Source organism: Nocardia higoensis, assembly GCF_015477835.1.
In the GTDB taxonomy this organism is placed as follows: domain Bacteria; phylum Actinomycetota; class Actinomycetes; order Mycobacteriales; family Mycobacteriaceae; genus Nocardia; species Nocardia higoensis_A.
On record NZ_JADLQN010000001.1, the window covers coordinates 2,181,198 to 2,238,868 of the forward strand.

Consider the following 57,671-nt stretch of genomic DNA (forward strand, 5'->3'; position numbering starts at 1 on the left):
CCCGCGGCGGCCAGCGCGTCGGCGATCTTGTCGGCCTCGCCCGGCACGCCGAGCACGACGGCGGACGGGGTGCCCAGGGCGCGGGCGGCGGTGAGCAGTTCGGTGCTGACCTTCTTGATCGCACCGTCGGCGTGCTCGACGAGCACGAGTACTTCAGCCATGTGTGTTCTCTCCTAGGAAGTCTTCAGTCCGAATCCGACGCGGATCAGATGATCTTCTGGCCGACCAGGTACTGAGCGATCTTGGTGCCGCCGTCGCCCTCGTCCGCGATCTTCTCGCCCGCGGTGCGCGGGGGCTTCGGGGTCGAGGAGGTGACGGTGGTACCGGCGTTCTCCACACCCACGGTGGAGGGATCCACGCCGAGGTCGGCGAGGGTGAAGACCTGAACTTCCTTCTTCTTGGCGGCCATGATGCCCTTGAAGGAGGGGAAGCGCGGCTCGTTGATCTTCTCGGTGACCGAGACGATCGCGGGCAGGGTGGCCTCCAGCTTGAAGACGCCCTCGTCGGTCTCGCGCTCGCCGGTGATCTTGTCGCCGTCGACGGTCAGCTTGCGCAGGTGGGTCAGCTGCGGCAGGCCCAAGTACTCGGCGATGATCGCCGGGATGGCGCCCGCGCGGCCGTCGGTGGCCTCGTTACCGGCGATGACCAGCTCGACGCCCTCGACCTGGCCGAGCGCCGAAGCCAGCACCCAGGCGGTCTGCACGGCGTCGGAGCCGTGGATGGCCGGGTCGTTGATGTGGATGGCCTTGTCGGCACCCATGGACAGCGCCTTGCGGATGGCCTCGGTGGCGCGGTCGGGGCCCGCGGCCAGCACGGTGACCTCGCCGCCCTGCGCCTCCTTGATCAGCAGCGCTTCCTCGACGGCGCGCTCGTTGATCTCGTCGAGGACGGCGTCGGCGGCCTCGCGGTCCAGGGTGTAGTCCCCGTCGGACAGCTTGCGCTCGGACCACGTGTCGGGAACCTGCTTGATGAGTACGACGATGTTCGGCATCGGTGTTCGTCGACCTCCTGTTCTGGGGCGGATGGGGGCGGCGCACGAACCAGGCCGTACGTCCACTCGGGTAGCTCGGCAGGTGACACTACCCTACGTTAAGTTACTCGTGGGTAACTTAGGTGTCGAAGCGCGACGAAGGCGGTCCAGATGAGCCGGGGACTTTCCCCTACCAGTAACGTCGACGGGATGAGCAAGGCTGTGATCCCTGCCGCAGTGAGCGACGACGAGGTCGTCCCCGGGACGGACGACACTGCGGACTCCGGACCCGAGACGTTGCCGCTGACCGGCGAGCGCACGGTGCCCGGCATCGCCGAGGAGAACTACTGGTTCCGCAGGCACGAGATCGTCTACGCCAGGCTGCTGGACCGCTGCGCGGGAAAGACCGTGCTCGAGGCCGGATCCGGCGAGGGCTACGGCGCGGACATGATCGCGGGCGTCGCCGCGAAGGTGACCGGTCTCGACTACGACGAGAGCGCGGTGGCCCACGTGCGCGCCCGCTACCCGCGCGTGGAGATGATCCAGGGCAATCTCGCCGACCTGCCGCTGGCCGGCGAGTCGGTCGACGTGGTGGTGAATTTCCAGGTGATCGAACATCTCTGGGACCAGAGCCAGTTCCTGCGCGAATGCCTGCGGGTGCTGCGCCCCGGCGGCGAACTGCTGATCAGCACACCGAACCGGATCACGTTCTCCCCCGGCCGCGACACCCCGCTCAACCCGTTCCACACCCGCGAACTCGACGCCGCCGAACTCGACGAACTGCTGGTCGACGCGGGCTTCCGGGTGGAACTCATGACCGGCGTGCACCACGGCGAGACGCTGCGCGCCCTCGACGCCAAGCACGGCGGCTCGTTCATCGACGCGCAGATCCAGCGGGCGCTGGCCGGTGAACCCTGGCCCGAAGAACTCACCGCCGACGTGGCCGCGGTGCGCATCGAGGACTTCGACCTGCGCGCCGACGACATCGACGCCAGCCTCGATCTGGTCGCGATCGCGGTGAAGCCCGGGAAGTGACAGTGGGATCAGCACGCGCACAACAGGTTCCCGGCCAGTTCACCCTGGTCCTGCATTCCCACCTGCCCTGGCTGGCCCACCACGGGCGCTGGCCGGTGGGCGAGGAGTGGCTCTACCAATCCTGGGCCGCCACCTACCTTCCCGTCGTCGAGGTTCTGAGAACCCTTGCCGCGGAAGGCCGTTCGCATCTGCTGACGCTGGGCATCACACCGGTGCTGGCCGCGCAACTCGACGACCCGCACTGCCTGGCCGGCATGCACCACTGGCTGGGCAATTGGCAGCTGCGCGCCGACGAGGCCGCCGCGGCGGGCAATGTCGCGCTCGGCCGTCACGAGCATCGGCTGGCCGCCGCGGCGCTGCGCGAATTCGAGCAGAACTGGCGGCACGGCGCGGCGCCGGTATGGCGGCAGCTCGTGGACGCGCAGACCGTCGAACTGCTCGGCGGGCCGCTGGCGCACCCGTTCCAGCCGCTGCTCGACCCGCGACTGCGCGCGTTCCAGCTGGAGGAGGGCCTGGCCGACGCGCAGCACCGGTGGGGAACCAGGCCGACCGGAATCTGGGCTCCCGAATGCGGCTACACGCCGGGCATGGAGACCGGGTACGCCGCCGCCGGAGTGACGCATTTCATGGTCGACGGGCCCGCGCTGCGCGGCGACAGCAGCCTCGGACGTCCGGTGCGCGACTCCGATGTGGTCGCGTTCGGCCGCGATCTGCATGTCAGCTACCGCGTCTGGTCGCCGAAATCCGGCTACCCCGGCCATGCGGCCTACCGTGATTTTCATCACTACGATCACGCGACCGGTCTCAAACCGTCGCGTGTCACCGGCAAGACGGTCGCCGGTCCGGACAAGGCGCCCTACGATCCCGAACTCGCCGCCGCCGCGATCACCCGCGATGTGGACGACTTCGTGGCGACGGTGCGCGAACGCCTGATCTCGGAATCCGAGCGGATCGGGCGACCCGCCCTCGTGGTGGCCGCGTTCGACACCGAACTGTTCGGGCACTGGTGGCACGAGGGGCCGCAGTGGCTGGCACAGGTGCTGCGCGCACTGCCCGAGGCCGGGGTCACCGTCGGAACGCTGGCCGATGCCAGGACCCGTGGTTACGTGGGCGAACCCGTGCCGCTGGCCGATTCCTCGTGGGGTTCGGGCAAGGACTGGCGGGTGTGGGCCGGTGACCAGGTCAGCGATCTGGTCGCGCTCAACGACGAGATCGTCCGGCTCGCTCTCGACACCGTCGACAAGATGCGCGCGGACGCCGCCGGGGGGCCGTCGCTGCGCGATCCGGTGGCCGACCAGTTGCTGCGCGAAGCCGTCCTCACCGTCTCCAGCGACTGGGCGTTCATGGTGAGCAAGGATTCCGCGGCCGGTTACGCGCGTGACCGCGCGCACCAGCACGCACACGCGGTCCGCGAGATCGCTGCCGCTGTCGGTGCGGGACAGCTCGCCAAAGCACAGCAGTTGGCGGCAAGATGGGGCACGGCCGACGGCTTCTTCCCCGCGATGGACGCGCGCCGGCTGCCCGAGGTCGACGCGCCTTCCGCGGGTGCCGCCAGCCGGGCAGGCCGCCACCCGCGAACCGAGTTCGCCGGTACGCCGGGCTGCGACTCGGAAGGACTGGCATGAAGATCTTGATGGTGTCCTGGGAGTACCCACCCGTCGTGGTGGGTGGTCTCGGCAGGCATGTGCATCACCTCGCGGTCGAACTGGCCGCCGCCGGGCACGAGGTCGTCGTGCTGGCCCGCAGACCCACCGGCACCGACGCCTCCACCCACCCGACCCATTCGTTCATCGAGGACGGTGTGCTGGTCGTCGCGGTGGCCGAGGATCCGCCCGCCTTCGACTTCGGCGAGGACATGCTGGCCTGGACACTGGCGATGGGGCACGCCATGGTGCGCGCGGGCATCGGCCTGCGCACGCCGGGCATCGGTGAGGGCTGGACCCCCGACGTGGTGCACGCGCACGACTGGCTGGTCGCCCATCCCGCCATCGCGTTGGCCGAGTTCTACGACGTGCCACTGGTGTCGACGATCCACGCCACCGAGGCGGGCAGGCACAGCGGCTGGGTCGCCGGCCGGGTGAACAAGCAGGTGCATTCGGTGGAGTGGTGGCTGGCCAACGAGTCCGACGCGCTGATCACCTGCTCGTCGTCGATGCAGGACGAGGTCGAGCGGCTCTACGGCGCCGAGCGCACCCCGATCACGGTGATCCGCAACGGCATCGACGTGGGCGCGTGGACCTACCGGCCGCGTCCGCCGCGCACCGGTCCACCGCGGCTGCTCTACGTCGGGCGACTGGAGTACGAGAAGGGCGTGCAGGACGCGATCGCCGCGCTGCCGCGGATCCGGCGCGCGCATCCGGGCACCACGCTGACCGTCGCCGGGATCGGTACACAGTTCGAATGGCTGCGTGAGCGCGCCCGCGTGCACCGGGTCGCGCGGGCGGTGAGTTTCGCCGGGCAGCTCGACCACACCGGTCTGCTCGGCTGGCTGCACGGCGCCGACGCGATCGTACTGCCCAGTCGCTACGAGCCCTTCGGCATCGTCGCGCTCGAGGCCGCCGCCGCGGGCACCCCGCTGGTCACCTCCACCGCGGGCGGACTGGGCGAGGCCGTGATCGACGGGGTCACCGGCGCCTCGTTCGAACCCGCCGACGTCGACGGACTGGTGGAGGCCGTGGTGGCCACCCTGGACGATCCCGCGGCCGCCCAACAGCGCGCGCTCGCCGCCAGAGAACGGCTCACCGCCGATTTCGCGTGGGACGTCGTGGCCGCCGAGACCGCGCAGGTGTACTCCTCGGCCAAGCGCCGGGTACGCAATCCGCTGGCCCGCCCGGTCATCGTGGAACGACCGCTGCCCGAACGGGATCCGAACAACCCGGTCTAGACCGGCGCGCTTTCGGGCCGGAACGCCCGGGAAGCTCCCGGCGACCCGGCCACGAGAATCAGTGGCCGGGCTGGAAGGCGAAGATCTCGCCGATCCTGGTCGCGACCACGACCTCGCCCTCGGGGCCGATGGAGGTGCCCGCGGTGGTGCCTCGGGCGCCGGGCAGGACATCGGAATCGAGGGTGTCGCCGGTAGCGGTGTCGAAGGTGACGAGGTTCAGGCCCGCGCCGATGGCGGCGGTGGTGTAGCCGATGCCGCCCGCGGCCTGGACCGGCAGCCCGCGCAGGGCCAGATCCTTGCGCTCCCAAGCGGTCTCGACGACGTCGCCGGTGTCGCGCAGCGCCATCAGGTATCCTTCGGCGCCCGCCGGGATGATCAGACCGTCGGCGGACACCGAGATCGCGCCGCCCGGGGTGAACGGCAGCGCCTTCACCCACCGGGTACTGCCGTCCTCGGTGTTCAGCGCGATCAGGCGGCCGCTGTTGTCGCCCACGTAGACGGTCTCGGCATCGGCCGACAGTGCGGGGCTGGTCGCGCTGCCCTCGGCGAGGACCGCGGCGCTCCACTGCCGGTGGATGCGCTGGTCGGCGTAACGCAGCGCGACGAGTTCGGCCATGGGCCGACCGGGCTGCCAGACGGTGACGAAGAAACGCCCGGTCTGCGCGTCGATGGCCGAGACGGTCGCGACCGGACACTGCGGACCGCCCGCGCCGCAGTCGTCGAGGCCCTGCCCGGAGGCAGGCCGGGTCAGATCCGGATACTCCAGGAAGTCGGGCTCGCCGAGCAGTTGGGTGGTCGGGACCACGCGTTTGCCGGTCTGACGCTCGAGCACGTCGATCTGGCCGGACTGGGTGATGGTGAGCACGTGGCTGTCACCGGTGAACTGCGCCGAGACCGGGACGCCCGCGACCGGGGTGCGCCAGCGCGGCTGGCCCATCAGGTTGTAGGAGTTCACCGCGCCGTCGTCACCGAAGTAGACGTTGGTATGGCTGTCGACCAATGTCGGCGAGGATACGGCGCTGGGCCCCAGGCGATCACAGAAACGCTTGCGGCCGGTCGGCATCTGCAGCGACAGGATCGCGCAGCCACTCGCGGTGCGGGTGGTCACGAACAGTTGACTGTCCGGACCGACGGTGACCGGCTGGGCGATGGGTCCGCCGACCGCGCGCGACCAGCTCAGATCCATCTGCCGCGCACCGGTTTCTGGTCCGGCGCCGGAATTGCGCCCGTCGTAATGGACTGCGGGCCAGCCTTCGCCGGCCCCCGCGGAGATGTCGTCGACATCGGTGCCGCATCCGGTGAGCACGACCGCGCCGAGGGCGGCGAGCACGGTCAGCGCGCGTGTGGACTTCGGGACATTCCGCGTGGATACCGCGCGCACCCCACCGGTTCGCACCTGCTGATCTCCCCTCTCCGACGACGGCCGCACGCAAGACTAGCGGGTGGCCTGTGCGCGCCGATGGTCGCACAGTATGTCCGGCTGCTGTCAGAGCGTGGTGACGGATTCCGCCGCACCGGAGTGAACGGCCGCCATTTCGCCTCGACGACAACGGGGACCGCCTCGCCCCGCGATCTGACACCGGACGGACTCACATAGATCACGATTGTGTTACTGTCCGGTAAGTCCGCTGTGATGGGACTCATATGCCCAGGCCGCAGTGGCGCACGGAATCCGGCAAGGGCGCCGGATCAGTTGTCGAGAGGGTTTCATGGACCAGCATCAGGAAACGGGGCGGGGGCTACGCCGCTGGGCGGGCAGAGCGCTCGCGGTACTCGTGGCGGCGGCGAGCGTCGCGGCGGTGACCACGGCGGGGCCGCAGACCGCGCCCGCCTCGGCGGTCGGCGATTTCTACACTCCGCCCGCCCAGTTCCCGACCGAACCAGGCGCGATCGTCAAGACCACGCAGATGCCGTTGTTCGTTTCCTACCCGAACGAGAAGGGCTGGCCCACCCTGGGCGAGCTGGTCATGTACACCAGCCGCCTGCAGGACGGCACCCCCACCGCGGTGACCGGAACCTACATCGAGCCGGCCGGCCCGTGGCTGGGCGCGGGCGAGCGCCCCACCGTCGTGATCGCCCCCGGCACCTCGGGCCAGGGCGACCAGTGCGCGATGTCGGTGGCCTTCTCGACCGGCCTGGCGGCCTTCGCCGAGCCCTCGCTCGGCTTCTCGGCCAATCAGGAACTGCCGTCATCGACGGTGTGGAGCCGGCTGGGCGCGCGCGTGTTCGTGACCGACTACATCGGCCTGGGCACCCCCGGCGTGCACACCTACGCCAACCGGTTCGAGCAGGCACACGCCGTGCTCGACGGCGCGCGGGCGGCGAACGCGCTGGCGGGCGTCGGCCCGCAGACCCCGCTGGTGCTGTGGGGCTACTCCCAGGGCGGCGGCGCCACGGCGTCCGCGGCGGAGCTGCAGCCGCAATACGCGCCGGAGCTGAATCTGAAAGGCACCTGGGCGGGCGGGCCGGTCGCCGACCTCGCCGCCATCCAGGAGGTCATCGACGGCGCGCTGATCGGCGGCGCCATCGGCTACGCCATCAATTCGCTGCTCGCCAGGTATCCCGAGCTCGACAGCGCGGTCGATCGGGTCACCAGCCCGGCCGGACGCGAGATGCTCGCGACGCTGAGCGAGACCTGCGTCGGCGACCTCATCATCAAGTACCCGTTCCTGCGCACCGACTCGCTGACCGCCGACGGCCGCTCGCTCACCGAGCACATGGCCGCCATGCCCGAGGCCGCACCCGCGCTCGACGAACAGCGCCTCGGCGGCCTGGCGCCCGCCACGCCGGTGTTCGTCACCAGCGGCCTCAACGACGACACCGTGCCCTACGGCCAGGCCCGCACACTGGCCGAGACCTGGTGCGCCAAGGGCGCGACGGTGCGGTTCCGCACCAACGACCTGCCGCCGATCCTGCCCGGCGCGACCATCCCCAACCACTTCGGTCCGGAGATGATCGACGCGTTCGGTCCCGACAACGCGATCACCTATCTGCTCGATCGCCTCGCGGACAAGCCGATCTCCGGCTGCACCATCGACTGACGCGGATGTCCCGGCCCCCGACCCGTCATGTGCGGGTCCGCCCGCGCGGTCCGAGCACGCGAAAGTACGCTGTTCACCCGAACGAGGCGGTCCTGCGACGGCGGGGCCGGGACACACCACGACGGGAGTAGTTTCGTGACGAGCATGTGGGGCGCGCCGTTGCGCTCGCGCTGGAGCGGCTCGCGGCGCCGGGATCCGCAGCAGGCCCGATTTCTGACCGTGGCCTCGCTGCGCTGGGTCATCGCCAATCGCGCGTACACGCCCTGGTACCTGGTGCGTTACTACCGCCTGTTCAAGTTCAAGCTGGCCAACCCGCACATCGTGCTGCGCGGCATGGTGTTCCTGGGCAAGAACGTGGAGATCCACGCCACCCCCGAGTTCGGTCGCATGGAGATCGGCCGGTGGGTGCACATCGGCGACGGCAATGCCATCCGCTGCCACGAGGGCTCGCTGCGCATCGGCGACAAGGTGGTCTTCGGCAAGGACAACGTCGTCAACACCTACCTCGACATCGAGATCGGCGAGTCGACGTTGGTCGCGGACTGGTGCTACATCTGCGACTTCGACCACAAGATGGACGACATCACCCTGCCGATCAAGGACCAGGGCATCGTCAAGAGCCCGGTGCGCATCGGCCCGGACACCTGGATCGCGGCCAAGGTCACCGTACTGCGCGAGACCAGGGTGGGCCGCGGCTGTGTGCTCGGCGCGCACGCGGTGGTCAAGGGCGAGATCCCCGACTACTCGATCGCGGTCGGCGCGCCGGCCAAGGTCGTCAAGAACCGCAAGGCCGCCTGGGAAGCCGGGGCGGAAGCGCGCGCGGCGTACATCGCGGCGCTGGAGGACATCCAGCGCAAGAAGAACGGCGCCGCCGCGAACCGGTCCTGATCTGCTCGCTCACGCCCGCGCACCGGATGCTCTCCGGTGCGCGGGCGTTTTCGTGGATCCCCCGGTCTGTCGGTGTTCGGGCGTAGGGTCGCCGCATGCGGAGTTACGCGGCGCTGTTGCGCGGGATCATGCCCAGCAATCCGAATATGCGCAACGAGAAGTTGCGCGGGGTGTTCAGCGGCCTCGGGTTCGAGAACGTCGCCTCGGTGCTCTCCAGCGGCAACGTCGTCTTCCGCGCCGCCGAGAGCGATCCGGCCGAGCTCGAGGACCGGATCCAGCGCGCGCTCAACGCGGAGCTCGGCATCGCGGGTGGCACCCTCCTGCGCGACTACGACTCCCTGCGCGAACTACTCGCCCGCGACCCGTTCGACGGCCTCGTGCACGAACGCGGCTCCTACCTCACGGTCACCTTCTTCAAGACCGCGATCGCCGATCCCGTGCCCGCGTTGCCGGCCGATCCGCTGACCCGGGTGATCGGATACGACGAACCCACCCGCGCGCTGCTCACGGTCATCGACAACAGCACGCCCAAGACGCCGGATTTCATGGCGTGGCTGGACAAGACCTACGGCAAGGACATCACCACCCGCACATGGCTGACAGTGCAGAAGGTGGTCAGGAAGATGGCGGCCTGACCGGCGCGTGCGCCGTGCACAAGAATACCGTGGCGGCGCGCCCGATTCGGGTGATCACCAGCGAATAGGCTGTCGAGCCACGCAGTTTCAGCTTCTTGCGCAGCACGTCGGGATCGACGTCGACCCCGCGCACCAGGATCTCCAGAGAACCGCAGTCCCGTCGGGCCAGTTCCTGCCGGAGCGTCTTCTCCCGCAATTCCATTCGGGCCTCGACACGGAACCCACGCATGCCCGGCGGGACGGTGTCGCCGGTGAGATAGGCGATGTGCGGATCGAGCTGCCACAGGCCGTGTTCGGCCGCGTAGTGGCGCACCAGCCCGGCGCGCACGACCGCGCCGTCCGGGTCGATGATCCACTCCCCCGGCGCGCGCTGCGGGATGTCGTCGGGATCGGCGTCGGTGAGCGTGTACGCCTCACCCGTACCGGACAGCACGACGGCACGGCGACGTACGCCCGGTTCGGCCACGCCGGGCGACCACAGGCAGGCTTCGCGCACCGCGCCGTCCAGGGAGACCACTTCGATCTCGCCCTGCCAGTCGAGTGCGTCGAAATCCAGTCCGGGAGCGCACTTCACGACGATGTCGCGCCCTGCGTAGGCGGTCAGCAGATCGGGCAGCGGAGGTTGCAGGGCGGCCGGATCGTGTGTGCGCCGCCCGCCCACCCGTCGACCGGGGTCGGCGACGATCACGATGTCCTTCGTGATCGGTACCAGGGCGTCGGCCGCTGCCAGCACCACGTTGCCCACGCGCCCCCGCGCGGATCCACGATGCGCCGGGATCGGGATGTCCCCGCCGACGCCGACCGTGCTCTCGAGGGCAGCGGTGGTCTCGCCGCGGGCGGCACCCATCCGGGCCACCGAGGCGGCGCCGGGGGAGGATTGCGCGGCGGTGATGTCGTCGCGGGCCGCGGCCGCCGCCGGACCGGCGGCGGCGGTGCCGCGGCGCACGAGCGGTTCGGCCGTGACCGGCTGCCAGGCGGCGCCGAGGTTGTGCGCGGCCATCGCCAGACGCACGGTATCGAGATCGCTGCCGATCACCGCCGGGCACACCCGCGCCAGTTCGACGAGTTCGGCGCCGACCGAACAGGTCACGTCGTGCACCGCCCGACCGGCCAGCCGCTGCGCACGGCGGCGCGCGACCGGAGTGGGTGTCGCCTGCTGCACCGCGTCCTCGGTGAACAGCCACTCCCCCGCGTCGGCGATCTTGGCCGCCGCCCTGCGCCGCAACCGCACGGTGTCGATCAGCGCGGGTGCGGCGGCGCCGAAGTCGCGCCGCGCGCGTTCGAGGTCACGCAGATGGGTGGCGGGCGTGAGTGCCGACCGTGCCACCTCGGAGAGGGCCGCGCGTCCCGCCGCGCTCCGGAGGAACTCGACATCCGCGCGGCTGAAGCTGTATCCCACTGCCCTGGCCGTCCGCCCGCCCTCCGGTATTACGCGGTGGGCTTCACACCCGTGATCATCGCGTTGTAGAAGAACTGACGCGGCACGACCCGGCGCATGACGTTCTCGTCCAGCCAGCTCAGCCGCTGCCACGCCTTGTACATCGCCAGGCGGTAGCCGAGGGTGAGCTTCTCCTCGGGCACCGCGGCCTCGAAGGTGCGCACCGGCCAGCCCCACAGCGCCGCCGCGAACTCCTCGGTGGTCGCCTTCACCCCGACCGCGCCGGCCGAGCGGGCCATCGCCTCGAGATCGGCGGGATCGAAGGTGTGCAGGTCGACGACGGCCTCGAGGGCGGCCGCCCGGGAGGACTCGTCGAGTTCGGACTGCGGACGCCGCCAGCCCGCCAGCGCGGGCAGCTTGGTGATGGTGGTGGTCGCCTTCCAGGTGATGCGACCGAGCCAGCGGGCGTAGAAGTTGCCGGCGGTGGTGGGTTCGCCCGCGAAGACGAACCGCCCGCCCGGCTTGAGCACGCGCAGGCATTCGCGCAGCGCCTGCTCGACGTCGGGGATGTGGTGCAGCACCGCGTGGCCGACCACCAGGTCGAAGGTGTTGTCCTCGTACGGGATGGTCTCGGCGTCGGCGACCCGGCCGTCCACGTCCAGTCCGAGATGCTCGGCGTTGCGCAGGGCCACCTTGACCATGCCGGGCGAGAGGTCGGTGACCGAGCCGGTCTTGGCGACCCCGCCCTGCATCAGGTTCAGCAGGAAGAAGCCGGTGCCGCAGCCCAGTTCGAGGGCGCGCTCGTAGGGCAGCGGAGCCGGACCCACCGCGGCGTCGAAACGGCCGCGGGCGTACTCGATGCAGCGCTCGTCATAGGAGATGGACCACTTGTCGTCATAGGTCTCGGCCTCCCAGTCGTGATAGAGCACCTGGGCCAGCTTCGTATCCTTGAACGCCGCTTCCACCTCCGCCTCGGTGGCGTGGGGGTTCGGCGCGGGGTCGTCGGGACGTACCGTCATGGTCGCCAAGCCTAACCTGATCACCGGGATGCTCCGGTGCGCGGGCCGGACATTCGGACATCCGACCGACAGGGCCACGAACGAGAACGTGTTACATCCGATCCAACGCGGCTACCCACCGGTAGCTTCCGGCCGATTCAGCGCCCGGTGAAGACCGCCGACCCCGGCCCGTCGGCCAGGTAGGACGCGGTGCCCAGACGCGCGTCCTCGGTGCCGAACAGCCCGGCCCATTCGGTGCGCGCCCGGTCCTGGCCGTGCGGGCCCGCCTCGAAGACCGCCTTGGCCGCGGCCAGCGCCCGCGCCGGTCCACCGTGGAACTGTCGCGCCCAGCGGTACGCGGCGCCGAACACGTCGTCGGGCGCGACCACCTCGTCGACCAGACCCAGTTCCAGTGCCTCGTCGGGCTCGACGAACCGGCCGGAGTACACCAGATCCTTGGCCGCACTCGGTCCGATCAGCGCGGTGAGTCTGCGGATGCCCGCGAGCGGGATCAGCCCCGCCCGGATCTGCGGCAAACCCAGCTTCACGTTGTCGCCGATGATGCGCCGGTCGGCCCCGAGCGCGAGTTCCAGCCCCGCGCCCAGGCCGTAACCGGCGATCGCCGCGACGGTCGGCTGCGGCACGCGCGCCAGCGCCCCCAGCGCCGACTGCAGGTCGCCGGCCATGGCCTCGGCACGAGCCGAGTCGAGGGCCGACAGCTCGGCCATGTCGTCGCCGGCGCAGAACACCCGCTCGTCGCCGTAGACGATCAGCGCCGAGACCGCCGGATCCTGCGCCGCCGACGCGGTCGCGGCGGCCACCTCCCGCGCGAGCTGCGTGTCGAACAGATTCAGCGGCGGGCGGGCGATGCGGACGACGGCGACACCGTCGGCGTCCGGCGAGTCCACGGTCACGAATTCGGCCATGGCAGGCAACCTACCGCCCGACTGCGGGCGAACCCTGCCCGGCGGTCGTGTTCAGCGCGCGGACCCGCGCAAGTGACCGGGAGCGGGGATGTCCGCGAAGTATCGCGCGGCGTCGGGGAAGGCCAGGAAGGCACCCTCGCCGATCGTGCTCTCCGAGGGCACCACGGGCATGATCGGCTCGATCCGCGGTTCGGCGGCGAGAATGTCGGCGGTGGCGCCGAACCGCGACAGCGAGTCCAGCTGCGCCCAGGTGGGCGGCAGCAGGATGTCCTCGCCCGCGCGCCACCGCTTCAGCGCCTCGTCGGGGGTGCGCCAGTGCACGGCGGCGGCCTCGGAGGTCGCTCCGTCGGCGAGCTGCCCCTCGGGCAGCACGGCGACGAAGAAGTAGGTGTTGTAGCGTCGGCGCTCGATGACCGGGGTGATCCAGTTGGCCCACGGACGCAGCAGGTCCGCGCGCAGCACCAGGTTCTCCCGCCCGAGGAAGGCCGCCAGCGACAGCTCGCGCTTCTCCATCGCGGTGCGCGCCTCGTGGTAGACGGTGGTGTCGCCGACCAGCGTGTCGGCGGTCGGCCCGGCCAGCAGGACGCCGCACTCCTCGAAGGTCTCGCGCACCGCGGCGCACACCAGCGCCTGCGCCCTGGGCTCGGTGGTGCCGAAGGCCCGCGCCCACCAGGCCGGGTCCGGACCTGCCCAGGCGAGGTCGGCGGTCGCGTCGGAGGTGTCGACGCCGCCGCCGGGGAACACCGTCATTCCGGCGGCGAAGGCCATGGCGTTCACCCGTCGCTGCAGGAACACCTCGGGACCGCTCTCGCCGTCGCGGACCAGCATCACCGTGGAGGCATCGCGCAGCGGCGACGCGCCTGCCTCGGCTTCGGACGCAGCGGCATCCGGAGTTGGGACATGCGCCGAATTCGTCTCACTCACACCAGCACCATAACCCGCGACGACGGGTTCTCAGCGGGGGGTGCGGTGCCTGCCCGCCCGGCGCGCCCGGCGCGCGAACCAGCGGCCGTCGATCTTGTCCAGCGCGATCGACTGCCGGAATGCCTCACTGAGGTTGTCCGCGGTCAGCACATCGTGGAGCAGGCCCTGCGCGACCACCTGCCCCTCGTTGATCAGCAGCGCGTGGGTGAAGCCCGGCGGGATCTCCTCCACGTGGTGGGTCACCAGCACGATGGCCGGGGCGTCCGGATCGGCGGCCAGATCGCCGAGGCGCTCCACCAGCTCCTCGCGCCCGCCCAGATCCAGACCGGCCGCGGGCTCGTCGAGCAGCAGCAGTTCGGGGTCGGTCATCAGCGCGCGAGCGATCAGCACGCGCTTGCGCTCCCCCTCGGACAGGGTGCCATAGGTCCGGTCGGAAAGATGTTCGGCGCCCAGGCTTTCCAGCATGTCGACCGCGCGGTCGGTGTCCATCTCGTCATAGTGCTCACGCCAGCGGCCGAGCACCGCGTATCCAGCGGAGACCACCAGGTCGAGGACTTTCTCGTCGCGCGGCACCCGGCCGGCCAGCGCCGCCGAGGACAGGCCGATGCGCGGGCGGAGTTCGTTGACGTCCACCCGCCCGAGGGTTTCGCCGAGCAGATGCGCGGTGCCCGAGGTGGGATGCACCTCGGCGGCGGCGATGCGCAGCAGGGAGGTCTTGCCCGCGCCGTTGGGGCCGAGCACGACCCAGCGTTCGTCGAGCTCGACCTGCCAGGAGACGGGGCCGACGAGGGTGTGCCCCGAGCGTCGGACGGTCACGTCGGTGAAGTCGATGAGCAGATCGGGATCCGGTTGCGACACGCGCTCCATCTTGGCCCAGATCGCGGCGGAACGAGTGACCGACCCTCACCAGGTGTCGGCAGGAACACCTATGACGGTGAGGGAACCGGGGGCGATCTCGGTGAATCCGGCGTCACGCACCGCGATGGCGGTCCCCGCGCCCGGACGTGACCGCGCCGGACCAGGCCGCGACGACCCGACCAGGCGTGCCGACAATTCCCGCCAGCGGTCCGGGTCGGCTTCGCGCACCGAGCAACCGAAGCCGCGTCCGGCCCATTCCCGCGCGCGTTCGACGTCCATCGCGCCCGCCAGCAGCATGCTCGCGTGGCCGACCTGCGCGGCGGCCTTGCCCAGCGACATACCCAGCGACGAATTCACCCACAGCACGGGCAGATCGGGGTCGGGCGGCCCCGGCTCGTCGTGTTCGAGATCGGTGCCGCCGATCTGCAGGCGGCGGATCCGCTGGTCGGTCTCCCCGACCGGGCAGGGCACGAAGGCCCGCGCCTGCGCGCCGCCGATCTCGACCGTCACACCCTCGACCTCGCCTGCGGCCGTCCACTGCGCGCCGCGCGCCCGGCGGGCGACCTTGCGGATACGAGCGCGCTTCCACTCCAGATACCGCTGCTCCCATGGCCCTCCCGCACCGACCCGCTCGTCCAGGCACAGCGCGACCACCGCACTGGCCGCGGCCGCGAGCAGCGCGCTGCGCGGCGGCGGATCGGCCTTGGGCAGATGCAACACCATCTGCATGGCCTGCACCCGCTCGGGATCCTCGGGATCGACCGCACCGCCATAGCCTTCGGCCAGGACCGCGTGTCTGGCCGCGAAGTCCGATAAGGCGGTGAGGGATTCGACGACGACCGACCTGGATCCGGAGTCGGACCCGGATCCGGAGTCGGATGCGGTGGCGGACCCGGCTGCGGTGGCGGACACCGCTCCTGGACCGGACACGGACTCGCGGCCGACGGGAGCCTCGCTCATCGGACCAGCGGAACGCGGCGTACCCCGCCGTCGCGGGCGTCGGCCGCTTCGACCTCGTCACGGGTGACACCCAGGACATACAGCACCGCGTCCAGATACGGATGCGACAGCGCCGCGTCGGCCACCTCACGCAGGGCGGGCTTGGCGTTGAAGGCGACGCCGAGACCGGCGGCGTTGAGCATGTCGATGTCGTTGGCGCCGTCGCCCACGGCCACTGTCTGCTCCATCGGCACCCCGGTCTCGGCGGCGAACCTGCGCAATGCGGTGGCCTTGGCGGCCCGGTCGACGATCTCGCCGACCACCCGGCCGGTGAGCTTGCCCTCGACGATCTCGAGGGTGTTGGCCTGTACGAAGTCCAGTTCCAGATCGTGCGCGAGCGGCTCGATGACCTGGCGGAAACCGCCCGAGACCACACCGCACTTGAACCCGATGCGGCGCAGCGTGCGGATGGTGGTGCGCGCGCCGGGGGTCAGCTCGATGCGTTCGGCGACCTGGTGGATCACCGACTCGTCGAGCCCCTCCAGCGTGGCCACGCGCTGGCGCAGCGATTCGGCGAAGTCGATCTCCCCGCGCATGGCGGCCTCGGTGACCTGGCGGACCTGCTCCTCGACCCCGGCGTGCGCGGCGAGCATCTCGATCACCTCGCCCTGGATGAGGGTGGAGTCGACGTCGAAGGTGATCAGCCGCTTGGCCCGGCGTGCGAGCCCGGCCCGCTCGACCGCCACGTCGATCCGCTCGTCGACGGCCACCTCGGCCAGCGCGGTGCGCAGCCGGGAGTCGGTGTCGGCGCCGGTGTCGGGCGCGGTGACCATCAGTTCCATGCCGGTCACCGGGTAGTCGGCGATGCCACGGATGGTGTCGATGTTCGCGCCGATCGCGGCCAGCTGCCGCGACACCGCGCTGAACGCCCGGGCGGTGACCGGGGCGCCGAGCACGACCACGGCGTGGGTGGACATCGGCTGACGGCCGATCTGCGCGCCCACTTCCACGTCGACGGTCATGCCGACGGTGCTCATCGCCTCTTCGACCTCGTCCTGCAGCGTCTCCGGGTCGTGCGGGCAGGTGACCAGCACGCCGAGGGTGAGCCTGCCGCGGATGACCACCTGTTCGATGTCGAGCAGGTGGACCTCGTTCCTGGACATGGCCGTGAGGAGCACGGATGTCACACCGGGGCGGTCCGGCCCGGTGACGGTCACGAGAACGGTGGTGTCGGCCACGGCGGTGCGCTCCTGGTCTTTCCGGTCGTTACACGAGAGTGCACCCGCTGGACTCCAGCGGGTGCACGGCTCGTCATGTCAGCTCTTGGTCAGCGCGGGCGTCTCGGCGGCGTGGTCACCCTTGCCCGTACCCCAGCCGACGTGCGCCTCGGAACGCATCCGCTCGACCATGTGCGGGTAGTGCAGCTCGAAGGCCGGACGCTCGGACCGGATACGCGGCAGCTCGTAGAAGTTGTGCCGCGGCGGCGGGCAGGTGGTCGCCCACTCCAGCGAGTTGCCGTAACCCCACGGATCGTCCACGGTGACGACCTCGCCGTACCGGTAGCTCTTGAAGACGTTCCAGATGAACGGGAGCATCGAGGCGCCCAGCACGAACGCGCCGATCGTGGAGATCGTGTTCAGCGTGGTGAAGCCGTCCGAGGGCAGGTAGTCGGCGTAGCGACGCGGCATACCCTCGGCGCCCAGCCAGTGCTGCACGAGGAAGGTGGTGTGGAAGCCGACGAAGGTGGTCCAGAAGTGCCACTTGGCCAGGCGCTCGTCCATCATGCGGCCGGTGATCTTCGGGAACCAGAAGTAGATGCCGGCGAAGGTCGCGAACACGATGGTGCCGAAGAGCACGTAGTGGAAGTGCGCTACCACGAAGTAGGTGTCGGTGACATGGAAGTCCAGCGGCGGGCTGGCCAGGATGACACCCGACAGACCACCGAAGAGGAAGGTCACCAGGAAGCCCAGCGACCACAGCATCGGCGACTCGAACGTCAGCTGACCCCGCCACATGGTGCCGATCCAGTTGAAGAACTTCACGCCGGTCGGGACCGCGATGAGGAAGGTCATGAACGAGAAGTACGGCAGCAGGACCGCGCCGGTGGCGTACATGTGGTGCGCCCACACCGCGATGGACAGCGCCGCGATGCCGAGGGTCGCGTAGATCAGCGTGGTGTAACCGAAGATCGGCTTACGGCTGAAGACCGGGAAGATCTCCGAGACGATGCCGAAGAACGGCAGCGCGATGATGTACACCTCGGGATGGCCGAAGAACCAGAACAGGTGCTGGTACAGCAGGATGCCGCCGGTGGCCGGGTCGTAGATGTGGCCGCCCAGGTGACGGTCGTAGGCCAGGCCGAACAGCGCGGCGGTCAGCAGCGGGAAGGCCATCAGGATGAGCACGCTGGTGACGGCGATGTTCCAGGTGAACACCGGCATGCGGAACATGGTCATACCGGGGGCGCGCATGCAGACCACGGTGGTCAGCATGTTCACGCCGCCGAGGATGGTGCCGAGGCCGGAGACGGCCAGGCCCAGGATCCACAGGTCGGTGCCGACACCGGGCGAGTGCAGGATGTCGGTCAACGGCACGTACGCCGTCCAGCCGAAGTCGGCCGCGCCGCCGGGGGTGACGAAGCCCGCGGTCGCCATGGTCCCGCCGAACAGGTACAGCCAATAGCTGAAGGAGTTCAGTCGCGGGAAGGCGACGTCGGGCGCGCCGATCTGCAGCGGCAGGATGATGTTGGCGAAGCCGAACACGATCGCCGTCGCGTAGAACAGCAGCATGATGGTGCCGTGCATGGTGAACAGCTGGTTGAACTGTTCCGGCGAAAGGAACTGCAGACCCGGGCGCGCGAGCTCGCCACGCATCAGCAGCGCCATCAGGCCGCCGATGAGGAAGAAGCTCGTGGCGGTCACCAGGTACATGGTGCCGAGCACCTTCGGGTCGGTCGTGGTGACCATCTTGTAGAGGAAAGAACCCTTGGGTCCGGTCCGGGCCGGATACGGTCGAGTCGCTTCCAACTGAGGGACTGGTCTGGGCTCTACCGCAGTCACTGATCCTCCTGAAGGTGCCTTTAGGTCGCTCCGCAGGCTCCGCTGCTCGCACACATCCCGTTACCGGAACAGCGGACAGTTCGCTTGCGCTCCGTTGATCGTAAACCGTGCTCGAAGGCCGGGTCGCATGTGGTCCTACTCTGCGTCGTATTTCGCTGTCACAGGTCCCGCATTTTCCCCCTGGACAGCACGCTACACCTGCTCCGGAGGACTTTCCGGCCCACCGATGAGTTCTGGTCGCGACGCCCGTCCCAATGGGTGACGGCGCTTGGCCGTCCACCAGTTCCGAGCACCGAGGAGACCGAACCATGAGCGCTACCGTGCCCGGCGATCCCGTATGGGTCGACCTGTTCACCTCCGATCCCGACCGCGCCGTCGCCTTCTACGGCGAGTTGTTCGGCTGGACCGCCGACCGGAACGAGGACTTCGGCGGCTATATCACCTTCCGCTCCGGCGACGCGGCCGTCGCCGGCGCCATGGGCAAATCCTCCCCCGAGGACGGCCCCGACCAGTGGACCGTCTACCTCGCCGCCACCGACGCCCGCGCCACCGCCGAGGCCGCCGCGACGCGCGGTGGTTCGGTGATCGTGCCCGCCATGGCGGTCGGCGACCTCGGCACGATGGCGGTGCTGGCAGATCCGAGTGGCGCGGGCATCGGCATCTGGCAGGCGAACGCCTTCGCGGGTATCGAGATCGAGCCGATGGGCGAGACCGACATGTGGCGCCACGGGGCGCCGGGCTGGTTCGAGCTGCACACCCGCGACTACGACAAGGCACTGATGTTCTACCGCGAGGTCTTCGGCTGGTCGGATGTCTTCGAGATGCCGGGCACCCCCGAGTTCCGCTACAGCACGATCCACGCCGACCACCCGATGCGCGGCGGCGTGATGGACGCCGCCGCCGTGCCCGCCGAGGTGGCGCTGCCCGGCTGGGGGGTGTACTTCGGCGCCGCCGACGTCGACGCGACCGTGGCGAAGGCGATCGAACTCGGCGCGACGCTGCTGCACCCGGCAGAGGACAGCCCGTACGGGCGCATGGCCGTGCTGAACGATCCGACCGGTGCGCGATTCAGCGTCGGCGGGAACGTGGCGAACGCCTGATTCCCGCTCTGCGCCGATCGGAGGGAGTGCGCGCCATCCGCCCGCCCGCGACGCGGGGTGTGAGCGGGCGGATGGTGGGCGAACCGATGCCGACCGGCCGGACGCGACCCGCCACCTCCACCGGACCGGCCGCAGCGGTACCCTCTCCCGCATGTCGGACAGCGCCCCCGTACGCACTCGAAACCGCACCGTGGCCGCCCGATTCGGCGTCGCGGCCGTGGCGGCGGTGTCCGCCTTCGCGCTGACCGGATGCGGCGATCGCTCCGACGACGCGAGCACGATCGTGCGCACCACGACCAATATCGCGGGCGCGGCGGTGGTCGGCCTGGAGCGCGACACCACCCGCACCTGCCCGCTGCCCAGCGCGCCCGACCAGCCCTCGGGCACCCGAGCGGTGACACACGCCGCGGGCATCTCGGAGGTGCCCGCCGACCCGCAGCGCATCGTCGTGCTGAGCACCGCCGCGCTCGACGCCGCCTGCGCACTGGGCCTGTGGGAACGAGTGGTCGGCGCCGTGGTCCAGGACGGCCCGCGTCCGCAGCCGCAGTATCTGGGCACCGGCGTGCTCGAGATCCCGGCCATCGGCACGGCCGCGGAACCGGACCCGGCTCGCATCGCCGCGCTCGAGCCCGACCTGATCCTCGGCGCCGCCCCCTCCGGCGCGGCCACTTTCGACGCACTGGCGAAGATCGCGCCGACCGTGCTGGTGGGTGAACCGGTCAGCTGGCAGGCCGAGTTCGCCGCCTACGCCGCGGGCATGGGCCGCGACCGGGCCGCCGCCGCGGCGCTGAGCAGCTACCAGGCCGACGCCCGCGACGTCGGCGTGACGCTGGCCGCCAACGAGAGCCAGGCCTCGGTCGTCCGGTTCACCGCCGACCAGGCGCAGGTGCAGGGCGTCGACAGCTTCGCGGGCCGGGTACTCGGCGATGTGGGCGTCCAGCGCCCGGCCGCCCAGCGCGGCGACTCCGAGATCGTGGATTCCGGCGCGTATCAGGAACTCGTCGAGGGCGACATCATCTACGTGATCTTCGCCGGAGCGGACGGCGTGGCCCACGGCGAGTCGATCATGCGCGGGCGCGAGTGGAAGGATCTCGGCGCGGTCGGCGACAAGCGCGTTTTCGCCGTCGAGGACAGCGTCTGGCATGGAGACGGGCTGACCGCCGCCCGGGCGATGCTCACCGACCTGCGCGGGACGCTCAACGGCTTCGTCACCGACTGAATCTCCCCCGACCCCCTGGGCCGGGACACCGTGAGCCTGCGGGCCGGAGACGGAACGGGCCCCACGCCTGTCAGCGCGGAGCCCGATCACGTGCACATCGACGAGGCGGGACTCAGAAGTCCCAGTCCTCGTCCTCGGTGTTGACCGCTTTGCCGATCACGTAGCTCGACCCCGACCCGGAGAAGAAGTCGTGGTTCTCGTCGGCGTTCGGCGACAGCGCCGACAGGATCGCCGGATTCACCATGGTCTCGTCGGCCGGGAACAGACCCTCGTAACCGAGGTTCATCAGCGCCTTGTTGGCGTTGTAGCGCAGGAAGGTCTTCACGTCCTCGGTCAGGCCGACCTCGTCGTAGAGATCCTGGGTGTACTCGACCTCGTTCTCGTAGAGCTCGTAGAGCAGCTCGAAGGTGTACCCCTTGAGTTCCTCGCGCTCGGCCTCGGACACCAGTTCCAGGCCGCGCTGGTACTTGTAACCGATGTAGTAGCCGTGCACGGCCTCGTCGCGGATGATCAGCCGGATCATGTCCGCGGTGTTGGTCAGCTTGGCGCGCGAGGACCAGTGCATCGGCAGGTAGAAGCCGGAGTAGAACAGGAAGCTCTCCAACAGCGTGGAGGCCACCTTGCGCTTGAGCGGCTCGTCGCCGTTGTAGTACTGCAGCACGATCTCGGCTTTGCGCTGCAGGTTCCGGTTCTCCTCGGACCAGCGGAACGCCTCGTCGATCTCCTTGGTCGAGCACAGCGTGGAGAAGATCGAGCTGTAGGACTTGGCGTGCACCGATTCCATGAACGCGATGTTGGTGAGCACCGCCTCCTCGTGCGGGGTGAGCGCGTCCGGGATCAAGCTCACCGCGCCGACCGTGCCCTGAATGGTGTCCAGCAGCGTCAGGCCGGTGAAGACCCGCATGGTGAGCTGTTTCTCCTCGGCGGTCAGCGTGGCCCACGAGGGAATGTCGTTGGACACCGGAACCTTCTCCGGCAGCCAGAAGTTGCCGGTCAGCCGATCCCAGACCTCGGCATCCTTCTCATCGGGCACCCGATTCCAGTTGATGGCCGACACCCGATCGATCAGTTTCATCCTGCCTCCACACCCTTTCCGAACACTTCGCCCGTACCCGATCGCCACGTCGTGAGCGCGCTGCCGAGGCCGCGCCACTCTCGATTCAGACACTACTCGTTGTGGCCAGTTCTTCCGAATAGCACAAGACCTTGTGTCACGCCGCACAAAGACCCCCCGGAAGCACCGCGATACCGGGGCCGGTGTGCGCGGCTCCCATTGTGCGCCGAGCCGACCCCGCACCCCACGTCCGCGCGAGTCGGGTGCACCGGCACACCGAAATCGATCGCCGGATGTTTGCCGAAAACCGCACCGGCAGCTCGTGAGTCGGGCGTCGGCCTGCCCGGACAGCCCGCGCCGACCGACACGGTTTGCGGGCGAGTCGGCGCGGTGGGCACACTCGGACGTCGAGAGTCCCGCGCGTGATGCGCGCAGGGCCGGAGGGAGGGGACGTTCTGTGCCAGACAGGCACTGGCGCTACTGCCCTAGCGGCCGCTCAGATCCCGAGGATCAGCTTGGCGGTGGTGAAGTAGATGATCAGGCCGGTGGCATCGACCAGGGTGGTGACCATGGGCGCCGACACCACCGCCGGGTCGATGCGCAGCTTCTTGGCGAGCAGGGGCATGGTGCCACCGATGGTGGTGGCCCAGGCGCAGATGAACACCAGGGTGATGGCGACGACGAGGGCGATGCGGGGGTCGACGAACAGCGCGGCGATCGCCAATCCGACTGCGGCGAGCAGGGATCCGAGGACCAGGCCGACACGGCATTCGCGCCAGATCACCGAGAACAGGTCCGAGCCGCGTACCTCGCCCACCGCTACCGCGCGCACACAGGCGGTCGCCGCTTGCGCACCCGCGTTGCCGCCCGCGCCGATCAGCAGCGGGATGAACAGCGCCAGGTGCGCGGCCTGTTCGAGGGTGCCCGCGAAGAAGTCGGTGACACTGACCGTCAGGGTGGCGGCCAGGAGCAGCAGCATCAACCACAGGGCGCGATAGCGAGCCAGCTGGAACACCCCGGCAGCCATGTAGTGCCCCTCCCAGGGCGACGAACCCGCTTGGCGCGCAACGTCTTCGCTGTCGGCGGCCTCGATGACCTCGACCGCGTCGTCGATGGTGAGCAGGCCGAGCAACCGGTCCTCGCTGTCGACGACGGGCAGGTTGATGTCGTTGGTCTCACGCATGAGCCTGGCCGCCTTCTCCGCGGAGTCGGTGGCGCGGGCGAAAGCCGGTTCGGTGACGACGAGTTCGGAGACCATCGTCTCGGGGCGGGCGAGCACGAGCTCACGCAGTTCCACGATGCCGGTCAGGCGCCTGCCCGCATCGACGACCGGCAGGGTGTAGACGGTCTCGGCACGCGCACCCTCGGCGCGCACCATCGCCAGCGCCTCGGCGACGGTCAGTTCGGCGGGCAACGCGACGACCTCGGGGGTCATGTACTGCCCCGCCGAGCCCTCCGGGTAGCCCAACAGACCCGCGGTCATCCGGCGCTCGCGCGGACTCAGCCCGGCCAGCACCTTCTGTGCCACCTTGGCCGGCGCCTCACGCAGCATGCGGGCGCGGTCGTCGGGAGCCATGCCCTCGACGAGATCGCGGAAGCTCTGCTCACGCAGGCCCTGCAGAATCTGCTGCTGGTCGACGGGTTCGAGTTCCTCGAACACCGCCAGCGCCTGTTCCTTGTCCAGCAGCCGGAAGGCGACGCCCGCCAGCACGGCGTCCATCCGGGCCAGTTCGTCGGCGATCCGGTGCGGCGGGTGCTCGTCGAGCCAGCGCACCACGGATTCGACACGGTGACCGGCGACGAATTCCGGCAGCGATCCGGTGGGCGTGGTACGCACGTCGGCCGATTCCCGGCATGCGTCGGTGAGTTCGGGACGTGCTTCGGCGAGTTCGATCTGCGACATGAGAAGTCCTCGGCACAGCGTGGCATCACACCGGCGCGGCGGAATCGCTCACGGATGGTGGACACAACGAGGGTGAATGATGCGCGAATTCACACCGCGTGGCGCCTGCCCGTGGTCGCGGAAACGTCGTCGGACGTCAGAGATGCGAAGGGGCGGCGCCGCGCGGCCTTCGACTGGGAGGTTCGCTACGCATAGCAATCCACCTCCTCGTCTCGTGATGCAGGGCCGTGTACGCGGATCACCACGATCACGCGCGCCGTTCGCCGTGCCTTCGGATTGATCGGACGCGAATGCGCCCACGGGCAGGCTACCTTGCCCGGACCGGTTTTTCACACCGGGGGCACACGAAGGGAGGCGCAGCTCACAACCACACGCGCTTCTTGCGCCACGGGTCGGGTGTGGGCACAGTGTCGCCGCTGCGCAGCATCATCCGTTCCAGCACGGCCAGCCGCTTGCGTTGGGCGATCACCTCGTGCAGCGCGGCGTTCACCGTCTCCTGCGCGCCGCCACCGGTCCCGAGCAGTGTTCCGGCCACCGCCAGCGCAACGTCGTCGACCTCGATCGATACCCGGGACATCGCCCACCTCCGTGTCTCGCGCGTCCATCGCATGGTAGTGCCGCATACGATCATCCACGCCGAAGAACCGGGATACGGACGGAAAGCAGCCGCGCACCGGGCCTGGTCGCGAGCGATTGCCGTCGGCGACGACGGGGAACGCCGTCAGCTGTCCTGCAACGACTGTTCCACGGTCCGGGCCCGTCGCCTGAGATGATCGCGTTCGGCATGGTCGAAATCTTGGCTGCTGCTGGTGCGTTCGAGGCGGGCCAGCTGATCACCGATCGCCTGTCGATCCATCGGGTCTCGGGCAACCGACGAGAGCGCGTTCAGCATCGACAACAACCCACCCAGGACCGCTGGGTCATGAGCACCGTAGCGTCTGGGTTGCGCGCAGACGAGGTCGAGCAACTCCGGGAAGTCAGGGCGTGCCAGATACAGACGAGCGGTGCCGTCGTGGTCGTGAACGATCTTCGGACCGAGTCGGTATCGAACGAGATCACACAGAACTACGGTCGCCGAGTTGATTCCATGAATGGCCGTCGAAGGATCGTTGATACCCGGAGACAATGCTCGGACGATCACGTCGGTCAACTGTCGCAACCCGTAGCCGATATCTTGCGTGGCCGTGCGCTCGGCACCGTAGCTCAGAGCATCAGTAACCGCGTTGTCGAGTCGATCGATCGACTCCGAGGAAAGAACCGGAGCGTCGGCCGGCCAGCAGTACGCCACCACAGTGCGGGCGACGACCGGATCGCCGGTCCGGCAGTGCACCCACAACACCGCGTCCGCTTCGATCGCGGCAGCCAGCAACCCCTCCTCGTCGACTTCGACGAGATATCCCGAGGCAGCTGCCTCGATTTCCGTTCGCAGCGGAGGTATTGCCGGGGTGTCACCGGATCGACCGATCGTGCCGGACGGTTCCAGGAAGTGGCGGGCGTTGTCGATGGCGTCGCGGGCGACGCGGTCGAGCATCGTCTCTATTCGAATCTGCCGTACCAGGTGGCCGAGGAACACCACCAATCCCAGCACGCTGCCCATGGCGAGCACGTATGCCACTGTCACCGAGATCTGTGGGACGAACTCGACACCGCCGTCGCCACCGCTGCGAACCCTGCGCAGGACAGTGAGTGCGTATGCGAACGTCGCGAGAAACAATGCGAGGGTGCGTTGGACAAACCTGTCGGAGGAAAACGACCGCAACAATCTGGGCGAATACTGGCTGCTGGCCAACTGCATCGTGACCAGTGTCAGCGAGAACGTCAGGGACGTCACCGTGATGAGCGAGGTGGCGATGGCGCCGAGCACTTCGCGCGCAGCATCCGCGCCACCCCCGAACAAATGCTCGGTGATGTAGTCGGGAAGGTGACCACCGAGCCGGGAATCGAGAGCGGGCAGGACAATGCCGGCAAGGATCGCCGCGAGAACTCCTACGGCAGGAACCGGCCACAGCCGGGCACGGAGTGCGTCGACGACGAATCCGCGGCGGCGCTCGACAGTCGCCACGGCTCTACGGATACGTCCAGGGCTGTGGCTGCTCACACCAGTGCTCCCCTCCGTTCGAAGCGACATCGGCGATGCTCATGCGGTACTACCGACTGCGCGACTCTGGTCGGTTCACACTCCTGGCGATCTTTGCATGACGAGAGCCGTGCCTGGCGGAAACCCTTTCGGCGTCCTGTGGGGCGCGTCGTATCGCCTGCCGGAGCCGTCTGCTACAGGTGGCGGTAGAACCGCGTCAGGGTTGCCGTCGGCAGGACCGATGGGGAAAGTGAGATCGACGACCGAGACAACCATCGGCCGGTCGAGAGACAACGAAGGAGAATCGGGTGCGCTTCGGACTGTTCGTCCCGCAGGGATGGCGACTGGATTTGGTGGGGATCGATGTCGAGCAGCAGTGGGATGTCATGCGCGGCCTGGCTCGACGGGCCGACGAGCACGACGAATGGGAGTCGATCTGGGTCTACGACCACTTCCACACCGTGCCGCAGCCCACGCGGGAAGCCACCCACGAGGCGTGGACGCTCATGGCGGCGTTCGCCGCGTCCACCGAGCGGGTGCGGCTCGGCCAGATGTGTACCGCGATCAGCTATCGCCATCCCGCCTATCTGGCGAAGGTGGCCGCCACCACCGACATCATCTCCGGCGGCCGGGTCGAGATGGGCATCGGCGGCGGCTGGTACGAACACGAGTGGCGCGCCTACGGTTGCGGCTTCCCCTCGGCCGGTGACCGGCTGGCCCGGCTCGACGAGGGCGTGCAGATCTTCCGGCAGGCCTGGACCACGGGTGAGGCCACCTTCCACGGCAAGCACTACCAGGTCGACGGCGCCATCGTGCGCCCGCTGCCGCTGCAGGACGGCGGCATCCCGCTGTGGATCGCGGGCGGCGGCGAGAAGAAGACGCTGCGCATCGCCGCGAAGTACGCCGACTACACCAACTTCTCCGGTGAGCTCGAGGAGTTCGCCCGCAAGTCGGAGATCCTGCGTGAGCACTGCGCCGAAGTCGGCACCGATTTCGACGCCATCGTGCGGTCGTCGAACTTCAATGCGGTTCTCGGCCGCGACGAGGCGGAGGTGAAGCAGCGCGTCGCGAGCATCCGCGCGCAGCTGGCCGCGGCGATCGGCGATGCCGCCGCCGCGGAGTACGCCGAGCGACTGTTCGCGAGCGGGCCCGCGGTCGGCACGCCCGAGCAGGTGGCCGAGAACCTGTCGAAAGTGCAGCAACTGGGGCTCGGTTACGCCATCCTGAACTTCCCCGAATCTGCCTACGACACCTCGGGTATCGAGCTGTTCGAGAAAGAGGTCGTTCCGGCGCTGCGCTGAGCGAGCCCGCGGCGAGCCTGACGCCGGCACGAGCCGAACCGGCGGCCACCGGGAAACGTGCTGTCGGCGGTGCGATGCGCCCGGGGACGGCACCGGGCCCCGGAACCTGTCCGCACGGTGCGGAAAGTCCCGGGGCCTGGTCGGTGTCGGCCGCGACTAGAGCATGCAGCTCACGCAGCCCTCGACCTCGGTCCCCTCCAACGCCATCTGCCGCAGCCGGATGTAGTACAGCGTCTTGATGCCCTTGCGCCAGGCGTAGATTTGCGCCCGGTTCAGATCGCGGGTGGTGGCGGTGTCCTTGAAGAACAGCGTCAGCGACAGGCCCTGGTCCACGTGCTGGGTGGCCGCGGCATAGGTGTCGATGATCTTCTCGTAGCCGATCTCGTAGGCGTCGGCGTAGTACTCGAGGTTCTCGTTGGTCATGTAGGGCGCCGGGTAGTAGACGCGCCCGATCTTGCCCTCCTTGCGAATCTCGATCTTCGACGCCACCGGGTGGATCGAACTGGTGGAATGGTTGATGTAGGAGATCGAGCCGGTCGGCGGCACCGCCTGCAGGTTCTGGTTGTAGATGCCGTGCGCCATGACCGAGGCCTTCAGCTCGCGCCAGTCGTCCTGGGTGGGGATGCGCACGCCCGCGTCGGCGAACAACTGCCGCACCCGCTCGGTCGCCGGCTCCCACACCCGGTCGGTGTACTTGTCGAAGTACTCGCCGCTGGCGTACTTCGATTCCGGGAAGCCGCCGAAGTAGCTGCCACGCTCGATCGCGAGCTGGTTGGAGGCCCGCAGCGCGTGGTAGACCACGGTGTAGAAGTAGATGTTGGTGAAGTCGATACCTTCGTCGGAGCCGTAGTGGATGTGCTCGCGGGCGAGGTAGCCGTGCAGGTTCATCTGACCGAGGCCGATGGCGTGCGATTGCAGGTTGCCCTGCTCGATGGAGGGTACCGAGGAGATGTGGGTCTGATCCGACACCGCGGTCAGTGCGCGGATGGCCACCTCGATGGTCTGCGCGAAGTCCGGCGAGTCCATCGCCTTGGCGATGTTGAGCGAACCCAGGTTGCAAGAGATGTCCTTGCCGATCTCGGCGTAGGACAGGTCGTCGTTGAACTTCGACGGGGTGGAGACCTGCAGGATCTCCGAGCACAGGTTCGAGTGGGTGATCTTGCCCGCGATCGGGTTGGCCCGGTTCACCGTGTCCTCGAACATGATGTACGGGTAGCCGGATTCGAACTGCAGCTCGGCGATGGTCTGGAAGAACTCGCGTGCCTTGATCTTCGACTTGCGGATGCGCTTGTCGTCGACCATCTCGTGGTACTTCTCGGTCACGTTGATGTCGGCGAACGGCTTGCCGTAGATCCGCTCCACGTCGTACGGCGAGAACAGGTACATGTCCTCGTTCTTCTTGGCCAGCTCGAAGGTGATGTCGGGGATCACCACGCCGAGCGAGAGCGTCTTGATACGGATCTTCTCGTCCGCGTTCTCCCGCTTGGTGTCCAGGAAGCGGTAGATGTCGGGGTGGTGCGCGTGCAGGTACACCGCGCCCGCCCCCTGACGCGCGCCCAGCTGGTTGGCGTAGGAGAAGGAGTCCTCGAGCAGCTTCATGATCGGGATGACGCCCGAGCTCTGATTCTCGATCTTCTTGATCGGCGCGCCGTGCTCACGAATGTTGGTCAGCAGCAGGGCCACACCGCCGCCGCGCTTGGACAGCTGCAGAGCCGAGTTGATGGAGCGCCCGATGGACTCCATGTTGTCCTCGATGCGAAGCAGGAAGCAATTGTGCACGACGGTGCCGCGAATGGCGTAGGTATGCGTGCCTTCGACGTGCAGGTTGTAGACCTTTTCCGGCGTCTCGGCGGTGCGCTCGATCGCTCGGACTCCGTAAACGTGGCGGCCGTGCACCACCTGGTAGGTCGTACGCTTCGTGCCCTTGCGACCGGTGTAGTTGTGCAGGTTCTTGTCGATGTCGAAGATGAATTCTTCGTTGGTGCCGGGCAGGCCGGGCACGAAGACCTGGCCGGTCGGATTGCCGGCCTGGTTGACGTAGGTACGGACGACCGACACGATGCCGAGACGGCGCAGCAGCAGTTGCACCTGGTCCACCAGCTCCGGATTCACCAGGTCGAGCACCATTCCACCGGTGGTGCTACATCCGTCACCACGGAACAATCCGGCGAGCAGACCGCGCTGGAAATCCTCATCGGCGGTCATCACATCGTGGGACAGGCGCTTCGTGCTGTAGCCGGTACCAGCCAGCGACAGCAGCAGCGAGGCCACGATCTTGCTGTTGCACACCATCCGGGTCGAGTGATCGGAATGGTTGGCGTGCAGCGACAGATCGACCCCGAACACCTGCTTGAAGGCCATACCCAGATCGACGTGGTACTCCACTTCGTGGGCACCGAGAGTGAAGTGGACGCCGTTCGGCAGGCCGGTACTCGTTCGCTTGGACACATGCCCCTCGGCGAGATACCAGCCGAGAATCAGGCCGAGTTCGTAGGAGTCCTCGACATAACGGTTGACAGCGACGAAGCCTTGACGGTAGCGCTGCTTGTTCCGATGCTTCGCATCGACGTTCACCTTGCGGATCAGGCCGTCGACCTCTTCATAGACACCTTCGCCCACGAATTCCATCAGATCGAACACCCGACGCTCGCGTGTCTCCCGCGGCGCAGTGGTCACGATGAAATCGGACGGGTGAACATCCTGTGCGGCCAACCACACGAACCCGTTGAACGGGTCGGCGCCATCGCCATGGATCAGGCTTTCGACGTCACGGCTGGTCCACACCAGGATCGGGTGCTCCGGAGTGCACCGAATCGGATCTTTGTGCCCGAAATGCGAAATAGATACCAGGGCCTGATCGTTAGGGTTCTCGATCAACTTCTCGACCACCGAGAACGAACCGTCGTGAGACAGGACTCGATCTCCGGCCCGCAGCGTCTCGATGGCACGCGGCCCCTCGATCGTGTCCACCGGGGTGCCCGCAGGGAAGCACGACACCGGCTCGCCGCGCTGCTTCTTGCCGGAGTTGAGGAAGGTCGGGGTGGCCGGCTGGAAGCGGCCGTCGATGATCTCCTCGACCAGCTTGCGCGCCAGCGTCTCGTCACCGGCGGCCAGGGTCAACGCCACCATGCACACGCGGTCCTCGAAGCGCTCCAGGTAGCGCTTGCCGTCGAAGGTCTTGAGCGTGTAGGAGGTGTAGTACTTGAACGCGCCGAGAAAGGTCGGAAACCGGAACTTCTTGGCATAGGCCTGCTGGAACAGGCTCTTGACGAAGGCGCGGCTGTACCGGTCGAGAACCTCGGGCTCGTAGTAGTTCTCCTCGACCAGGTAGTCCAGCTTCTCGTCCAGGTTGTGGAAGAAGACGGTGTTCTGGTTGACGTGCTGGAGGAAGTACTGACGCGCGGCCTCACGATCCTTCTCGAACTGGATCTCGCCGTCGGCGCCGTACAGGTTCAGCATCGCGTTGAGGGCGTGGTAATCCATGTCCTCCCCGGCGCCGTCGGCGATGCGCGCGGCGGGCCGCTCCAGGCGGGCCGTCATGCCGGTCGGCGCTGTGGTTGCTGTTGCCAAAACAATCCCAATCCCTCTCGGACGCGCTCGACGTCGCGCGCGGTTCCCATGAGTTCGAATCGATACAGATACGGCACCCCGCACTTGCGCGAGATGACGTCTCCCGCATAGCAATAGGTGTCGCCGAAGTTCGTGTTGCCCGCCGCGATCACTCCGCGCAGCAACGACCGGTTGTGCGGGTCGTTGAGGAACTTGGCGACCTGGCGCGGCACGAACTCCTTGTCGGACCTCGAGTGCCCGCCGGCCTCACCGAACACGTGCCGACCGCCCCCATAGGTGGGGACGATCAGCACGTAGGGTTCCTCGGCTCGCAGCGAATCGGTGGTGTGCAGCGGGATGCGAGTCGCCGGGAGTCCCAGCTTCTCGACGAAGCGGTGCGTGTTCTCCGATGCACTGGAGAAGTAGACGAGCGCGGTGTCGCCGACCGTGTCGGACATGACCTGCTGTCCTCTCTCCTCGAATGCCCCCTCGGGCCGCCCGGCCCGGATCGGCGGGCGTGCCCTCGGTCGTGTGCGGCGTTCAGGCCGCGACGGTGGCGAGGTTCTTGATGCGATCGGGGCGGAAACCGGACCAGTGATCCTCCCCCGCCACGACGACCGGCGCCTGCAGGTACCCCAGGGCCATGACGTAGTCACGCGCCTCGGGGTTCTCGCTGATGTCGACGACCTCGTAGTCCACCCCGGCCTTGTCGAGGGCCTTGTAGGTGGCGTTGCACTGAACGCAAGCGGGCTTGGTGTACACGGTGACGGTCATTGATCTGCCTCTCTCCTCTGCCTGATCCACAGCCGGTGATCCATGTGCATTGCGTGATCGACTTGCGCTGCGCAAACTCCCTGGACCCGGTGCGGTAGGCCCTGCTCATCCCGTTGTCGGCATCACCTGAGCGAAAGTGCCACACCCCGTCTTCCAGTAGGCAAGACACTACACCTAGTGGGCGACACTTCTCCACAACACGACATGTTGCGAACAACATTGATGGGATTTACGCCGCACAAGTCCCTGGACAGCCGATTCGCAACCCGACACGTCGGTGTTCGACATCACAATTCCGTTGCGCAGCGCCTTCCCAGCAAACTCTCCTGCCCCGCTGGTCACGCCCGCCGCACCTCTCACTGAACCACCCGCAGGGCATCTGTTGCACACCAGTCACATCGAGGCCGGGGCAGCCCGGAGATCGTGACCATCTCGCCCATGCCCGCCGCCGTCCGATCACCCCGATCCCCGACCCAGCCACCGGCACGAGCACCGACCGAGGGGCCGAGGGCTCGGCGGGCCGCGATCCGCCGCAGCCGACACGAGGATGACCACCGGGACGCCGAGCCTCGCCCGAGACACACCGAGGGGCCGCCCCCGACGGGACGACCCCTCGCGCGACGCGCCCGCGGGCGCGCGACGGATCAGGCAGTCACCGCCACACGGGTCGCCCGCACCAGTTCACGCACCGACGCGCCGAGCTCGGCGACGGCCTCGGCGTCCTCACCGGGGTGCGCGGCGGCGAAGCGCTCGCCGATCTCGCCGAAGTGCGCGTGCGCGGCCTCGACGACCACGCCACCGGCGACCCCGACGGCCTTGACCGCGTCACCGTGCGCCCAGCGCGCGGCGTTGGGGCTGATCGACGCGCTCACCACGCCGACCGGCTTGTCCCGCAGGGCGCCGGCGCCGTACGGGCGCGACGCCCAGTCGATGGCGTTCTTCAGCACGGCCGAGAGGGTGCCGTTGTATTCGGGAGTCACCAGCAGGACCGCGTCGACGTCGGCGATCGCCGCGCGCAGGCGCTCGGCCGCGGCGGGCAGCGAACCGGGCACGTCGATGTCCTCGTTGTAGAACGGGATCTCGCCGAGACCGTCGTAGATGCCGATCTGGACGCCCTCGGGCGCGGTTCGCGCGGCCGCCTCGGCGATCCGGCGCGTGATGGAGGCGCTGCGCAGGCTTCCGGCGAGCACGAGGATTCGAGTCTGGCTCATGACAACTCCTGATGTACTGATGAGGTCCGCACGGTCACCAGGTATCAACCGGACCGCAGTCCGATTACTTCCCGGAGAGGAACACGACCAGTAGTGAGCTCCGTCACATCCGGAACAACCCCCGAGCCCGCGGAACCGGGTGAGATCATCCGAACCTCGCTGACCGTCGGCCCGCCGCCGGTGGGGCCGACCGGCGAGCGCGCCGACGCCGCGCGCAATCGGCGGTTGCTGCTGGACGCCGCCCAGCACCTCGTGCGCGAACACGGCGTGGACAGCCTGACGATGGACGAGCTGGCTCGACGCGCCGGCGTCGGGAAGGGCACCGTCTTCCGCCGATTCGGCAACCGCTCCGGTCTGCTGCGCGCCCTGCTCGACCACTCCGAGCGCAAATTCCAGCAGAGCTTCATGTTCGGACCACCGCCGCTGGGACCCGGCGCGCCACCGCTGGAACGGCTCGTCGCGTTCGGCCGTGCCCGGCTGCTGGACATCGAGGTGGAGGGCGAGTTGTATCGCGCGGCCGAGATCGGGGAGGCGAGCGGCTTCTTCCGCAGTGCGCCCTATCGTCTGCAGCACCGCCACATGGTCGTGCTGCTGCGGGAGGCTGGCAGCCCCGGCGACCACGACCTGATCGCGGGCAGCCTGCTCGCGATGCTGGGGGCGCCCCTGGTGATGCACCAGTTGCACGTGCTCGGCCGCGGCCTCGAACAGGTCTGTGAGAACTGGGAGCGATTCGTCCGTCAGGTGGCCTGCGCCGGTCCGGCAGTAAAGTGACCTCATGTCGAGCCTGCGCGAACAGATCATCACCGAATTGGGCGTCCTGCCGAAGATCGAACCCGCGGAAGAGGTGCGCCGCCGGGTCGATTTCCTGGCCGAGTACCTGCTCTCCACTCCCGCACAGGGTTTCGTGCTCGGTATCAGCGGCGGTCAGGACAGCACGCTGACCGGACGGCTGTGCCAGCTCGCGGCCGAACAGGTCCGCGCAGGCGGCGGTTCGGCGACGTTCGTCGCCGTGCGCCTGCCCTACGGCGTGCAGGCCGACGAACACGACGCGCAGATCGCACTGGAATTCATCCGGCCCGACCGCACCGTGACCGTGAACGTCAAGCCCAGCGCGGACGCCGCGGGCGCGGAGGTCGCCGGAGCCCTCGACAACGACCGGTTGCGAGACTTCGTGCGCGGCAACATCAAAGCCAGGGAACGCATGGTGGTCCAGTACGGCATCGCCGGGCAGGAGAACCTGCTCGTGGTGGGCACCGATCACGCGGCCGAGGCGGTCACCGGATTCTTCACCAAGTACGGCGACGGCGGTGTCGATCTCACCCCGCTGACCGGACTCACCAAGCGTCAGGGCGCGGCGCTGCTGCAGGAACTGGGCGCCCCGTCGAGCACCTGGTCCAAGGTGCCCACCGCCGATCTCGAGGACGACCGTCCCGCGCTGCCCGACGAAGAGGCGCTGGGCCTGCGCTACAGCGACATCGACGACTACCTCGAGGGCAAGGACGTCACCGACGAGATCGCCGGACGGGTGGAGCGGCGTTTCCTCGACACCCGCCACAAGCGCACGGTACCGGTCACTCCACTCGACACCTGGTGGCGCTGAGCGATTTTCGGTCCATCCCTTCACCGGAGACGATCACCCGCCGCCGCGATCACCTACCCGGCAGGGACCAACCGCCCGGCAGTATTCAGCCCGGCAGTGATCAGCCGCCGGCGAAGGGAGGCAGCACGTCGACCTGACGACCGACGGCCACCGACGTGTCGCGGGTCAGTTCGTCGCCGATGAGGTAGGCGCACACCCCCAACATCTTGTCCAGGTCGGGGCCGTAGGTGTCGGCCAGCCGGGTACGCAGGTCGGCGAGCGTCGCGCCGGGCGGTAGTTCGAGGTGTTCGGATTCCTTGCCGACCGCATCGGCGATCGCGGCGAAATAGCGGACCTCAACCACCGATGGCTCCCATCGTGCGCTCCGGGGGGACGAAATTGTCGGCGTCGATGCCGTGGCCCGCCCACTTGTTCCACATGGCGCCGCGCCAGATCTCGGCGATCTCGGCATCGTCCGCACCGGTCCGAATCGCTCGGCGCACGTCGAATTCCTGATCACTGAACAAGCACGAGCGCAGCATGCCGTCGGCGGTGAGCCGGGTGCGATCACAGGTGTCGCAGAACTTGCGAGTGACCGTGGCGATGATGCCGACCGTCGCGGGACCGCCGTCCACGAGCCACTTCTCGGCAGGAGCGGAAGGATCGAGACGGCCGACCTCGTCGAGGGTGAACCTGGCGCCGAGCACCTCGAGCAGTTCGGCGGCGGTGACCATGTTCGCCCGCGCCCATTCGTGATCGGCGTCCAGCGGCATCTCTTCGATGAACCGCAGTTCGCATTTCTCGTCCAGGCACCACCGCAGCAGATCCGGCGCTCCGGCGAGGGTCGGGCGCATCAGGACCGCGTTGATCTTCACCGGGGCGAGACCGGCTTCCCGTGCGGCCCGGATGCCGGCGAACACCGAATCCAGCCGGTCGCGGCGGGTCAGGCGGGTGAAACCGAGCCGGTCGACAGTGTCGAGGGAGACGTTCACCCGGTGCAGCCCGGCCTCGGCCAGTCCGCGCGCGCGATGGGCCAGCCCGACGCCGTTGGTGGTCATGGCCAGCGGCGTATGCGGCACCCGTTCGTGACAGCCGGCGATGATCCGCTCCAGATCGCGGCGCATGAGCGGCTCACCGCCGGTGAACCTGACCTCGCGCACACCGAGTTCCTCGACGGCGAGCGCGACCAGCCGGACGATCTCGTCGGCGGTCAGCAGCTCGTCGGCGGGAATGGGCGGCAATCCCTCGGCGGGCATGCAGTAGGTACATCGCAACGAACACTTCTCGGTGATGGATACCCGCAGGTCACGCGCGATCCGGCCGAAGCGGTCGATCAGTGCCGGAGTGTCGGGCCGTCCGTCGAGCGCGGGCCGCCGTGACCGCACCGCGGGCATGCCCATCTCGACCAACGTCATCACTCCATTATGACCGCAGGGCCCTTCTTCCGTGGCAGTGACAGGCGACCCGGTCCCACCTGCCGTTCTCACGAACCGGCACGTCGGACGGTGAGATCACCTGGCGCGCTACGCTGACGCCATGAGCGCACGGGCAACGGGTGTGGCCGCCGTCGGCGTCGAGGAACACCGCGACCGCGTCGAGCAGGTTCTGCGGCCACTCGCCATGCGGTCCTCGGAGGTCGTGCCGGTGCCCTCGGCCTCGGGCCGCCTGCTCGCCGAGGACGTGTACTCCCCGGTCGACCTGCCGGTGTTCCGCAACTCCTCGATGGACGGCTATGCCGTGCGCGCCGCGACCGTGCGGCACACCCCCACCTGTCTGCCGTTGGCGGGCGTGGTCGCGGCGGGCGAGGCGGGCTCGGCGCCGCTGCCCGCGGGCGGGGCGTGGAAGGTGATGACCGGTGCGCCGATCCCACCCGGCGCGGACTGCGTGATCCCGGTGGAGGACACCAGGATCGAGGACGGCCATGTGGTGATCGAACGTGGCCGCGCGGTCGGCGATTTCATCCGTGAACCGGGCACCGATGTGCGCGCGGGCGATCTGCTGGCGTCCGCGGGCACGGGGCTGACACCTCGCCACATCGCCGCGCTGGCGGCGGTCGGGGTGGCGCGGGTCGAGGTGTTCGTCCCCGTGCGCGCGACGGTGATCACCACCGGCGACGAACTCGTCCCGGCGGGCACGCCGTTGCGGCCGGGCCAGATCTACAACTCCAACGGCATCGCGCTGGCCGCCGCGCTCGCCGCCGACCGGGTGGAGGTGGTGGCGGTGGAGCACAGCACCGACGATCCGGCCGTGTTCGCCCGGCTGATCGCCGCCGCCACGCGCTCGGCGGATGTGGTGTTCACCTCGGGCGGTGTCTCGAAGGGCGATTTCGAGGTCGTCAAGGAGGTGCTGTCCGCCCGCGGCGGGCAGTTCGGATCGGTGGCCATGCAGCCGGGCGGACCGCAGGGCTTGTCGGTGATCGACGGGGTGCCCGTGCTCAGTTTCCCCGGCAACCCGGTGAGCACGCTGGTGTCCTACGAGGTGTTCGCCCGGCCGATGCTGCGCCGACTGGCCGGATTGCCCGCCGTACGCGCGTTCGAGACGGCGCTGGTCGAGCCGGTGCGCTCGCCCGCGGGCCGACGCCAGTTCCTGCGCGGCCGGATGACCGAGGCGGGCGTGGTGACGGTGTCCGGTCCGGGCTCGCATCTGATCGTCGGCATGGCCCAGGCCGAGGTGCTTATCGATATCGCCGCCGAGGTCACCGAGGTGCCCGCGGGAGCGCCGGTGCGGGTCCGGGAATTGTGAGCTGATCGGAACGGATTCGGGGCGGGTGCCCGGTTGTGCCAGTCTTGACGGTATGAGCGAGTTGTCCCATGTCGACGCCGAGGGGCGCGCCCGCATGGTGGATGTCAGCGCCAAGGCCGACACCGTGCGGATCGCGGTGGCCGCCGGCGCGTTGCGCACCACGCCGGACGTGGTGGCGCTGGTGCGCGCCGACGATCTGCCGAAGGCCGACGTGCTGTCCACCGCGCGGCTGGCCGGTATCGGCGGTGCGAAGAAGACCTCCGAGCTGATCCCGCTGTGCCATCAGCTGGCGCTGTCCTCGGTCAAGGTCGAGTTCGGCTTCACCGACGAGGCCATCACCATCGAGGCCACCGCCAAGACCACCGGTCCCACCGGTGTCGAGATGGAGGCGTTGACGGCGGTCGCGGTGGCTGGGCTCACCTTGCACGACATGGTGAAGGCGGTCGATCCCGCCGCGGTCCTGACCGACGTGCGACTGGTGTCCAAACAGGGCGGCAAGCGCGGGCACTGGACCCGCGACAGCGCACGAAACGTTGCGGCGCAGGGTGATTCGACGGCCGACGACGGGGGTGAGGAGGCAGGCTCGGCCCGCTCGGCGGTCGTCCTGGTGGCCTCCACCGGCGCGGCGGCGGGCACCCGCACCGATACCACGGGCCCGGTGCTGGCGACATGGCTCGACGGGTTGGGTTTCGCGGTGCGCGGGCCGTTGGTGCACGCCGACGCCGATATCGCGACCGGGCTGGCCGAGGCGCTGCGCACGGCCCCGAACCTGATCGTCACCACCGGCGGCACCGGCGCCTCGCCTACCGATGCGACGCCCGAGGCCACCCTGGCGGTGCTGGATCGCGAACTGCCCGGCGTGGCCGAGGCGATCCGCAACAAGGGTGCGGCGGCGTTCCCGCTGGCCTCGCTCAGCCGCGGGGTCGCCGGACTGGCCGGCCGCACCGTGATCGTGAATCTGCCGGGCTCGCCGGGCGGGGTGAAAGACGGGATGGCAGTGCTCGAGCCGCTGCTGGATCATCTGTTGGCGCAAGTATCCGGAGGCGGTACCCATGAGTGAGAGTCCCATGACCACCAGCAAGAGCGTGGCGGGGAACGGGACCGAGGCGCCGCCCGGCGGTGCGACCACCGGCGTGCGGCTGGTGCGGATCAACGAGCAGCCACTGAATCCGGCCGCGGCCGAGGCCGCGGTCACCGGGCCCGAACACGGCGCCGTGGTGGTCTTCACCGGCAAGGTCCGCGATCACGACGGCGGTCAGGCGGTGTCGGCGCTGGAGTATTCCGCCCATCCGCGGGCCGCGCATTTCCTGCGCGTGTGTTGCGAGGCCATCGCCACGAGCACCGGACTGCCCGTCGCCGCCGAGCATCGCGTGGGCGATCTCGGTATCGGCGATCTGGCGATCGTGGTGGCGGTGGCCGCGCCACATCGGGCCGAGGCGTTCGCCGCCTGCGCGGAGCTGGTCGACCGGATCAAGCACGAGGTGCCGATCTGGAAGCGGCAGCAGTTCGCCGACGGGTTGTCGGAGTGGGTCAACGCCTGTCACTGAGGGCGCGGTGCCGAGGGGCAGCGGTGCACGCGCACCCGCTCTCCGAGAGCGTCGGCGGGTCGGCTCAGTGCGGGGTGTACTGCCAGACGCCCAGCAGTTCCTGGGCGTCGAGCGGGTCGGGGCCGGTGTGCACCGTCTCGCGCAATCGGTCGAGCGCGTCCTCGGCGGGTAGGCCCGCGCCGATCAGCACCAAGGAGCTGACCTGGTCTTCGCCGCGTCGCCACCCGCGGGGCTCGAAGACGATGTGCCTGCCCACGACGTGCAGGCCGAACACGCGGTGTTGCCCGTCCACGGCGAATTCGGCGATGCCCTTGGCACGGAACAGTCCCGGCGGTGGGCTTTCCAGAAAGCTCACCAGCCGCCGCGGGTCGAGTGCCTGCGCACTGGTGAAACTGACGCTGGTGTAGTCGTCGTGCAGGTGGCGGTGGGTGCCCGCGTCGTGGTCGCAGCCGTCCGCGCACCGGTGGTCGTCGTGTTCGGGATCGCCGAGCCGGTCGTACTCGCGCCACAGCTCGTCGAAGCTGAGTTGTTCGGCGACCGGGGTGCGCTCCCGTGCCGGCTCGTCGAAGAGCAGACCGGGGTCGATGCGGCCGAAGCTGGTCACATACACCGGTACCGGCGCGGTCAGCGCCGCGATCTCGGCACGCAATCGCTCGAGGTCGCCCGGGCCGACACGGTCCGCTTTGTTCAGCACCACCAGGTCGGCCAGCCGCAGATGCGTCACCAGCTCCGGATGTCGCTCGCGGCCGGCCGGGAACTCGGCGGCGTCCACGACCTCGATCAGTCCGCCGTAGGAGATCCGGGGATTCTCGCTGCCGATCACCATCCGGATCAGATTGCGCGGCTCGGCCAGTCCGCTGGCCTCCACGACGATCACATCGATGCCCGCCTGCGGCTGGGTCAACCGCTCGAACATCTCGTCGAGCTCGCCCACATCCACCGCGCAGCACACGCATCCGTTGCCGATCGAGACCATCGCGTCGACCTGCCCGGCCACCAGCATGGCGTCGATGTTCACGGCTCCGAAGTCGTTGACCACCACGCCGATGCGCGTGCCGCCGCTGTCGTGCAGCATCCGGTTGAGCAGCGTCGTCTTTCCCGATCCGAGAAAACCGGCCACGATCAGCACAGGAATTCGCTCGCTCACCCGGACCACTGTAGGCGGCCGACACCGGCTCTCCTCGGCTCGGTCGCAGGCGTGCGGGACGGCGACGGGAAGCCGGATAGCGCGGGCCGGCGTCCGGTTGGGCGGTCTCGGTCAGGCGGGGGCGAACAACGTGGCCGCCAGGGTGTAAGCCAGATTGATCAGCTCGGCGGTTATCGCGTCCTCGCCCTTGCCGAGTGCGCCGAGGAGCGGCAGGAGCAGTTGGGCCGCGCGTTCGGCAAGAACGGCTTCGGTGGTATCCGGCTCGGCCGGGGTTCGCGGTGCGGTATCGACGTCTGTCGGGGTGACGGCTTCGAGGCTCGAGGCGCCCGGAGTGGAGGTCCGCGGGGCGGTACCCGGAGTGGAGGTGCTGGGCGCAGCACCCGGGGTCGAGGTCCGCGGGGCGGTACCTGGAGTGGAGGTCTTCGGGGCGGGGGTCTTCGGATCGGGAGTGGTGGAGTCCGATTCGGTCCCGGCGAGGAGGTCCTCCGAACCGGCGACGGGCGTATCGAGCAGGTAGCCCACGATGCCCGTGGTGAGAGCGATGGCGTGTTCGAGCTGTCCGCCCGCGGATTCGAGGACGGCGGCGTCCTCGGCGTTGGCGCCGTTGCCCATCTCCAGGAACACCAGGGGAACCGTCGTCAACGCCGGGCCCGCGACATCGGACCGGGTCTGCAGACCTTCGCTCACGCCCGCGTAGGTGGCGGGCGAGAAACCGGCCTGGACGTAGGCGTCGCGGACCGACTGCGAGACGGCCCGGCCCGCGCCGGACTGGGCGCGATCGGCGTCAGCGTCGGGGATCGGCAGCTGCGGCACGATCAGGTGGAAGCCGCGCTCGGCGGCCGGGCCGCTGTCGGCGTGGATGCTGACCGCCACGGTCGCGCCCGATTCGTTGGCCGCCCGGGCCCGCTCGTCGATGCAACCGCCCCAGCCGCTGTCGTCCTGGCGACTGAGCACCACCTGCGCGCCGAGGCTCTCCAGCGAGGCCTTCACCAGCTGGGCGACATTCCAGGTGATGGTGTGCTCGGCGACGCCGTTGACCGTGGTCATGCCCGTGGTCTGGCACTCCTTGGTGCCGCCGCGGCCGTCGTCGACCGGCCGGGACAGGTTCTCCGAATGGTTCGGGCCCTGGTGCCCGGGATCGAGGAAGATCGTGTGGCCGGAAAGCTTGGTGGCCGACTCGGAGTCGGCCGGGACGGCGGCGGCCACGGCGGGCACGAGTCCGGTGAACACGAGGGCGAGCGCGGCGGCGATGATGGTCGGCTTCATGTATCGGTCGGCGCTCGGTAACCGCAGCGCCCCTCCCTTCCCATTGGCAACACCAAACCCAACAACTCACTCTGGCAACAACTGCACCATTCGGGCAAGCCCTAGTTACCGAACCGCAACCCATTACCCCTTGCCGGGGGCGGGTCATACGTGCAGCTCCACACATGTGACCTGAATCTCGCCATTTCCCCGAATACGCAGTTTGTTTCTGGTAGATCTCACCTCGGGTCCAGGGGAACTCCGGCCGTCGACGAGGACGGCCGACGACGTCGAGGAGAGCGCACATGCGCGCGAGCACAGTGATGATCGCCGGGGCACTGGCGGGCACAGCCACACTGCTCGGTGCGGGCATCGCCGCCGCCGAGCCCGCCACCGTCATCGCCGAGGACGGGCTCTACACGGTAGGGGTCGACATCGCTCCCGGCACCTGGGAGGCGCCGGGCACCTCCGATCCCGACCGTCCCTGCGACTGGCGCAGGCTCTGGAAGGTCGTGGGCGACACCAGCGACCTGACCTACATCATCGCCAACAACTACACCCGCAAGCCGCCCGGCCGTGTGGTCATCGAGGCCACCGACGTGGCATTCCGCACCGAGAACTGCGGGGTCTGGCGCATGGTGCCCGCCGCCGCGCCGACCGGCTCGGCAGGCTGAGGCCACCGCCGCCCACCGGAGCGGGCGCGGGGCACGAGCCTGCGGCGAAGCCATGAACAGGTGCGCCGCCGCGCCCGGGAGGGTACCGCCGGGCGGGGTGGGGGCTCGGGCGTCGGGCGGGGCTGGTTAGGGTCGGCCATGACGAGGACCAAGATTGTGATCACCGGCGCGAGTTCGGGCCTGGGCGCGGGAATGGCACGCGCGTTCGCCGCGAAGGGCCGTGATCTCGCACTGTGCGCTCGGCGGCTGGACCTGCTCGAAGACCTGCGCGCCGAGCTGATCGGGGCTCATCCCGAGATCACCGTCGCCGTGCGCGCACTGGATGTGGACGACCACGCGGCGGTGCCACGCGTGTTCGCCGAGCTGCGCGACGAACTCGGCGGTCTGGACCGGGTGATCGTCAATGCGGGCATCGGCAAGGGCGCGCGGCTGGGCACCGGCCGTGCCTCGGCCAATCTCGCGACCGCGACCACGAATTTCGTCAGCGCGATGGCGCAGGCCGAGGCGGCGCTGGAGATCTTCCGTGACCAGGACAGCGGTCATCTGGTGCTGATCTCGTCGATGAGCGCGGTGCGCGGGCTGCCCGGCCCCAAGGCGGCGTACTCCGCGAGCAAGGCGGGGCTGTCCGCGCTCGGCGAAGCGCTGGCTACCGAGTTGCGCGGCTCGCCCATCGTTGTCACCACGATCCAGCCCGGCTTCATCCGGACCGACATGTCCGACAACGCCGGTGACGCGAAGCTGGTCGCGCCGCTGGACAAGGGCGTGTCCTCGATGGTCGCGGCGATCGAGCGGGAGAAGCGACGGGCCTGCGTGCCCGGCTGGCCGTGGCGGGTGATCGACCTCGTGCTGCCGCATCTGCCGGACAGCGTGGTCGTGAAGCTGGCCTGACCCCGTGACCGGCCTATTAAGCGCTCTGTAAGACGCTGTCAAGACCCCCGAGGGATGTTTGTTCCTGCCCGGCCGGTCCCTGATCCAGGAGGGGGGAACAGGGCCCGGCCGGGCACTTCGTCGCACACGCTGAAGGTTCGCGTCTGAAATCTGTTGGCCGACTGTAGGATTCGTGGTGGCGAGGACGGGGCCGCCGAGGTCGGGGTCGGACGTGGCGCAGTCCTGGAGTATGGCCGCTGTCTGTGGTGCGCACGCGACCAGCCGCGTCGCCCACACCTGCCCGCCGGCACGGTGGGCACCGGCCGGGCGCAGTCGCGTCCTGTTCTGACACCATGACGAGCGTGATCGAGGCCCTACGCTCCGCGCGAGACAAAGCACGGCGGCTGCCGGACGCTGTCTGGTACCTGGCGGTCGGCGGTGTCACCGCGCTGCTCGCGCTGCTCGCGGTGGTCGGCCTGCTGATCGTCGGCGCTTTCTGCCTGATCGGCGTAGGGATACCGGCGCTGCCCGAGGTGATTCGGCTGGTCCGGCCGTTGGTGTCGTTCGATCGCCACAGGGCGGCACAGTATCTCGGTGAACAGGCGTCGGAGGCCTATCAGCCGATCACCGGTGGCCTGCGGCAGCGGGTCGCGACGGTGCTCACCGATCCGGCGAACCGCCGGGACCTCGGTTGGCTGGCCACACACGCGCTGACCGGCACCTATCTCGCGGTGTTCGCCATCGCGCTGCCGCTCAGCACCCTCATGCATCTGGCGATCCCGGGATTCTGGCAGCTGATGCCGCCGGGGCAGGAGTTCGCCAGTTTCGGTTTCGCGGTCGACTCGTGGCCGAAGGCGATACTGAGCTTCTTCCTGGCATTCCCGGTGGCCCTGGTGACCCTGCAGCTTCCGCTGGCCGCGCGCTGGCAGGCGATGGCCACCCACGCCCTGCTGAAACCGGCCGAGGGCGCCATGCTGGCCGACCGGGTCGCGGCCCTCACCGCGACCCGGGCCGCCGCGCTGGACGCGCACGGTGCCGAGCTGCGCCGGATCGAGCGTGACCTGCACGATGGCGCGCAGTCACGGATCGCAGCGGTGATCATGCAGCTCGGGCTGGCCGACCAACTGCGCGAACAGGATCCGGAAACGGCGCAGGGTCTCGTGCGCAAGGCGCAGGACACCGCGACGGCCGCGCTCGCCGAACTGCGTGACGTGGTGCGCAACGTGTACCCGCCGGTGCTCACCGATCGTGGCCTGGCCAGTGCCGTCTCTGCGGTGGCCGCCCGCAACCCGATCCCGTGTGCGCTCGATCTCCGCGAGGTGGGCAGACGTCCCGCCGCGGTGGAGGCGGCAGCGTATTTCGTCATCACCGAGGCGCTCACCAACGCCACCAAGCACTCCGGCGCCGCGGGCGTCTCCCTGGTGCTCGGCGGTACGCCCGACCTGTTGACGATCGAGATCCACGACGACGGGGTAGGCGGCGCCGTGGAGACCTACGGCGGCGGGCTGGCCGGGATCCGGCGCAGGGCCGAGGCGCTCGACGGCCGGATGACACTGATCAGTCCACCCGGGGGGCCTACTGTAGTGCGGGTGGAGTTGCCGTGCGGGTCATGATCGCCGAGGACAATGCCCTGCTGCGGGAGGGCCTGGTGTTGCTGCTGAGCACGGCGGGCATCGAAGTGGTGGCCGCCGTGGACAACGCGGACGATTTCCTCGCGGCGGTGGCCGCCGATAGGCCGGACGCGGTCGTCGTCGATGTGCGCCTGCCGCCGACGTTCACCGACGACGGTTTACGCGCGGCCGTCAGTGCGCGCAAGCTGCACCCCGGACTGCCGGTGCTGGTGTTGTCGTCCTGGGTGGAGGACAGCTACGCCGCGGAATTGCTCGGTGACGGCATGGGCGGTGTCGGCTATCTGCTCAAGGAGCGGGTCGGCAAGGTGGATCGTTTCCTCGATTCGCTGCGCAGGGTCGCGGCGGGTGGTACCGCGATGGACCCCGAGGTGATCTCGCAACTGCTGGTGCGGCGCAAGGCCGACGACCCGATGGCCGCGCTGACCGTCCGCGAACGCGAGGTACTCGCCCTGATGGCCGAGGGCCACAACAACGCGACCATCGCCGAGCGGCTGGTGGTCAGCGAAGGCGCTGTGCACAAACACATTCGGAACATTTTCGCGAAGCTCGGGCTCTCCACCGAAGATGTCGGCCATCGTCGGGTGCTGGCAGTACTGACCTACCTGAACGCTTGAAGCCCTGAACCCGTGGGGGTTCAGGGCCGCAACCGGGCACCGGTCAGTCAGCTCGACAGGTCATGTCGTCGGCGGGCAGCGTGCCGTCGCGAAAGTAGGCGTTCACCGCCGAGTACACGCAGGAGTTCTGGTAGCTCCCGAAGATCCAGTGGGTCTGCACATCCTGGAGGGTGACCATGCGGGACGCGCTCAAATCGTTGTGCAGGGCGACCGCCCCGTCGTACACGGTCCGGGTGTCACCGGTGGACTGCACGATCATGGCGGGCACCGCATTGCGCACCACCGTGGTCGGCTCGGCGGGCGGGGCCCAGAACGTGCACGGTGTGACGTTGTTGGTGAATCCGGCGAACACCGGTTCGGCGGCGCGGGCAGCCTCGATGTTGCGCCAATAGAATCCTGGATCCCGCGGTGCGGCGACGTCACCGCACATGATGGCCATCTGTGCCGAATTTTCGCCCGGCCGTGCCTTCAACACGAATCCTAATGTGGTGTCCAATGTTTCGTCAGGATGGGCGGACTTACCCGCGGCGGCGTCGGCAATGGTACGGATCTGACCGGCGAGCATCCCGTACTGGGCCGGGCTGTCCAGTCCGACGAACAGCACCACCGGCAGCCAGTGCTCGTCGACCTCGTACTCGCCCACCCGGATCGGCTTGTCGGCAGCCTGTTCGATCAGGTCCTGGACAGCGCCGCGAACCTGGGCCCGGCTGGTGCCGAAGTGGTATTCATTGTCGCGCGCCGCGACCCAATCCGCCCACAGGTCGAGCGCGGCCTCGTTGGCCGGACCCATCGCCTGCACCATGCCGACCGACCCGTAGGTGTCCGGGTCGGCCGCGCTGTCCAGCACCATCCGATCGCTGCGCTCGGGGAACATCTGCATGTACACCGCACCGAGGTAGGTGCCGTACGAGGTGCCGAAGTAACTGATCTTGTCCGCGCCGAGAATACCGCGGATGACATCCATGTCCCGCGCGGTGTTGCGGGTGGTGATGTAAGGCAGTCGAGCCGCTTCGGCGGTGGCGCAGCGGGCGGCCAGATCGCTTTGTATCGCAACGGACTCCGCGAAACCTGCCGCGTCCAGGCCCGCCGAATGCAGCCCGAAGCCGATCGGCCACCGGCAGTCGACGGCGGACGAGCGCCCGACGCCACGCGGATCCATGCCGATCAGGTCGTAGCGGGCCCGCACCTCGGGCGTCATCGCCTTTGCGACGTCGACCATGAAGTCCAGACCCGCACCACCGGGACCGCCAGGGTTGGACAGCATGACGCCGCGCTGCGGCGCGGGATCGGTTCCGGCGAGCCGAGAGATCGCCACCGTGAGCGTAGGACCCTGTGGATCAGCGTAATTCAGCGGCACAGTGACCTCGGCGCACTGCGCCCCGGCCTCGTCCAACTTCGGATCCCCGCAGGCTTTCCAATCCACCTGCTGACTGGCGAACCGGTCCGGCACCGCGGTGTGCGGCGTCGCCTCGGCCTCGGAACCGGTACAACCGACCAGACCGGCACAGACCACCAGGCCGGTGACGGCGGTCAAGACGACCGTCAGTCCTTTCGCGCGTTTCACTGATACTCCTCGGAAGTTTGTCGGCCGCACTCGATAAAGGGGCCGTGGTAGTCGGTGGGCCGGGCGCTCATGAGGTGCACAGGGCGGCGTCCAGCACACCGAGGACCGCATCGGCCTCCTCCTCGGTGGTCGGCAACTGGTTGACCGTGACGGTCACCGCCGTGCCGTCAGCCGTCACGCCGTTGCGTGTCTCGAAGCCTGGAATGCTGCCGCCGTGCCCCCAGACCTCTTTGCCACACGGCGCGGTCCGGTGGATCAGCGCGAGCCCGTAATCGGCGCCCGGCATGCGGTCGAACGGCACTGTGCGCTTCATCTCAGCCAATTGCACAGGCGGCAAGATCTTTCCGGACAGTAGCGCGATGAAGAACCGGTTGAGGTCGGTCGCGCTGGCGACCATGTCACCCGCGGTGCCGCCCCAGGACACGTCGAGCTCGGTATAATCGACAGACTTACCATCGATCCGGTGGTACCCACGGGCGTGCGGGCCGCGGATGCTGGTTTCGCGGACAGCGGGCACATAGGTGTCGCGCAGGCCGAGCGGCTCGAGGATCCGGCGCCCGATCTCGTCGGCGGCCGGATTGCCGGTCACCCGCTCGATCAGCAGACCGGCCAGCAGATAGTTGGTGTTCGTGTAGACGGACTTCGCGCCCGGTTCGAACTGCGGCGGCGTCGTCATCGCCCGGCGGATCAGCTCGGTCATCTCGAAGCGCTGCCACCGGAGCGCTTCCTCGTCCGGGTCGATCTTGTCCGAATTCTGGCCGGTGATACCGTCGCCGGCGCCCTGACCGAGGTAGTCCGGCACTCCGCTGGTGTGCTGCAACACTTGCCGCACCGTGATCCGGCTGCCGTCATTGCCGTTGCCCTGCACCACTCCTGGCAGATAGCGCTCGATCGGCGCGTCCAGGTCGACCTTGCCCTCGGCGACCAGCCGCATGATCACCGTCGCCACGTAGGTCTTCGTGTTGCTGCCGATCCGCACGCGCGCGTCGTCCGGGAACGGCGCGCGAGTGTCGAGATCACCGACCCCCGCGGTGAACGTTCGATGTCCGGCGGGTCCGTCGATCACCACCTGCACACCGGGAAACCCCTGACGCATCAGCGTGTCCATCGCGGTGGCCACGGCGGACGGTGGTGTATTCGCCGCCTCGTCCGGTGAGCTCACCGACGCCTCACCACCACACGCGGCCGCGGCGAGCACCGCGCCCGCCACGACGACCGAGAGAGCCGCTGTACCGGAGGTGCGCCGAAATGGGTTCATGAGCAGTGTCTTCCTCTTGTTCGAGTCGAAAGACATGGGTGCGTCCCCGACGATTCGAGCCTAGGAATCCAGAGTCCTCGCGCCTATGCCGCGCGCACCCGAATGCCGGGTACCGCCTGCCGGCGTGACGTGGTGGTGCCAGCACCACCACGTCAGTCGGTCATCGACTCATCGGCCAGACCAGCCGGCCCGTACTCGATGAAACGACTCCGCCACTTATGCACCGTCATCGCCCACACGCCCACCTCGGCGGCAACATGAAATGCTCCCGGCTCCGCGCTAGGTCGCGAGGGTGGGATCGGGGAGGTGCCGGGAATGATCGACGGCCTCGGCCAGCAGGTCCGCCGCCCGGATCAGTTGCTCTTCGGAGTGCTCGCTGGTGAGGAAGAAGCGCAGCCGCTCCGCACCGGCGGGTACCGCGGGTGCGGAGATATTGCCCGCGTACACGCCGCGTTGCAGCAGATACGAGGAAACGAAACCCGAGCGCACCTCACCGGGCACGATCACCGGGCAGATCGGGGTGCCCTCGGACAGACCACGATCCAGCTCGCGCTCCGCCAGGAGCGCGGTGAACTGTTTCGCGTTGGCCCACAGCCGATTCAGCCGTTCCGGCTCCTCCTCGAGCACGTCGAGCGCGGCGAGCGCGGCCCCAGCCGCGGCGGGCGCGGGGCCACCGGTGAGCATGGCGATGCCGGGGGCGGCCGCCTTCATGGCCCGGATGAGATCGGCGTCGCCCGCCAGGAACCCACCACAGCTGCCGAGAGCTTTCGACAGCGTGCCCATCCACAGATCGATCGCGTCGGCGGGCAGCCGGTAGTGCTCGCGGATGCCGTGCCCGCGATCACCGAAGACGCCGAACGAATGCGCCTCGTCGATCATGACCGCGCAGTCGTATTCCCGTGCCACAGCGGTCAATTCGTCGATCCGGCCGACGGTGCCGTCCATGCTGTAGTGCCCCTCGAGCACCACCAGCGCACGATCGAAGCCGGCCCGCGACATCCGCAGGACCGCGCGCAGCGCCTCGGGATCGTTGTGCCGGAACGTGATCCGGCGACACCCCGACCACTGCGTGCCGGAGACCACGCTGCCGTGGATGAGCGCGTCACACACCGCCACATCGCCGTCGCGCAGGAGGAACCCGAGCGCGCCCGCGTTGGTGAGGTACCCGCTGGTGGTGATCATGGCGTCGCCGACGCCGTAGATCTCGGCCAGCCGCGTCTCGAGTTCGCGGTACAACGGGATCTCCCCGGCAAGGATGCGACTCGCCGAGGCCGAGGCGCCGTAGCGATCCAGCGCGGCCTTCGCCCCCGCCACCACCCGCGGATGATCGGCCAGGCCCAGGTAGTTGTAGGCGCTGAAATTGATCAGCTCGCGCCCGTCCGCCTCGATGGTCGCGGCATTGGGACCGGAGCGCAGCAGGAACAGCGGATTGGGCATGGAGCTGTCGCCGTAGAGCTTGTCGATCGCGGCCTGCTTGGCCACGGTCGCGGCGACCTCGGGATGGTCGGTGAACTGCTTGCCCGGCCCGCGGACTCGTCGCGTGGATGCCCCCGCCGGACGCACCGGTGGCCGCGCCTGCGGATGCGTCACCCTCGTCTTCGTCACATCGGAACCGCTGCTGGACAACAGTTTCCGCGCCAGGTCTCGAGCGGACTCACTCACTGCTCGACCTCCGTCCTGCCGACAGGCTGCTGTCCCGCCGACGCCTGCGTCTGTCCGGCGGTTGCGGACGGCGCATCCGCCGCGGTGGTCCCCGCAGTCGCCGCTGCCGCAGTCCCCGCCGCCGGTGCCGTGGGTCCTGTCGTCGCCGTCGGTGTCACCGTCGCCCCGGCGGATGCGCCTTGCGCTGTAGCGCCCAGCTCCCCCGGCGAGGCCGCGATCGCCGGCGAGTTCTCCAGCGAGCCGGGCGCCGGAGCGGTGGCGGCCGATGCGGCGGCTCCCGTCCCGCCGCCGACGAGTTGCTCGGCGATGCGCGTGCCCGCCTGTTCGAGGGTGAAGGTGCGCCCCATGCTCAGCGACGACAGGTCGATCCCGAGACTCTTGGTCACCAGCGCGCCGAACTCCACGGCCATGAGCGAGTCGAGGCCGAGTTCGGGCACGGGGACCGCGAGGTCGATGGATTCGGCGGAGACCCCCATGACGGTGGCGAGTTGTTCGGCGAGCATGTAGGCGACGACCTCGCCGCGCCTGCCCTCGTCGAGTTCGCGCAGGGCGGCGGCGAGCCGGGCGGTCTCCGAGTCGTCCTGGGCCGCGGCGGCGATGAGTTCGGCGACGCGGGCGGTCTGGGCGAAGTGCGGGCCGGAGGCGGCCACCTTGCCCCAATCGATCGCGATGATGTCGGCGTGGTGGTGCAGGCCGAGTTCCAGCGCCTTCTCCAGGTATTCGGTGCCCTCGTCCAGCGGCATCGAATCGAACCCGGTGTTGCGCAGGTAGCGGGCCATGTTGTCGTCGTGTTCGGCCATGCCGCCGCCGGACATGTGCCCCCAGCCGATGGCCAGTGCCGCCCCGCCGTCGCGGACGATGGCGTCGGCCTGGGCCTGCATGGCGATATTGGCGGCGGTGTAGGAGTACTGGCCGACGCCGCCGAAGATGGCGCTGCCGGAGGAGAACAGCACGAACATGTCCGGGCGTGCGCCGGCCTCGGCGAGCGCGTGGGTCAGTGCCCTGGTGCCCTCGACCTTGGGCCGGTAGACCGCGGCGAGGCTGTCGCGGTCCATGGTGGTGACGCGCCGGTCGTCCAGGACGCCCGCGGTGTGGAAGATGCCGCGCAGCGGGTGGTCCGGGGTGTGCAGTTCGCGCAGCAGGTCGGTCATGGCCGCGGTGTCGGTGACATCGCCGCGGGCGGCGGTGACCTCGATGCCGCGCTCCTGCCAGACGGCGAGCTGGGCGCGGGCGGCGTCGCTGCCGGGTCCGCTGCGACCGAGCAGGGTGAGCCGGGTGGCGCCCCGGTCCACCAGCCAGCGGCCGACGGCCAGGCCGAACGCGCCGTAGCCGCCGGTGACCAGGTACTGCGCACGGGGATCGATCTCGACCTCGGTCAGGCGCGGGCGCACCATCGGGGCGGTCTCGTCGAAATCGAGGGCGACGCGGCCGATGCGAGTGGATCGGGCGACCTCCTCGAACGCCTTGGCCACGTCCGCGGTGCCGTAGAGGGTGTAGGGCAGCGGTCGGTAGGTGCCGTCGGCCAGTTTGGCGTTGACCCGGCGCAGCAGCTCGACGGTCGACGCGCGCCGCCGGGCGAGCATGCGGTCCAGATCCAGCGAGTGGTAGGAGACGTTCTTGTCGAAATGGCGCAGGTCGAGCTGGCCGCCGGTGTAGATGTCGGCCTTGCCGATCTCCACGATCCGGCCGAATTCGGCGACAGCGGTGAAGTTCGCGCGCAGGATGTCGCCGGGGGCGGTGCTGACGACCACGTCGACGCCCGCGCCTGCGGTGAGTGCGAGCACGTCCTCGGCGAAGTTCAGCGACCGCGAGTCCAGGACATGGTCGGCGCCCTGTGCGCGGGCCCAGTCGCGGCGCTCGGCGGTGCTCGCGGTGCCGATCACGGTGGCGCCGAGCAGTGTCGCGATCTGCGTGGCGGCCGATCCGACGCCGCCCGCCGCGCCGTGCACGAGCACGGTTTCTCCCGGCTGCAACCTCGCCAGTTCGACCAGCGCGTATTCGGCGGTGCCGAAGGCGGTGGAGTTGGTGCAGTGGCCGGGCTCGGTGTCGGGATCGAGGCGGCTGACCAGATCGGCGGCGGTGGTGTTGTACCGGCGGATCATGTCCTTGCAGCCGAGGCTGACGGTGTCGCCCTCGGCCACGTGGGTGACGCCTTCGCCCACCCGGGTCACCACGCCGATGCCCTCCATACCGGGCGAGCTGCCGAAGAAGGTGTCGGCCAGGTCGCGTTCGGAGAGGACGCCGATGATCTTGAGCGGGTCCTTGTAGTTCAGGCCGACCGCCCGCATCCGTACCTCCACCTCGCCGGCGCCCGGCGCGCGGCGACCGCAGGCCCGCCAGGCCAGCCGGGACAACACCCGTGCGGACGGGATCTCCAGCGCGAAGTTCGCCTCCGGATCGGTGAGCGGGACGGCCTCGTCCAGTGCCTCGATGCGCTCGGGCAGCGTCGCCGACACCGCTGCCACCCAGCGCAGGCCGTTGCGCAGGAACACCTCGTCGACGTTGTCGTAGCTGAACGCGCCGGGGATGTTCAGCTCGGCCGCCAGCTCGGCGTCGCCGGTGTCGGCGTCGAGGTCGACCAGACGCCAGCGCAGGCGAGGCTGCTCGTTGAGCAGGACCCGGCGTGCGCCCGCCACGGCGGCGTGCACCGGGTCGGGGGCGGTGTCGCCGTCCGGGTGGGCGTAGGCCTGTTCGGTGACCACGGTGACATGGATCGAGCCGTCGCCGATCATCGGCATGTCCACGCCGAGCTGGTCGATGCGGACCTCGACGAAGCCTTCCAGTGCCACGGCGAGTTCGCGCAGCGTCCACAGGATGTCCAGGTCGGCGGGTCCGGTCTCGGCGGAGCCGGGGACGACCACCACCACGTGCAGCCGCCGCACGCCCTCGGCGGCGACGGCCGCGTGCAGTCGCGCCACGACCGATGCGCCGAGATCGGTGCCGCCCGGCTCACCGGCGGCGAGCACCTCCGGCCGCGCGAGCAGCCCGGCGATCCGGGCGGTGCGCGCACCGGCTTCGCGAGCCAGGTCGATCACCACGGTGTGCACTTCTTCCGGGGCGGGCAGCAGTGCGGGGTCGACGGGATCGCGCAGCTCCCAGCGGTTCTCGTAGAAGAAGCCGGCCATCCGGCGCAAGGCGCCCAGGCCGGGGGCGATAGAGCCGAAACGCATGCCCCGGATCTGGAGCACCACCGTGCCGTCGGTGCCGAGCAGGTCGATGTCGGCGCGCGGCTCGCCCGCGCGGTCCAGGCGGGCGAGGACGTCGACCTGCTCGGGGATCGGCGCGAAGGCGCGCACGGATTCCACGCCGACCGGCACCATGGCCCCGTCCCCGGAATTTCCGCTGCCGACCAGCAGCGCGGCGATGCTCTGGAGTGCCGCGTCGACCACGCACGGATGCGCCAGGTGCGCCGAGTCGCGGGCGATCTCGCCGTCGAGGGTAGCCAGCACGGTGGTGTCGCGCACCCGCACCGAGGTCGCGCGCCGGAACGTCGGGCCGTAGTCCAGGCCGCGCGCGGCCAGGCCCGCGTAGAAATCGGCCGGGTCGATCGCGTGCATGCCGTCCGGCTCGGGCAGTTCCACCGGAGTCGGCTCGTAGACGCCGTCGACCAGGCGGCCGGTGGCATTGACCGTCCAGGTGTCGGCGGCCGCGCCGTGCGAGCGGATCACGAACCGGTGAGTGGCCTCCTCCACCCGCAACTCGACGACCGGAGCATCGCCCTCCTCGATCACCAGCGGGGCGACGAACCGCACATCGGCCACCGCGACCCGGGTGGACTCGGTGCGCAGCGCGGCGGCGCTGAGGGCGGCGTCGAGGTAGGCCGCGCCGGGCAGGATGCGCGTGCCGCCGACCACGTGATCGGCCAGCCACGGCATCGCCCCGACGCTCAGCCGCACCGTCCACGCGGTGGTCGGCTCGCCCAGATCCGGATCGCCGAGCATGGGGTAACCGCCGGGGGTGCCGTGCCTGCGCTGGACGAACACGGGCAGGTCGGCGCGCAGCACGGTGCGCTGCCATGGGTAGCGCGGCAGGTCGAGGTGCGGTGTGACGGGCTGTTCGGCGAACAGGGCGTCGGTGTCCAGCACGCCGGCGACATACAGGCCGGCCAGGGTGCGGCGGATGCTGTCGGCGTCGTCCTGCTTGCGGTGCAGGGTGGCCACGGAGGTGCCGGTCTCCCCCGCGCCCAGCAGCATCTCCCTGATGTTCGCGCCGAGCACCGGGTGCGGGCCGACCTCGAGAAAGACCCGGCTGCCGTCGCCGATCAGCCCTGCCACGGCGTCGGCGAACCGCACCGGCTGACGCACATTGGCGCACCAGTACTCGGCATCCCAGTCACCGACTGTGACGGGCGCGCCCGTCACAGTCGAGTACAGCGGCAGCACCGGCGCCTCGACGACCAGATCGGCGAGCGCTTCGCGCAGCTTGTCGAGGATCGGATCCATCAGATAGCTGTGGTAGGGCACCTCGACGTGCAGGCGTTTGGCGAAAACACCTTGCGCGGTAAGACTTTCGGCGATCTGATCGAGACATTCCACCGCGCCGGCGAGGGTGACCGCGTTGGGGCTGTTGATCGCGGCGATGTCGACCCGGTCGTCGTCGTCGATGAGAGCGCGGGCGGCCTCCGGCGTCAGGCCGACGGCGAGCATGCCGCCCGAACCCGCCGTGGTCGCCTGCAACCGGGCGCGGTGCACGCTGACGGTGACCGCGTCGCGCAGCGAGAGCATGCCGGTGACGTAGGCGGCCGACACCTCGCCGACGCTGTGGCCCACCACCGCGGCGGGCCGGATGCCCAGCTCGTCGAGCAGGACGACCAGGCAGACCTGCACCAGGAAGTTCGCGGGCTGGGCGACCTCGGTGCTGGTCACCCGTGACTCTTCCTCCGGGCGCAGCAGTTCCTCGACGATCGACCACCCGGCGATCTCCCGGAACACCGTGTCGATCCGCAGCGCCTCGGCGGCGAAGACCCCGCCGGCCTCGAGCAGCCCGCGGGCCATCGCCCACCACTGCGGGCCCATGCCGGTGAACACGAACACCGGCTCCGCGGTGCGCTGCGCAACGACCTTGGCCGCGCCGCGCGCCGTGCCGTCGGCCAGTTCGACCAGTCCGCGCACCAGCTCGGCGTCGTCGCCGAACGGCACGGCGGCCCGGTAGGCATGATGCTTGCGGCGGGTCCACGCGGCCTCGGCCAGCCGGCCGGGGTCCGCGCCCTCGGCGACGAGTTCGGCGAAACCGCGCGCCAGTTCACGCACCGCCTGCTCGCTGCGGGCCGACAGCGGCAGCACGCCGTGGTGGCGCGGCGCGCGCTCGCCCGCCTCCGGCGCGACGTACTCCTGGAGAATCGCGTGCGCGTTCGTGCCGCCGTAACCGAAACCGTTGACCGCGATGGTCATCGGCCCGGACTCGGGGCCCACCGGCTCGACCTCGCACTGCAGGCGCAGGTTCAGGTCGTCGAACGGGATGTCCGGGTTGGGCTCGTTCAGCCAGCCCTGTGGCGCGATGGTGCGGTGGGAGATGGCCAGCGCGGACTTGATGATACTGGCGATGCCGGAGGCCGCCTCGGTGTGGCCGAGCTGGCCTTTCACGGAGCCGACGCCCAGCGGCCGGGAGCGCTGTGCCGCCTGCCCGTAGGCCCGGCCGATCGCCCGCAGTTCCAGCGGGTCGCCGACGGGTGTTCCGGTGCCGTGTGCCTCGACGTAGTCGACCTCGTGCGGCGCGATACCTGCCCGCGCGGTGACCGTCCTGGCCAGCGCCTCCTGCAGGTCGGCATTGGGCACGGTGATGGCGGTGGTCCGCCCGTCCTGGTTCGCGCCGGTCGCCTTGATCACCGCGTAGATCCGGTCGCTGTCGCGTTCGGCGTCGGCGAGGCGTTTGAGCACGACCATGCCCGAGCCCTCACCGCGACCGTAGCCGTCGGCGGCCGCGTCGAACGGCTTGCTGCGCCCGTCGGTGGCCAGGAAGCCACCCTTGCACATGGACACGAAGGGCTCGGGCTGCAGCAGCATGGTGACGCCGCCCGCCATCGCGACCGCGCAGTCGCCGCTGTCGAGCGCCTGGCAGGCCAGGTGCAGTGCCACCAGCGAGGACGAACACGCGGTGTCCACGGTGACCGCGGGCCCGACGAGGTCGAGCGCGTACGCGATCCGGTTGGACAGCATGGTGTAGGAGGCGCCGACCGCGGTGTGCATGTCCACGTGCGGCAGCGCGTCCCCGGCCACCGAGACGGCCAGCTGGTCGAGGGTGAAGGCGCCGACATAGACGCCCACCGGCGCGCCGGTGACCCGGCCCGCGATGCCCGCGTCGTCGAGCGCCTCCCAGGCGACCTCGAGAATCAGTCGCTGCTGCGGGTCCATCGACGCGGCCTCGCGCGGGGAGATGCCGAAGAAGTCGGGGTCGAACGCCCACGGGTCGCCGGTGAGGAAGGCCGCGCGCTTGGTGTACATGCGGCCGGGGGTGCGCTTGTCGGGGTCGTAGTAGCGGTCGACATCCCAGCGGGTGGCCGGGATGTCGACGACGCCGTCGCCTTTGCCGACGAGGAAGTCCCAGAAGGACTCCGGTGAATCGATGCCACCGGCGTACCGGCAACCGATTCCGACTATGGCGATGTCAGACAACGGGAACTCCTTGCGTACTCGACACCGGGCCGGAGGCGGAACCCACCGGGACGGCGGTGAAACGGATGAGCGATGATTCGGGTCGACGTCAGGTGACCGGTGGGCGCAGCACGAAATTCATCTCCGGACCGTCGCGGCCGATGCGGACTCGCTCGACGAACTCGCAGCCGAGCGCACGGTAGTAGGCGACATTGCCGTCCTTACAGATTCCGCCGAGCCCGGCGCCGCGCGCATCGGCGTCCGCGGCCAGCGCCGCCCACAGCGCCCGGCCCACCCCGCGCCGTTGCAGGCCGGGCTCGCAGCCCAGGTAGATCAGGAACAGGTGCGGGCGTGACGGAGCGACTCGGGCCATGGCGGCATCGACCGCCATGCCCCGCACCGTCGCAGCGCCCATGGCCCACAACAGCTGCGGACCCGACACCACTTCGCGCCACAGCGATGTGCGCGTCCCGGGCGGCTGCCACAGCGCCGCGCCGACCACCCGATCCCCGGCGACCGCGACGGAGGCACCGTCGACAGGGAGGAACCTGTGGCGCAGCATGATGCGCAACATCTCCGGTGTACGGCGGCGGCGCTGCGCCGGTGACGGGAAGACGTACTCCTCGATCGGGTCGTCGCTGTCGAATGCCTGCGCGAGCACCCGCACGATGTCCTCGATGTCGGCCTCGGTGGCACGACGGACGACCGTAGGACTCTGCTGATCCACCAACTGCCCCTATCGCTTCCCGTACCGCGTGCCCGAGTGGACGAATGGTGCCGCACGACGCTCCGGCAGGCACGCGCTAGCTACCCGTCAGTAGGTTACTCACGAGGAAACACAACGCCAACCGGAAAAGGATTGTGATAAATCAGACCTACGCCGATCTTGTTCCAGCACTGCGCAATCCGCTAGATTGCGCGTCGGCGCCCCTGTGCCGGAACGGGATTCGCTTTCGGCACGTCAGCGGGACGCCACGCGCGCCGGGGTGGCGACCGGCGTGTGCAGCACATCGGGAACCACGGTGCCGCGCAACGAGGTTCCCGCCGTCTCCCGCAGGAACACCCAGGCCACCAGACCCACCAGCGAAGCGCCGATCATGTAGGCGGCCGGGAACAGCGACCAGCCGCTCGCCTCGATCGCCGCCTCGTTCACCAGCGGCGCGGTGCCGCCGAAAGCGGCCGTGGAGACGTTGTAGGCCAACGCGAACCCCGCGTAGCGGACGTGCGTCGGGAAGATGGCCGGGAAGGTCGCGCTGATCGTCGACAGCTGCGGCACATACAGCAGACCGAGCACGACGAAGCCGATCACCGCCCAGACCGGCCCCTGCCCCATCAACCAGTACATCGGCAGCGCGAACACCGCCAAGCCGACCAGCGAGACCAGCCACATCGGCCTGCGCCCCACCCGATCCGACAGCGCACCGAAGAACGGCAGCACCAGCATCATCACCACCTGGCCGATGAGCATCATGGCCGTCGTGGCCGATTCGGCCATACCGAGCGACTGCTGCAGATAGGTCGGCTGATAGGTGAGCAGCGTGTAGTTCACCACGTTCAGCGCGATCACCAGCCCACCCAAGGTGAGCAGTTCCCGACGGTAGTGACGCACCAGCTCCCCCAGACCGGTCGGCGGGTGCGGATTCCGGGCGACCTCCTCGAACACCGGCGACTCGTCCAGGCGCGAGCGCAGGTACAGCCCGATCAGGCCGAGCGGGACCGCGAGCAGGAACGGGATACGCCAGCCCCAGTCGTACATGGCCTGCGACCCGAGCGCCAACTGCAGCGCCAGCACGACGGCCGAGCCGCCGACGAAGCCGGCCAGGGTGCC

At 69.2% G+C, this 57,671-nt stretch carries 47 protein-coding genes (2 of these 47 cut by a window edge); 18 read left to right on the forward strand and 29 right to left on the reverse strand.

What is annotated here, in order from left to right; genetic code table 11:
- Nucleotides 1–161 carry the beginning of an electron transfer flavoprotein subunit alpha/FixB family protein gene (locus IU449_RS09890; protein ID WP_195001540.1) on the reverse strand. Its footprint begins 796 nt before the window's first position, so 161 of the gene's 957 nt are visible here — the first part of the coding sequence; its start codon is at nt 159–161; the stop codon falls past the left edge of the window.
- Nucleotides 162–205: 44 nt separating this feature from the next.
- Complete coding sequence (locus tag IU449_RS09895) at nt 206–991, reverse strand: electron transfer flavoprotein subunit beta/FixA family protein (RefSeq protein ID WP_195001541.1); 786 nt, start codon at nt 989–991, stop codon at nt 206–208.
- A 189-nt stretch (nt 992–1,180) separates the two neighbouring features.
- On the opposite strand from IU449_RS09895, the gene IU449_RS09900 reads away from it, so the two are divergent.
- From IU449_RS09900 to IU449_RS09910, 3 genes are read left to right on the forward strand one after another with little or no spacing between them, the layout of a single operon-like run.
- Nucleotides 1,181–2,005: a class I SAM-dependent methyltransferase gene (locus IU449_RS09900; RefSeq protein ID WP_228803867.1), complete on the forward strand. Its 825-nt coding sequence runs from the start codon at nt 1,181–1,183 to the stop codon at nt 2,003–2,005.
- Between the two features lie 2 nt (nt 2,006–2,007).
- A complete protein-coding gene (locus IU449_RS09905) occupies nt 2,008–3,630 on the forward strand; it encodes a 1,4-alpha-glucan branching protein domain-containing protein (protein ID WP_416382121.1) in 1,623 nt (540 codons plus the stop codon).
- Nucleotides 3,627–4,889, forward strand: a complete 1,263-nt coding sequence (locus IU449_RS09910) for a glycosyltransferase family 4 protein (protein WP_195001543.1) — start codon at nt 3,627–3,629, stop codon at nt 4,887–4,889. The genes IU449_RS09905 and IU449_RS09910 overlap by 4 nt, the downstream gene beginning before the upstream one ends.
- Nucleotides 4,890–4,947: 58 nt before the next feature.
- Here the strand turns inward: IU449_RS09910 and IU449_RS09915 are convergent, their stop codons facing one another.
- Nucleotides 4,948–6,285, reverse strand: coding sequence for a PQQ-binding-like beta-propeller repeat protein (locus IU449_RS09915; RefSeq protein WP_324188157.1), 1,338 nt, complete (start codon nt 6,283–6,285; stop codon nt 4,948–4,950).
- Between the two features lie 313 nt (nt 6,286–6,598).
- Between IU449_RS09915 and IU449_RS09920 the strand changes: the two genes are divergently transcribed.
- From IU449_RS09920 to IU449_RS09930, 3 genes are all read left to right on the forward strand, one after another.
- Nucleotides 6,599–7,930 carry a lipase family protein gene (locus tag IU449_RS09920; RefSeq protein WP_195001544.1) on the forward strand — a complete coding sequence of 444 codons (1,332 nt, stop codon included), beginning with the start codon at nt 6,599–6,601 and terminating at the stop codon, nt 7,928–7,930.
- A gap of 135 nt (nt 7,931–8,065) precedes the next feature.
- A complete protein-coding gene (locus IU449_RS09925) occupies nt 8,066–8,818 on the forward strand; it encodes an acyltransferase (RefSeq protein ID WP_195001545.1) in 753 nt (250 codons plus the stop codon).
- Between the two features lie 95 nt (nt 8,819–8,913).
- The gene (locus IU449_RS09930) at nt 8,914–9,453 is read left to right on the forward strand and encodes a DUF1697 domain-containing protein (RefSeq protein WP_195001546.1); all 540 of its coding nucleotides are present in this window, start codon (nt 8,914–8,916) and stop codon (nt 9,451–9,453) included.
- On the opposite strand, the gene IU449_RS09935 is transcribed toward IU449_RS09930, so the two are convergent.
- The 8 genes from IU449_RS09935 to ctaD form a co-directional block, all read right to left on the reverse strand.
- Nucleotides 9,434–10,696 carry a THUMP-like domain-containing protein gene (locus IU449_RS09935; RefSeq protein ID WP_416382157.1) on the reverse strand — a complete coding sequence of 421 codons (1,263 nt, stop codon included), beginning with the start codon at nt 10,694–10,696 and terminating at the stop codon, nt 9,434–9,436. The two genes, IU449_RS09930 and IU449_RS09935, sit on opposite strands and share 20 nt — an antisense overlap.
- A gap of 185 nt (nt 10,697–10,881) precedes the next feature.
- Nucleotides 10,882–11,850, reverse strand: a complete 969-nt coding sequence (locus IU449_RS09940) for a class I SAM-dependent methyltransferase (protein ID WP_195001548.1) — start codon at nt 11,848–11,850, stop codon at nt 10,882–10,884.
- 137 nt (nt 11,851–11,987) lie between these two features.
- On the reverse strand, nt 11,988–12,755 hold the full coding sequence (locus IU449_RS09945) for an enoyl-CoA hydratase-related protein (RefSeq protein WP_195001549.1): 768 nt from the start codon (nt 12,753–12,755) through the stop codon (nt 11,988–11,990).
- 51 nt (nt 12,756–12,806) lie between these two features.
- The gene (locus tag IU449_RS09950) at nt 12,807–13,583 is read right to left on the reverse strand and encodes an NUDIX hydrolase (RefSeq protein ID WP_195002457.1); all 777 of its coding nucleotides are present in this window, start codon (nt 13,581–13,583) and stop codon (nt 12,807–12,809) included.
- Between the two features lie 126 nt (nt 13,584–13,709).
- On the reverse strand, nt 13,710–14,546 hold the full coding sequence (locus IU449_RS09955; RefSeq protein WP_195001550.1) for an ABC transporter ATP-binding protein: 837 nt from the start codon (nt 14,544–14,546) through the stop codon (nt 13,710–13,712).
- Between the two features lie 36 nt (nt 14,547–14,582).
- Nucleotides 14,583–15,497 (reverse strand): aminoacyl-tRNA hydrolase, encoded by a 915-nt coding sequence (locus tag IU449_RS09960; RefSeq protein ID WP_228803869.1) that lies wholly within the window; start codon nt 15,495–15,497, stop codon nt 14,583–14,585.
- A complete protein-coding gene (gene serB, locus IU449_RS09965; protein WP_195001551.1) occupies nt 15,494–16,714 on the reverse strand; it encodes a phosphoserine phosphatase SerB in 1,221 nt (406 codons plus the stop codon). The genes IU449_RS09960 and serB overlap by 4 nt, the downstream gene beginning before the upstream one ends.
- Nucleotides 16,715–16,792: 78 nt before the next feature.
- Entirely contained in the window at nt 16,793–18,535 is a 1,743-nt protein-coding gene (gene ctaD / locus IU449_RS09970) for a cytochrome c oxidase subunit I (RefSeq protein WP_195001552.1), read from the reverse strand.
- Between the two features lie 308 nt (nt 18,536–18,843).
- On the opposite strand from ctaD, the gene IU449_RS09975 reads away from it, so the two are divergent.
- Nucleotides 18,844–19,635 carry a VOC family protein gene (locus tag IU449_RS09975; RefSeq protein ID WP_195001553.1) on the forward strand — a complete coding sequence of 264 codons (792 nt, stop codon included), beginning with the start codon at nt 18,844–18,846 and terminating at the stop codon, nt 19,633–19,635.
- 151 nt (nt 19,636–19,786) lie between these two features.
- Nucleotides 19,787–20,854, forward strand: coding sequence for an ABC transporter substrate-binding protein (locus tag IU449_RS09980; protein WP_195001554.1), 1,068 nt, complete (start codon nt 19,787–19,789; stop codon nt 20,852–20,854).
- A gap of 112 nt (nt 20,855–20,966) precedes the next feature.
- Here IU449_RS09980 and nrdF read toward each other — a convergent pair whose 3' ends face one another.
- The 4 genes from nrdF to IU449_RS10000 form a co-directional block, all read right to left on the reverse strand.
- Nucleotides 20,967–21,929 (reverse strand): class 1b ribonucleoside-diphosphate reductase subunit beta, encoded by a 963-nt coding sequence (gene nrdF, locus IU449_RS09985; RefSeq protein WP_195001555.1) that lies wholly within the window; start codon nt 21,927–21,929, stop codon nt 20,967–20,969.
- Nucleotides 21,930–22,404: 475 nt separating this feature from the next.
- On the reverse strand, nt 22,405–23,811 hold the full coding sequence (gene mgtE, locus IU449_RS09990) for a magnesium transporter (protein WP_195001556.1): 1,407 nt from the start codon (nt 23,809–23,811) through the stop codon (nt 22,405–22,407).
- A gap of 361 nt (nt 23,812–24,172) precedes the next feature.
- Entirely contained in the window at nt 24,173–24,388 is a 216-nt protein-coding gene (locus IU449_RS09995) for a type II toxin-antitoxin system VapB family antitoxin (RefSeq protein WP_195001557.1), read from the reverse strand.
- 144 nt (nt 24,389–24,532) lie between these two features.
- Entirely contained in the window at nt 24,533–25,873 is a 1,341-nt protein-coding gene (locus IU449_RS10000) for a DUF2254 domain-containing protein (RefSeq protein ID WP_324188158.1), read from the reverse strand.
- A gap of 323 nt (nt 25,874–26,196) precedes the next feature.
- Here IU449_RS10000 and IU449_RS10005 point away from each other — a divergent pair, with 323 nt between their 5' ends.
- Complete coding sequence (locus tag IU449_RS10005; protein ID WP_195001559.1) at nt 26,197–27,189, forward strand: LLM class F420-dependent oxidoreductase; 993 nt, start codon at nt 26,197–26,199, stop codon at nt 27,187–27,189.
- Nucleotides 27,190–27,345: 156 nt separating this feature from the next.
- Here the strand turns inward: IU449_RS10005 and nrdE are convergent, their stop codons facing one another.
- The 4 genes from nrdE to IU449_RS10025 all read right to left on the reverse strand — a co-directional run bounded on the left by nrdE (nt 27,346) and on the right by IU449_RS10025 (nt 32,723).
- On the reverse strand, nt 27,346–30,729 hold the full coding sequence (gene nrdE, locus IU449_RS29815) for a class 1b ribonucleoside-diphosphate reductase subunit alpha (RefSeq protein ID WP_195002459.1): 3,384 nt from the start codon (nt 30,727–30,729) through the stop codon (nt 27,346–27,348).
- On the reverse strand, nt 30,726–31,196 hold the full coding sequence (gene nrdI / locus IU449_RS10015; protein WP_195001560.1) for a class Ib ribonucleoside-diphosphate reductase assembly flavoprotein NrdI: 471 nt from the start codon (nt 31,194–31,196) through the stop codon (nt 30,726–30,728). Before nrdI ends, nrdE begins: the two co-directional genes overlap by 4 nt.
- 82 nt (nt 31,197–31,278) lie before the next feature.
- Nucleotides 31,279–31,512 carry a redoxin NrdH gene (locus tag IU449_RS10020; protein WP_040797603.1) on the reverse strand — a complete coding sequence of 78 codons (234 nt, stop codon included), beginning with the start codon at nt 31,510–31,512 and terminating at the stop codon, nt 31,279–31,281.
- Nucleotides 31,513–32,156: 644 nt separating this feature from the next.
- Nucleotides 32,157–32,723 carry an NAD(P)H-dependent oxidoreductase gene (locus IU449_RS10025; RefSeq protein WP_195001561.1) on the reverse strand — a complete coding sequence of 189 codons (567 nt, stop codon included), beginning with the start codon at nt 32,721–32,723 and terminating at the stop codon, nt 32,157–32,159.
- 144 nt (nt 32,724–32,867) lie between these two features.
- On the opposite strand from IU449_RS10025, the gene IU449_RS10030 reads away from it, so the two are divergent.
- The gene (locus tag IU449_RS10030; protein ID WP_416382158.1) at nt 32,868–33,494 is read left to right on the forward strand and encodes a TetR/AcrR family transcriptional regulator; all 627 of its coding nucleotides are present in this window, start codon (nt 32,868–32,870) and stop codon (nt 33,492–33,494) included.
- Between the two features lie 4 nt (nt 33,495–33,498).
- Nucleotides 33,499–34,323 (forward strand): ammonia-dependent NAD(+) synthetase, encoded by an 825-nt coding sequence (gene nadE / locus IU449_RS10035; RefSeq protein WP_195001562.1) that lies wholly within the window; start codon nt 33,499–33,501, stop codon nt 34,321–34,323.
- A 100-nt stretch (nt 34,324–34,423) separates the two neighbouring features.
- Here the strand turns inward: nadE and IU449_RS10040 are convergent, their stop codons facing one another.
- Entirely contained in the window at nt 34,424–34,666 is a 243-nt protein-coding gene (locus IU449_RS10040) for a MoaD/ThiS family protein (RefSeq protein WP_195001563.1), read from the reverse strand.
- The gene (gene moaA, locus IU449_RS10045) at nt 34,659–35,717 is read right to left on the reverse strand and encodes a GTP 3',8-cyclase MoaA (RefSeq protein ID WP_195001564.1); all 1,059 of its coding nucleotides are present in this window, start codon (nt 35,715–35,717) and stop codon (nt 34,659–34,661) included. The genes IU449_RS10040 and moaA overlap by 8 nt, the downstream gene beginning before the upstream one ends.
- A 121-nt stretch (nt 35,718–35,838) precedes the next feature.
- On the opposite strand from moaA, the gene glp reads away from it, so the two are divergent.
- From glp to IU449_RS10060, 3 genes are read left to right on the forward strand one after another with little or no spacing between them, the layout of a single operon-like run.
- Complete coding sequence (gene glp, locus IU449_RS10050) at nt 35,839–37,044, forward strand: gephyrin-like molybdotransferase Glp (protein WP_195001565.1); 1,206 nt, start codon at nt 35,839–35,841, stop codon at nt 37,042–37,044.
- Between the two features lie 52 nt (nt 37,045–37,096).
- Nucleotides 37,097–38,104, forward strand: a complete 1,008-nt coding sequence (moaCB, locus tag IU449_RS10055) for a bifunctional molybdenum cofactor biosynthesis protein MoaC/MoaB (protein WP_195001566.1) — start codon at nt 37,097–37,099, stop codon at nt 38,102–38,104.
- A complete protein-coding gene (locus IU449_RS10060) occupies nt 38,097–38,591 on the forward strand; it encodes a molybdenum cofactor biosynthesis protein MoaE (RefSeq protein ID WP_416382122.1) in 495 nt (164 codons plus the stop codon). The genes moaCB and IU449_RS10060 overlap by 8 nt, the downstream gene beginning before the upstream one ends.
- Before the next feature lie 64 nt (nt 38,592–38,655).
- On the opposite strand, the gene IU449_RS10065 is transcribed toward IU449_RS10060, so the two are convergent.
- Together IU449_RS10065 and IU449_RS10070 are read right to left on the reverse strand one after the other, a co-directional pair.
- Nucleotides 38,656–39,738 carry a CobW family GTP-binding protein gene (locus tag IU449_RS10065; RefSeq protein ID WP_195001567.1) on the reverse strand — a complete coding sequence of 361 codons (1,083 nt, stop codon included), beginning with the start codon at nt 39,736–39,738 and terminating at the stop codon, nt 38,656–38,658.
- Between the two features lie 111 nt (nt 39,739–39,849).
- The gene (locus IU449_RS10070; RefSeq protein WP_195001568.1) at nt 39,850–41,004 is read right to left on the reverse strand and encodes an N-acetylmuramoyl-L-alanine amidase; all 1,155 of its coding nucleotides are present in this window, start codon (nt 41,002–41,004) and stop codon (nt 39,850–39,852) included.
- Between the two features lie 284 nt (nt 41,005–41,288).
- On the opposite strand from IU449_RS10070, the gene IU449_RS10075 reads away from it, so the two are divergent.
- The 4 genes from IU449_RS10075 (at nt 41,289) to IU449_RS10090 (ending at nt 44,769) form a co-directional block, all read left to right on the forward strand.
- Complete coding sequence (locus IU449_RS10075; RefSeq protein WP_195001569.1) at nt 41,289–41,657, forward strand: hypothetical protein; 369 nt, start codon at nt 41,289–41,291, stop codon at nt 41,655–41,657.
- 138 nt (nt 41,658–41,795) lie between these two features.
- On the forward strand, nt 41,796–42,545 hold the full coding sequence (locus IU449_RS10080) for an SDR family oxidoreductase (RefSeq protein ID WP_195001570.1): 750 nt from the start codon (nt 41,796–41,798) through the stop codon (nt 42,543–42,545).
- 332 nt (nt 42,546–42,877) lie between these two features.
- Complete coding sequence (locus IU449_RS10085) at nt 42,878–44,137, forward strand: sensor histidine kinase (RefSeq protein WP_195001571.1); 1,260 nt, start codon at nt 42,878–42,880, stop codon at nt 44,135–44,137.
- Entirely contained in the window at nt 44,125–44,769 is a 645-nt protein-coding gene (locus IU449_RS10090) for a response regulator (protein ID WP_195001572.1), read from the forward strand. Before IU449_RS10085 ends, IU449_RS10090 begins: the two co-directional genes overlap by 13 nt.
- Before the next feature lie 43 nt (nt 44,770–44,812).
- On the opposite strand, the gene IU449_RS10095 is transcribed toward IU449_RS10090, so the two are convergent.
- The 6 genes from IU449_RS10095 to IU449_RS10120 form a co-directional block, all read right to left on the reverse strand.
- Nucleotides 44,813–46,333 carry an alpha/beta fold hydrolase gene (locus tag IU449_RS10095; protein WP_324188159.1) on the reverse strand — a complete coding sequence of 507 codons (1,521 nt, stop codon included), beginning with the start codon at nt 46,331–46,333 and terminating at the stop codon, nt 44,813–44,815.
- Nucleotides 46,334–46,400: 67 nt separating this feature from the next.
- Nucleotides 46,401–47,591 (reverse strand): serine hydrolase domain-containing protein, encoded by a 1,191-nt coding sequence (locus IU449_RS10100; protein WP_195001574.1) that lies wholly within the window; start codon nt 47,589–47,591, stop codon nt 46,401–46,403.
- 279 nt (nt 47,592–47,870) lie between these two features.
- Nucleotides 47,871–49,253 carry an aminotransferase class I/II-fold pyridoxal phosphate-dependent enzyme gene (locus IU449_RS10105; RefSeq protein WP_195001575.1) on the reverse strand — a complete coding sequence of 461 codons (1,383 nt, stop codon included), beginning with the start codon at nt 49,251–49,253 and terminating at the stop codon, nt 47,871–47,873.
- Nucleotides 49,250–55,864 carry a type I polyketide synthase gene (locus tag IU449_RS10110; protein ID WP_228803873.1) on the reverse strand — a complete coding sequence of 2,205 codons (6,615 nt, stop codon included), beginning with the start codon at nt 55,862–55,864 and terminating at the stop codon, nt 49,250–49,252. The genes IU449_RS10105 and IU449_RS10110 overlap by 4 nt, the downstream gene beginning before the upstream one ends.
- An 88-nt stretch (nt 55,865–55,952) precedes the next feature.
- The gene (locus tag IU449_RS10115; RefSeq protein ID WP_324188160.1) at nt 55,953–56,570 is read right to left on the reverse strand and encodes a GNAT family N-acetyltransferase; all 618 of its coding nucleotides are present in this window, start codon (nt 56,568–56,570) and stop codon (nt 55,953–55,955) included.
- Nucleotides 56,571–56,804: 234 nt separating this feature from the next.
- Nucleotides 56,805–57,671, reverse strand: the 3' portion of a protein-coding gene (locus IU449_RS10120) for an MFS transporter (RefSeq protein WP_195001576.1). 465 nt of this gene lie beyond the right edge of the window; the window shows 867 of its 1,332 coding nt (coding positions 466–1,332); its start codon lies beyond the right edge, outside the window; its stop codon occupies nt 56,805–56,807.

Bases quoted from the DNA above. Each gene is read 5' to 3' on its own strand.
- nrdE (WP_195002459.1), bottom strand. From the start codon at position 30,729: ATGACGGCCCGCCTGGAGCGGCCCGCCGCGCGCATCGCCGACGGCGCC.
- nadE (WP_195001562.1), top strand. From the start codon at position 33,499: ATGTCGAGCCTGCGCGAACAGATCATCACCGAATTGGGCGTCCTGCCG.
- IU449_RS10085 (WP_195001571.1), top strand. From the start codon at position 42,878: ATGACGAGCGTGATCGAGGCCCTACGCTCCGCGCGAGACAAAGCACGG.
- IU449_RS10100 (WP_195001574.1), bottom strand. From the start codon at position 47,591: ATGAACCCATTTCGGCGCACCTCCGGTACAGCGGCTCTCTCGGTCGTC.
- glp (WP_195001565.1), top strand. From the start codon at position 35,839: ATGAGCGCACGGGCAACGGGTGTGGCCGCCGTCGGCGTCGAGGAACAC.
- IU449_RS09955 (WP_195001550.1), bottom strand. From the start codon at position 14,546: ATGGAGCGCGTGTCGCAACCGGATCCCGATCTGCTCATCGACTTCACC.
- IU449_RS09920 (WP_195001544.1), top strand. From the start codon at position 6,599: ATGGACCAGCATCAGGAAACGGGGCGGGGGCTACGCCGCTGGGCGGGC.
- moaCB (WP_195001566.1), top strand. From the start codon at position 37,097: ATGAGCGAGTTGTCCCATGTCGACGCCGAGGGGCGCGCCCGCATGGTG.
- IU449_RS09995 (WP_195001557.1), bottom strand. From the start codon at position 24,388: ATGTCCCGGGTATCGATCGAGGTCGACGACGTTGCGCTGGCGGTGGCC.
- IU449_RS09980 (WP_195001554.1), top strand. From the start codon at position 19,787: ATGTCGGACAGCGCCCCCGTACGCACTCGAAACCGCACCGTGGCCGCC.
- IU449_RS10060 (WP_416382122.1), top strand. From the start codon at position 38,097: ATGAGTGAGAGTCCCATGACCACCAGCAAGAGCGTGGCGGGGAACGGG.
- IU449_RS10025 (WP_195001561.1), bottom strand. From the start codon at position 32,723: ATGAGCCAGACTCGAATCCTCGTGCTCGCCGGAAGCCTGCGCAGCGCC.
- IU449_RS09940 (WP_195001548.1), bottom strand. From the start codon at position 11,850: ATGACGGTACGTCCCGACGACCCCGCGCCGAACCCCCACGCCACCGAG.
- IU449_RS10070 (WP_195001568.1), bottom strand. From the start codon at position 41,004: ATGAAGCCGACCATCATCGCCGCCGCGCTCGCCCTCGTGTTCACCGGA.
- mgtE (WP_195001556.1), bottom strand. From the start codon at position 23,811: ATGTCGCAGATCGAACTCGCCGAAGCACGTCCCGAACTCACCGACGCA.
- IU449_RS09895 (WP_195001541.1), bottom strand. From the start codon at position 991: ATGCCGAACATCGTCGTACTCATCAAGCAGGTTCCCGACACGTGGTCC.
- IU449_RS10075 (WP_195001569.1), top strand. From the start codon at position 41,289: ATGCGCGCGAGCACAGTGATGATCGCCGGGGCACTGGCGGGCACAGCC.
- IU449_RS09975 (WP_195001553.1), top strand. From the start codon at position 18,844: ATGAGCGCTACCGTGCCCGGCGATCCCGTATGGGTCGACCTGTTCACC.
- IU449_RS09950 (WP_195002457.1), bottom strand. From the start codon at position 13,583: ATGCTGGTCCGCGACGGCGAGAGCGGTCCCGAGGTGTTCCTGCAGCGA.
- IU449_RS09960 (WP_228803869.1), bottom strand. From the start codon at position 15,497: ATGAGCGAGGCTCCCGTCGGCCGCGAGTCCGTGTCCGGTCCAGGAGCG.
- IU449_RS10080 (WP_195001570.1), top strand. From the start codon at position 41,796: ATGACGAGGACCAAGATTGTGATCACCGGCGCGAGTTCGGGCCTGGGC.
- IU449_RS09930 (WP_195001546.1), top strand. From the start codon at position 8,914: ATGCGGAGTTACGCGGCGCTGTTGCGCGGGATCATGCCCAGCAATCCG.
- IU449_RS10020 (WP_040797603.1), bottom strand. From the start codon at position 31,512: ATGACCGTCACCGTGTACACCAAGCCCGCTTGCGTTCAGTGCAACGCC.
- IU449_RS09900 (WP_228803867.1), top strand. From the start codon at position 1,181: ATGAGCAAGGCTGTGATCCCTGCCGCAGTGAGCGACGACGAGGTCGTC.
- IU449_RS09945 (WP_195001549.1), bottom strand. From the start codon at position 12,755: ATGGCCGAATTCGTGACCGTGGACTCGCCGGACGCCGACGGTGTCGCC.
- nrdI (WP_195001560.1), bottom strand. From the start codon at position 31,196: ATGTCCGACACGGTCGGCGACACCGCGCTCGTCTACTTCTCCAGTGCA.
- moaA (WP_195001564.1), bottom strand. From the start codon at position 35,717: ATGACGTTGGTCGAGATGGGCATGCCCGCGGTGCGGTCACGGCGGCCC.
- IU449_RS09910 (WP_195001543.1), top strand. From the start codon at position 3,627: ATGAAGATCTTGATGGTGTCCTGGGAGTACCCACCCGTCGTGGTGGGT.
- nrdF (WP_195001555.1), bottom strand. From the start codon at position 21,929: ATGAAACTGATCGATCGGGTGTCGGCCATCAACTGGAATCGGGTGCCC.